The 56,796-nt window shown below is 60.4% G+C and carries 51 protein-coding genes and 2 pseudogenes (2 of these 53 running past the window's edge); 29 read left to right on the top strand and 24 right to left on the bottom strand.

The genetic code is table 11. The annotated features are described in order from the left end of the window. A protein-coding gene (locus G8E10_RS19060) for a response regulator (protein ID WP_167130342.1) crosses the window boundary here: on the bottom strand, positions 1 to 354 show its 5' portion. It extends 318 nt beyond the left edge of the window; the window shows 354 of its 672 coding nt (coding positions 1–354); the start codon lies at positions 352 to 354; the stop codon falls past the left edge of the window. A 184-nt stretch (positions 355 to 538) separates the two neighbouring features. Here G8E10_RS19060 and G8E10_RS19055 point away from each other — a divergent pair, with 184 nt between their 5' ends. Then, entirely contained in the window at positions 539 to 1,126 is a 588-nt protein-coding gene (locus G8E10_RS19055; RefSeq protein ID WP_167130307.1) for a dual specificity protein phosphatase family protein, read from the top strand. On the opposite strand, the gene G8E10_RS19050 is transcribed toward G8E10_RS19055, so the two are convergent. From G8E10_RS19050 to G8E10_RS19025, 6 genes are all read right to left on the bottom strand, one after another. After that, on the bottom strand, positions 1,123 to 1,836 hold the full coding sequence (locus G8E10_RS19050) for a phosphatase PAP2 family protein (protein WP_167130306.1): 714 nt from the start codon (positions 1,834 to 1,836) through the stop codon (positions 1,123 to 1,125). The two genes, G8E10_RS19055 and G8E10_RS19050, sit on opposite strands and share 4 nt — an antisense overlap. 43 nt (positions 1,837 to 1,879) lie before the next feature. Beyond that, on the bottom strand, positions 1,880 to 2,233 hold the full coding sequence (locus tag G8E10_RS19045; RefSeq protein ID WP_167130305.1) for a response regulator transcription factor: 354 nt from the start codon (positions 2,231 to 2,233) through the stop codon (positions 1,880 to 1,882). Positions 2,234 to 2,246: 13 nt separating this feature from the next. Further along, the gene (locus G8E10_RS19040; protein ID WP_167130304.1) at positions 2,247 to 2,630 is read right to left on the bottom strand and encodes a diacylglycerol kinase; all 384 of its coding nucleotides are present in this window, start codon (positions 2,628 to 2,630) and stop codon (positions 2,247 to 2,249) included. After that, a complete protein-coding gene (locus G8E10_RS19035; protein ID WP_343289827.1) occupies positions 2,620 to 4,275 on the bottom strand; it encodes a phosphoethanolamine transferase in 1,656 nt (551 codons plus the stop codon). The genes G8E10_RS19040 and G8E10_RS19035 overlap by 11 nt, the downstream gene beginning before the upstream one ends. 135 nt (positions 4,276 to 4,410) lie before the next feature. Then, positions 4,411 to 6,048, bottom strand: coding sequence for a phosphoethanolamine transferase (locus G8E10_RS19030; protein ID WP_281517668.1), 1,638 nt, complete (start codon positions 6,046 to 6,048; stop codon positions 4,411 to 4,413). Positions 6,049 to 6,194: 146 nt separating this feature from the next. Then, positions 6,195 to 6,968: a COG4705 family protein gene (locus G8E10_RS19025; protein WP_281517667.1), complete on the bottom strand. Its 774-nt coding sequence runs from the start codon at positions 6,966 to 6,968 to the stop codon at positions 6,195 to 6,197. A 372-nt stretch (positions 6,969 to 7,340) separates the two neighbouring features. On the opposite strand from G8E10_RS19025, the gene G8E10_RS19020 reads away from it, so the two are divergent. From G8E10_RS19020 to G8E10_RS19000, 5 genes are all read left to right on the top strand, one after another. Beyond that, positions 7,341 to 7,778 (top strand): EamA family transporter, encoded by a 438-nt coding sequence (locus G8E10_RS19020; protein ID WP_167130303.1) that lies wholly within the window; start codon positions 7,341 to 7,343, stop codon positions 7,776 to 7,778. Between the two features lie 727 nt (positions 7,779 to 8,505). Further along, the gene (tnpA, locus tag G8E10_RS19015) at positions 8,506 to 8,868 is read left to right on the top strand and encodes an IS66-like element accessory protein TnpA (protein ID WP_167130302.1); all 363 of its coding nucleotides are present in this window, start codon (positions 8,506 to 8,508) and stop codon (positions 8,866 to 8,868) included. Next, the gene (tnpB, locus tag G8E10_RS19010) at positions 8,865 to 9,212 is read left to right on the top strand and encodes an IS66 family insertion sequence element accessory protein TnpB (protein ID WP_167130301.1); all 348 of its coding nucleotides are present in this window, start codon (positions 8,865 to 8,867) and stop codon (positions 9,210 to 9,212) included. Before tnpA ends, tnpB begins: the two co-directional genes overlap by 4 nt. A gap of 71 nt (positions 9,213 to 9,283) precedes the next feature. After that, the gene (tnpC, locus tag G8E10_RS19005; protein WP_167130337.1) at positions 9,284 to 10,849 is read left to right on the top strand and encodes an IS66 family transposase; all 1,566 of its coding nucleotides are present in this window, start codon (positions 9,284 to 9,286) and stop codon (positions 10,847 to 10,849) included. After that, the gene (locus G8E10_RS19000; protein ID WP_167130338.1) at positions 10,849 to 11,154 is read left to right on the top strand and encodes a hypothetical protein; all 306 of its coding nucleotides are present in this window, start codon (positions 10,849 to 10,851) and stop codon (positions 11,152 to 11,154) included. The genes tnpC and G8E10_RS19000 overlap by 1 nt, the downstream gene beginning before the upstream one ends. 311 nt (positions 11,155 to 11,465) lie before the next feature. Here the strand turns inward: G8E10_RS19000 and G8E10_RS18995 are convergent, their stop codons facing one another. The 3 genes from G8E10_RS18995 to G8E10_RS18985 are packed head-to-tail and all read right to left on the bottom strand — an operon-like array spanning position 11,466 to position 14,328. Further along, entirely contained in the window at positions 11,466 to 11,771 is a 306-nt protein-coding gene (locus G8E10_RS18995) for an antibiotic biosynthesis monooxygenase (protein WP_092990512.1), read from the bottom strand. A gap of 42 nt (positions 11,772 to 11,813) precedes the next feature. Continuing rightward, positions 11,814 to 13,376, bottom strand: a complete 1,563-nt coding sequence (gene lsrK / locus G8E10_RS18990; protein WP_167130300.1) for an autoinducer-2 kinase — start codon at positions 13,374 to 13,376, stop codon at positions 11,814 to 11,816. Positions 13,377 to 13,380: 4 nt separating this feature from the next. After that, complete coding sequence (locus tag G8E10_RS18985) at positions 13,381 to 14,328, bottom strand: sugar-binding transcriptional regulator (RefSeq protein WP_167130299.1); 948 nt, start codon at positions 14,326 to 14,328, stop codon at positions 13,381 to 13,383. Between the two features lie 236 nt (positions 14,329 to 14,564). Between G8E10_RS18985 and lsrA the strand changes: the two genes are divergently transcribed. From lsrA to G8E10_RS18955, 6 genes are all read left to right on the top strand, one after another. Further along, entirely contained in the window at positions 14,565 to 16,067 is a 1,503-nt protein-coding gene (gene lsrA / locus G8E10_RS18980) for an autoinducer 2 ABC transporter ATP-binding protein LsrA (RefSeq protein ID WP_281517666.1), read from the top strand. Next, positions 16,060 to 17,091: an ABC transporter permease subunit gene (locus G8E10_RS18975; protein ID WP_167130298.1), complete on the top strand. Its 1,032-nt coding sequence runs from the start codon at positions 16,060 to 16,062 to the stop codon at positions 17,089 to 17,091. The genes lsrA and G8E10_RS18975 overlap by 8 nt, the downstream gene beginning before the upstream one ends. Beyond that, a complete protein-coding gene (locus G8E10_RS18970; protein WP_167130297.1) occupies positions 17,088 to 18,101 on the top strand; it encodes an ABC transporter permease subunit in 1,014 nt (337 codons plus the stop codon). Before G8E10_RS18975 ends, G8E10_RS18970 begins: the two co-directional genes overlap by 4 nt. 2 nt (positions 18,102 to 18,103) lie before the next feature. Beyond that, positions 18,104 to 19,135, top strand: coding sequence for an autoinducer 2 ABC transporter substrate-binding protein LsrB (lsrB, locus tag G8E10_RS18965; protein WP_167130296.1), 1,032 nt, complete (start codon positions 18,104 to 18,106; stop codon positions 19,133 to 19,135). A 65-nt stretch (positions 19,136 to 19,200) separates the two neighbouring features. After that, entirely contained in the window at positions 19,201 to 20,454 is a 1,254-nt protein-coding gene (locus tag G8E10_RS18960; RefSeq protein ID WP_167130295.1) for a class II aldolase, read from the top strand. Positions 20,455 to 20,605: 151 nt separating this feature from the next. Next, positions 20,606 to 21,772, top strand: coding sequence for an IS110 family RNA-guided transposase (locus G8E10_RS18955; protein ID WP_167130294.1), 1,167 nt, complete (start codon positions 20,606 to 20,608; stop codon positions 21,770 to 21,772). Between the two features lie 519 nt (positions 21,773 to 22,291). Here G8E10_RS18955 and G8E10_RS18950 read toward each other — a convergent pair. Beyond that, positions 22,292 to 23,206: a LysR family transcriptional regulator gene (locus G8E10_RS18950; protein ID WP_092990566.1), complete on the bottom strand. Its 915-nt coding sequence runs from the start codon at positions 23,204 to 23,206 to the stop codon at positions 22,292 to 22,294. A gap of 157 nt (positions 23,207 to 23,363) precedes the next feature. Here G8E10_RS18950 and G8E10_RS18945 point away from each other — a divergent pair, with 157 nt between their 5' ends. From G8E10_RS18945 to G8E10_RS18930, 4 genes are all read left to right on the top strand, one after another. Beyond that, positions 23,364 to 23,843: a carboxymuconolactone decarboxylase family protein gene (locus tag G8E10_RS18945; RefSeq protein ID WP_167130293.1), complete on the top strand. Its 480-nt coding sequence runs from the start codon at positions 23,364 to 23,366 to the stop codon at positions 23,841 to 23,843. 67 nt (positions 23,844 to 23,910) lie between these two features. After that, entirely contained in the window at positions 23,911 to 24,663 is a 753-nt protein-coding gene (locus tag G8E10_RS18940; protein ID WP_092990564.1) for an SDR family oxidoreductase, read from the top strand. A 33-nt stretch (positions 24,664 to 24,696) separates the two neighbouring features. Beyond that, positions 24,697 to 25,122: a cupin domain-containing protein gene (locus G8E10_RS18935; protein ID WP_167130292.1), complete on the top strand. Its 426-nt coding sequence runs from the start codon at positions 24,697 to 24,699 to the stop codon at positions 25,120 to 25,122. A 72-nt stretch (positions 25,123 to 25,194) separates the two neighbouring features. Continuing rightward, positions 25,195 to 26,220: a mechanosensitive ion channel family protein gene (locus tag G8E10_RS18930; protein WP_167130291.1), complete on the top strand. Its 1,026-nt coding sequence runs from the start codon at positions 25,195 to 25,197 to the stop codon at positions 26,218 to 26,220. Here the strand turns inward: G8E10_RS18930 and G8E10_RS18925 are convergent. Both G8E10_RS18925 and G8E10_RS18920 read right to left on the bottom strand, forming a co-directional pair. After that, positions 26,203 to 26,691, bottom strand: a complete 489-nt coding sequence (locus G8E10_RS18925) for an RrF2 family transcriptional regulator (protein WP_092990561.1) — start codon at positions 26,689 to 26,691, stop codon at positions 26,203 to 26,205. The genes G8E10_RS18930 and G8E10_RS18925 overlap by 18 nt on opposite strands. A 284-nt stretch (positions 26,692 to 26,975) precedes the next feature. After that, a complete protein-coding gene (locus G8E10_RS18920; RefSeq protein ID WP_167130290.1) occupies positions 26,976 to 27,953 on the bottom strand; it encodes an oxidoreductase in 978 nt (325 codons plus the stop codon). Between the two features lie 91 nt (positions 27,954 to 28,044). Here G8E10_RS18920 and G8E10_RS18915 point away from each other — a divergent pair, with 91 nt between their 5' ends. Continuing rightward, on the top strand, positions 28,045 to 28,986 hold the full coding sequence (locus G8E10_RS18915; protein ID WP_167130289.1) for a cupin domain-containing protein: 942 nt from the start codon (positions 28,045 to 28,047) through the stop codon (positions 28,984 to 28,986). Positions 28,987 to 29,331: 345 nt separating this feature from the next. After that, positions 29,332 to 31,182 (top strand): ATP-dependent nuclease, encoded by a 1,851-nt coding sequence (locus tag G8E10_RS18910; protein WP_167130288.1) that lies wholly within the window; start codon positions 29,332 to 29,334, stop codon positions 31,180 to 31,182. 398 nt (positions 31,183 to 31,580) lie between these two features. Here the strand turns inward: G8E10_RS18910 and G8E10_RS18905 are convergent. The 3 genes and pseudogenes from G8E10_RS18905 to istA (G8E10_RS18895) all read right to left on the bottom strand — a co-directional run. Beyond that, positions 31,581 to 32,228, bottom strand: a pseudogene (locus G8E10_RS18905) (transposase); the annotation flags it as partial. Between the two features lie 151 nt (positions 32,229 to 32,379). Next, complete coding sequence (istB, locus tag G8E10_RS18900; RefSeq protein WP_132450061.1) at positions 32,380 to 33,129, bottom strand: IS21-like element helper ATPase IstB; 750 nt, start codon at positions 33,127 to 33,129, stop codon at positions 32,380 to 32,382. A 14-nt stretch (positions 33,130 to 33,143) separates the two neighbouring features. Continuing rightward, positions 33,144 to 34,655, bottom strand: a complete 1,512-nt coding sequence (gene istA, locus G8E10_RS18895) for an IS21 family transposase (protein WP_167130335.1) — start codon at positions 34,653 to 34,655, stop codon at positions 33,144 to 33,146. A gap of 660 nt (positions 34,656 to 35,315) precedes the next feature. On the opposite strand from istA (G8E10_RS18895), the gene istA (G8E10_RS18890) reads away from it, so the two are divergent. Both istA (G8E10_RS18890) and istB (G8E10_RS18885) read left to right on the top strand, forming a co-directional pair. Next, positions 35,316 to 36,836 carry an IS21 family transposase gene (gene istA / locus G8E10_RS18890; protein ID WP_167130287.1) on the top strand — a complete coding sequence of 507 codons (1,521 nt, stop codon included), beginning with the start codon at positions 35,316 to 35,318 and terminating at the stop codon, positions 36,834 to 36,836. After that, positions 36,826 to 37,620, top strand: coding sequence for an IS21-like element helper ATPase IstB (gene istB, locus G8E10_RS18885; RefSeq protein WP_167130286.1), 795 nt, complete (start codon positions 36,826 to 36,828; stop codon positions 37,618 to 37,620). The genes istA (G8E10_RS18890) and istB (G8E10_RS18885) overlap by 11 nt, the downstream gene beginning before the upstream one ends. Before the next feature lie 164 nt (positions 37,621 to 37,784). Here istB (G8E10_RS18885) and G8E10_RS18880 read toward each other — a convergent pair whose 3' ends face one another. Both G8E10_RS18880 and G8E10_RS18875 read right to left on the bottom strand, forming a co-directional pair. Next, positions 37,785 to 38,726 (bottom strand): GlxA family transcriptional regulator, encoded by a 942-nt coding sequence (locus G8E10_RS18880; RefSeq protein ID WP_167130285.1) that lies wholly within the window; start codon positions 38,724 to 38,726, stop codon positions 37,785 to 37,787. 134 nt (positions 38,727 to 38,860) lie between these two features. Further along, positions 38,861 to 40,003, bottom strand: a complete 1,143-nt coding sequence (locus tag G8E10_RS18875) for a DJ-1/PfpI family protein (RefSeq protein ID WP_167130284.1) — start codon at positions 40,001 to 40,003, stop codon at positions 38,861 to 38,863. A 260-nt stretch (positions 40,004 to 40,263) separates the two neighbouring features. Here G8E10_RS18875 and G8E10_RS18870 point away from each other — a divergent pair, with 260 nt between their 5' ends. Further along, positions 40,264 to 40,629, top strand: coding sequence for a transposase (locus G8E10_RS18870; RefSeq protein WP_167130283.1), 366 nt, complete (start codon positions 40,264 to 40,266; stop codon positions 40,627 to 40,629). A gap of 129 nt (positions 40,630 to 40,758) precedes the next feature. On the opposite strand, the gene G8E10_RS18865 is transcribed toward G8E10_RS18870, so the two are convergent. Both G8E10_RS18865 and G8E10_RS26080 read right to left on the bottom strand, forming a co-directional pair. Further along, complete coding sequence (locus tag G8E10_RS18865; RefSeq protein WP_281517681.1) at positions 40,759 to 41,088, bottom strand: TOBE domain-containing protein; 330 nt, start codon at positions 41,086 to 41,088, stop codon at positions 40,759 to 40,761. Next, positions 41,074 to 41,199, bottom strand: a pseudogene (locus tag G8E10_RS26080) (IS3 family transposase); the annotation flags it as partial. The pseudogene G8E10_RS26080 and the gene G8E10_RS18865, both read right to left, overlap by 15 nt. Positions 41,200 to 41,430: 231 nt before the next feature. On the opposite strand from G8E10_RS26080, the gene G8E10_RS18860 reads away from it, so the two are divergent. The 8 genes from G8E10_RS18860 (at position 41,431) to G8E10_RS18825 (ending at position 51,821) form a co-directional block, all read left to right on the top strand. Beyond that, positions 41,431 to 42,420 carry a LacI family DNA-binding transcriptional regulator gene (locus tag G8E10_RS18860; protein ID WP_062594475.1) on the top strand — a complete coding sequence of 330 codons (990 nt, stop codon included), beginning with the start codon at positions 41,431 to 41,433 and terminating at the stop codon, positions 42,418 to 42,420. 97 nt (positions 42,421 to 42,517) lie between these two features. After that, positions 42,518 to 43,405: an inositol monophosphatase family protein gene (locus tag G8E10_RS18855; RefSeq protein WP_167130282.1), complete on the top strand. Its 888-nt coding sequence runs from the start codon at positions 42,518 to 42,520 to the stop codon at positions 43,403 to 43,405. Between the two features lie 123 nt (positions 43,406 to 43,528). Beyond that, positions 43,529 to 45,304 (top strand): ABC transporter permease, encoded by a 1,776-nt coding sequence (locus tag G8E10_RS18850; protein WP_062594466.1) that lies wholly within the window; start codon positions 43,529 to 43,531, stop codon positions 45,302 to 45,304. A gap of 28 nt (positions 45,305 to 45,332) precedes the next feature. Then, entirely contained in the window at positions 45,333 to 46,586 is a 1,254-nt protein-coding gene (locus G8E10_RS18845; protein ID WP_281517665.1) for an ABC transporter substrate-binding protein, read from the top strand. Between the two features lie 69 nt (positions 46,587 to 46,655). Further along, a complete protein-coding gene (locus G8E10_RS18840) occupies positions 46,656 to 47,783 on the top strand; it encodes an ABC transporter ATP-binding protein (protein ID WP_062594465.1) in 1,128 nt (375 codons plus the stop codon). 105 nt (positions 47,784 to 47,888) lie between these two features. Then, complete coding sequence (locus tag G8E10_RS18835) at positions 47,889 to 48,506, top strand: dual specificity protein phosphatase family protein (protein WP_062594473.1); 618 nt, start codon at positions 47,889 to 47,891, stop codon at positions 48,504 to 48,506. After that, the gene (locus tag G8E10_RS18830) at positions 48,493 to 50,166 is read left to right on the top strand and encodes a metallophosphoesterase family protein (protein WP_281517664.1); all 1,674 of its coding nucleotides are present in this window, start codon (positions 48,493 to 48,495) and stop codon (positions 50,164 to 50,166) included. The genes G8E10_RS18835 and G8E10_RS18830 overlap by 14 nt, the downstream gene beginning before the upstream one ends. Continuing rightward, complete coding sequence (locus tag G8E10_RS18825; protein WP_167130281.1) at positions 50,163 to 51,821, top strand: Na/Pi cotransporter family protein; 1,659 nt, start codon at positions 50,163 to 50,165, stop codon at positions 51,819 to 51,821. Before G8E10_RS18830 ends, G8E10_RS18825 begins: the two co-directional genes overlap by 4 nt. Before the next feature lie 515 nt (positions 51,822 to 52,336). On the opposite strand, the gene G8E10_RS18820 is transcribed toward G8E10_RS18825, so the two are convergent. The 4 genes from G8E10_RS18820 to G8E10_RS18810 form a co-directional block, all read right to left on the bottom strand. Then, positions 52,337 to 54,583 (bottom strand): mechanosensitive ion channel family protein, encoded by a 2,247-nt coding sequence (locus tag G8E10_RS18820; protein WP_167130280.1) that lies wholly within the window; start codon positions 54,581 to 54,583, stop codon positions 52,337 to 52,339. Positions 54,584 to 54,586: 3 nt separating this feature from the next. Beyond that, positions 54,587 to 55,861, bottom strand: coding sequence for an alpha/beta hydrolase (locus tag G8E10_RS18815; RefSeq protein ID WP_167130279.1), 1,275 nt, complete (start codon positions 55,859 to 55,861; stop codon positions 54,587 to 54,589). Next, positions 55,858 to 56,202: a hypothetical protein gene (locus G8E10_RS26070; RefSeq protein ID WP_281517680.1), complete on the bottom strand. Its 345-nt coding sequence runs from the start codon at positions 56,200 to 56,202 to the stop codon at positions 55,858 to 55,860. Before G8E10_RS26070 ends, G8E10_RS18815 begins: the two co-directional genes overlap by 4 nt. 139 nt (positions 56,203 to 56,341) lie before the next feature. After that, positions 56,342 to 56,796, bottom strand: the 3' end of a protein-coding gene (locus tag G8E10_RS18810; protein WP_167130278.1) for a FlgO family outer membrane protein. Its footprint extends 1,321 nt past the window's final position; 455 of the gene's 1,776 nt are visible here — the last part of the coding sequence; its start codon lies off the right edge, out of view; the stop codon is at positions 56,342 to 56,344.

The raw sequence follows: 56,796 nt of genomic DNA, 5'->3' as shown, positions 1-56,796 counted from the left end.
GCGGCGGGCGACCGCGGCGATCCTGGCCTCGAGCTCACCCAGATTGAAAGGCTTGACGAGATAGTCGTCAGCGCCGGCGTTCAATCCTTCGATACGATCTGAGATCTGATCGCGCGCCGTCAGAATAATGACGGGTGTCGTATTCCCCGATTTCCGCATCCGTCTCAAAAGGTCAATACCGCTCCCGTCCGGGAGCTGGAGATCGAGCAGAACCAGCCCGTAGCGCACCGGGCCGAGCGCGGCTTCGGCATCGGCGATCGTCCGCATCCAGTCGACGGCATGATTGGAGGCCGCAACGTGGTCGCGCACGGCCTCCCCTATGAGGTCATGATCTTCTACGAGCAATAGACGCAGCGCGGAAACTCCTCGAAATTTTCCCGTATCCCTACCACGGACGAACGGTCAGGCCAGAGCAATGTTTGCCCTGACCAACGACTGAAGAATTGCCGCAGCTACGTCGTCTTCAGGTGCCCGTCAGCTTCAGGTCGCACGGGATCGCACACGCTATCCCTCGCGCTCCCAAAAGGGCTACATCAGCATGATCAACATACGCAGGCATATCCGGTCCCATCTTTTGAAGACGTTCGGCTTCTCCGCGGTAACAGCCGGCATCTGTCTGGGCGGCTACCTCGGATATCTCCAGCTCAGCGGCAACTTTCACACGGTCATCGAGGGCGAACTCTATCGGTCGGCCCAACCTTCGTCTGCAAGCCTTGAGCGTTATGTTCGACGTTACGGCATCAAGACAGTCATCAATCTCCGCGGGCCCGAGCGCAGGGAGAATTGGTACACAGACGAAATCGCCACCGCGAGCCGGCTCGGCGTCAACCACGTGGATTTTTCCATGTCCGCCACACGAGAGGTTACACAGGAGACTGCCGACAAGCTGGTAGAGATCATGAAGACTGCGCCAAAACCGATCCTCATCCACTGCAAGTCCGGTGCGGACCGCAGCGGCATTGCGGCGGCGCTCTACAGCCACAAGATCGCCGGACACGACGAAGAGATCTCGGAAGGTCAATTGTCGATTGCTTTCGGACATATCGGCATTCCCTATCTCTCGCGAGCAATTGCCATGGACCGGAGCTGGGAAGATCTCGAAAAGCAGGACTCCGCCAAAGGCTAGTGCGCCTGTTCCGGAGGTGCGATCAGGCGGCGTGCGAGATACCAGCACATCAGCGCCCAGGTCGCGCCCGCGCACCAGCCAGCCAGCACGTCCGTCGGATAATGCACGCCGAGAAGCACGCGGCTGCATCCGATGATGAATGTCAGGAACACGCCCGTCGCCAGCATGAAGACACGCGCTGACCGGGTCGCCTGATGCCGTGCCAAAAGTCCCGCAAGCGTCAGATACGTCACCGCCGACAGCATCGCATGGCCGCTTGGAAAGCTGAAGTCGTTGATATCGACCAGATGAGGAACGATGTCGGGCCGCTGGCGAGCAATGAGGATCTTGAGAGATGTGCTCAGGAGCCAGCCTCCGGCGATTGCCAGAAAGACAAAGAGCGCCATAGCCTTACGGCGAACGGACAGTAGGTACAGAACGGTCAAAAACGTCGCCAGCGTCAGCACGGTGACACCGCCCAGACTGGTGATATCCGTGGCGGCATGGGAAACCCACGCGGAGCCAATCGTTCGTTTGAGGTCTCCCGGCTGCCGGAGCGCGAGCAAGACCGTTTCATCGATACCTTTCGTCTCACCTTCGAGGACCTCGTCCGCAAGCCACTGGAACAAGAGCACGCCGCCCGAAATCAGACCGAAGATCATCAGCCCGAGAGGCTCGACGCCCTTCAGACGTCCGACGATACCGCGCAGTGGAGCAGGCAGGGTTGGCATGACGGTTTCTTTCGACTGTTGGCAGCGGGAGGCAAGTCCTGGTTCAGGCCTTGATGGCTTGCAGGCAGCGTGCAAGCCGCGCCAGACTGAAGGGTTTGGTGAGGAAGTCGGTCGCACCGCACCTAAGCGCTTCCATCTGGTCCGAGATCTGGTCGAAGGCCGTGAGAACGACGATCGGGACGACCTCCTTCGCTTCTCTCATCGACTGCAGAAGCGATAACCCGCTTCCATCCGGAAGCCGGAGATCGAGGAGAACGACCCCGAATTCGCCGGAGCCCGAAGCCACAAAGGCCTCGGCAAGCGTCGCACACCAGACGACCACATGGCCCATAGCCGCAACATGGTCGCGGATGGCTTCCCCGAGGATCTCGCTATCCTCCACAAGCAGGACCCTCATCGATAGGCACCCTTCATCCCATCACCTTGAGGTAGAGCGCGCTGCAGAGGAGGATGACATTGGCCGCAATCAGGCACAGGACGGCGAACGAGCCGAGGTCCTTGGCGTGCCTCGCGGTCGTCGAGATCTCGGGCGAAATGCGGTCGACGATCTCCTCGATCGCCGTGTTGAGGGCTTCGACGGCAATCAGGGTGAGAAAAAGAACGGCCGCCGCCGCGGTGACGGGAACACCGACGTCCAGGATCCCATACACGAACGCAAGGCCTGCACCGGCTCCCACCTCCTGCCGGAATGCTGCCTCCTTCCAGGCACGCGAGAGGCCACCTGCCGAGTAGCCGCTTGCCGCCATGAAGTGCGCCATGCCTGTCAGCTTGCGCGGTTGTATTTCATTGGCCATGTGTTGTCGTCTTTCTGCAGGTAGCGAAGATGTCGAGCGCGGGGTCGTAGACGGTCGTCTGGACATTCATCATCCCGAGCACGCTGTGGAACAGGTTATCGTGCGAGCGCTGCATGCTGGCGGTGCCCTCGAGGCAGGTGCGATCGAGGTCCATCGATCTGGCGAAGTCATCGTCCAGCCAGACAAAGAACGGCACATGCGTCTGGACATCGGGAGCGATGACGTAGGGAGCGCCGTGGAGGTAAAGGCCGTTCTCGCCAAGAGACTCGCCATGATCCGACATGTAGACTATCGCCGTCTGCAACGTCGCGGAGCGCGCCTTCAACGTCTCTATGACGCTCGACAGGACATGGTCGGTGTAAAGAATGCTGTTGTCGTAGGCATTGACGATCTCCTCGTCCTTGCAGTCGCCGAGCTCGGCCGTCCTGCAGTCTGGGATGAACGCCCTGAATGCCTCTGGGTAGCGCAGATAATAGGTCGGCCCGTGGCTCCCCATCATGTGGAGAACGAGGACACTGTCCTGTGTGACCTTGCCGAGCCAGTCTTCAAGCCGATCGAGGAAGATGCCGTCCTGGCACTCCCCCATCATGCAGAAGCGCCCGTCCTCGGTCTTGACCAGATCGACGAAGGTCACCCGGTCGGCAACGCGTTTGCTGCCCGTGTTATTGTCCCACCAGACGACATCGGCACCAGCGTGTTTCAGGACATCGAGAAGCGTCTCGGTGCGCAGGCCCTTGTCATGAGTGTAGCCCGCGCGGGTCAGGTTCGAGAACATGCAGGGAATGGAAACGGCGGTGGCCGTTCCGCAACTCGTCGTATTGGGGAAGTAGACGATGTCCTGACGCCCGAGTTCCGGATTGGTCTCCCGCGTATAGCCTCCAAGGGAGAAGTTCTGCGCTCTGGCGGTCTCCCCGGCGACGATGATCGTGACGCGGGGTCTCCTGTCCGCACCCGTGACATCAACGATCTTGGCATCCCGCCCGATCGGTTCCACGACGATATCGGTTTCGCCGCTCGTCTGTAGGAGGAACTTTGCCGTCCCGACGAGCGGCGTGACAGGATTAAGGCTCTTGACGAGATCCTTTTGCTGCCGGAGCACCGCGGTGAATGGTTTGGAATAGGTGAGAAACGCGCCTGCCGACACGACGAGGCAGAGAGCGATGACAGCCAGATTGCGCGGCACCTTCTGGCGATAGGGCCGATGGACGATCCGTATCCACAACAACGCTGCGATGGGCAGGACGGCGAACAGCAGCATGTGCACAGCCAGACCTGGCGTTATCGGATGCTGCGCTTCGGCAGGCGTGGTCTGGACCGCGTTGCGGACCATGTCGTCGTCGATGACGACCCCGAAGCTGTCCAGAAACCATGAGCCGATCGCGGACGCGAGGATCAGCACGACAGAAACAGGCCGGATAAGGAATCTCACGGAGAACGCGGTCACAAGGGCGAAGTGCAATGCAAGAATGATGACGAACAGTCCCGCCACACCGCCCGAATGGTCGGCAAGATAGATCGCAGCCTTCGACCAGAAGGTCCGGTTCGTGAAGCATACGAGAAAGACTGCGACAAGGAGGCTGGCCGGAATGCTCCCAAGAGATGGGCGGTAAAGGCGTCGGATAGATCTCTGTCTTGGGGATTTCACATCGCACCTGTCTGTCTCTGCCGGGCAGTTGCCCTCTGTTCCGGAGGAACGTCGGGATACATGCCACCTCAGGAGCTACTGACGAGCTAACCTGACAGAAAGCTGAAAGCCTTTAGCGCACATGGCATTCCCCTTTTACGATGCCGTCGTGGTTTGCGAGCGGCATGGTTCCAGCACGTCCAGCGAGCGGTCGTAGACGTTGGTCACGACATTCATCATCCCAAGGACCGTATGGAACAGGTTGTCATGCGAGGCCGGCGCATTGGCTATGCCTTGGACGCACGCAAGGCTCAGCCCCGTGACCTGTGCGTACGAGTCGGAGAACCAGGTGATGAACGGCACATGCGTCTGCTGGACAGGTGCGAACATGTACGGTGCACCGTGCAGGTACAGTCCGTTTTCGCCGAGCGACTCCCCGTGATCCGACATGTAGATCATGGCCCCAGTCACCGTAGCCTCATGCTTCTTCAGAAGTCTGATCACTGCCGCCAGATTATGATCGGTATAGAGGATGGTGTTGTCGTAGGCGTTGAGGATCTCCTCGTTGGAGCAGTCCGATAGCTGCGCCGTCCGGCAGTCAGGCATGAAACGACGGAAAGCGTCGGGGTAACGCTGGAAATATGCCGGGCCATGGCTTCCCGCCTGATGTAGGACAATCGTGGTATTCCTGGTCACGCCCGCCAGCTTGCGGTCGAGTTCGGCGACGAAGATTTCGTCCAGGCACTCTCCGTCACGGCAGAAGACGGAATCTTTCTGGCGCGTCACGCTCGCAAAACTCACGAGATCGGCGATGCCCTTGCTACCGGTGTTGTTGTCCCACCAGACGCTTTCGATCCCGGCCCGGTGAAGGACATCCATCAGAGTGTCGGTCGAGCGCGCCTTGCGGTCAGAGTAGTCCTTTTTCCTGTAGACGGAAAACATGCAAGGAAGGGAGACCGCAGTGGCCGTTCCACAACTCGTCGTCTGCGGAAAATTGACGACGCCGAGGGCCTTCAGTTCCGGATTGGTCTCACGTGCGTAGCCGTTCAAGGAGAAGTTCATGGCTCGGGCGGTCTCACCGGCGACGATCACGGTCACGACAGGTCTGACCGACTTTGCGATGACCGGACCTAGCCTGGCATCCAGGCCGATCGGCACCCGCACGACCCCTGCATCGCGATACGCGCTGACACCCAGCGAAATAGCGGAGGTGATCGGGGAGAACGGCGTCAGCTTGGCCATCATGTCCCGGTGCTGGCGAATGTTGGAGGAGATCCCTGCATAGTTTGAGAGGGCGAGCCCGACGCACCCGAGGAGAAGCAGTGTCACGACAACGGTGTTGGCGGCCAGCATCTGGATAAAGGGCCGATGGCGCACTCGGACAAGGAGAACGAAAGCCGACGGCAGGACCCCGAAGAACAGAACGTGCAGCAGGAAGGGAGGCGTTATCAGGTGGCCGGCTTCCTGAGGTGTCGTCACAGCCACGTTGCGCAGCATTTCCTTGTCGATAATGACCCCGAATGTGTCCGTGAAATAAGAAGCGACAGCTCCGGACAGGATGACAAGCACAAGGGCGGGTTTGATGACGTAGCTGGCGGACACAAGGACGAGCCCTGCTGTGATCAGGAACATCACAGCCAAGGCAAAGCCGAAGAAGCCGGCGTGGAACCCGCCGAACACATTGAACGCGTCGTTGAAGAACGGGAGATTGAGTGCCGCCAGGAGGTAGATGGCGACGAGGAAGCAAAGGGGTATGCTTCCTGTGGAAGGTCGCTTGAAGATGGTGAGGGACAAGGCTTACTCCGGGAGGAACGGCTATTTTATCTCTCCTGATCTGCCCCTATCCTGACAGCGGCCTGAACGGACGGTCTCCAGCCGTCTGCCTGATTATCATCATGACCGGACAGGGCAACTTCGCCGCCCTGTCCGCCAAAACCGCCTTAGCGTGCAGGTTCTAGTGCGGCGCGGGTCCGTGCCGCCGACATCGTCGAGACGACGAGGACAAGAATGAGGAGGCCGAGGGTCACCATGGATGCCGCGCCACGCGGCATGTTCATGCCGCCCTTTTCCAACGGCTTGGTCAGAAGGTCGCCGAAGGTCGCGCCAAAGGGGCGTGTGAAGATGAAGGCGATCCAGAACAGCAGTATATGGTTGAGCCGCGTCATGTAGTGGCAGACGACGACGAGACCGATGATGGCCGCCGTAACCAGGGCGCCTTGCAGATAGCTGAGGTCCATATTGTCAGTCAGGAAATCGCCGAAAGCCGTACCGAGGCTGTTGGAGAAAACGACCGCGATCCAGAACAGAACCTCCACGTCGCGGCGCAGGATCGGGTAGACGGTAAGGTTGCGGGCGCGGCTAAACCAGACCCCGAGACTCGCCATCAGGCCCGTGACAAGAAGCACCGAGCCCCAGGCATAGCCGAGGCCGAAGGACCGGTCCATCATGTCGGAAATCTCGGTGCCCGCGGTCGTGGTCGCGACAATCGCGAGCCAGAACAGGGCAGGATTGTAGCGCGGCGCGCGGATCTGGAAGAATAGGATGACGGCAAGCGCAGAGAATGTGATGGCAAAGCCGATGTAGTAGCCGAGGTCGAGGGTCATGGAGAGAAAGTCGCCGGCTGTCTCACCGAGAGTCGTTGCGAGGATCTTCATGATCCAGAAGGCCAGGGTGACCGCCGCCACCTTTCCGATGATGCGCGTTGTCGATGGCATGCGTTCCGTACTGCTATGCATGATCAGTCTCACGATTAATGGGGGTGGGAGGTGAGCGATGCGGGACCCGTTCTTACGACGGCCGCAGAAGCCGTCCAGATCCAAGCCCGTCGCGCGGTCATGAGATCGCAGGGATACAAGCACCATCATGGTGCCGCAAAATCCAGATCACGGTTCAGTCCTTGATCTTGGCGATAGCCGAAGCCTGGAATCTCTGCTTACGCTCTCATTAAACCCACAATGCCTGTCGATCCGCCGTCGAAAACCGACGTGCTCTTTCGCGACGGACGGCCGGCCCACGGATCGCATGTTGCTGTACGGATATGGCCGGGCGTACGGTGCGCTCGTCCTTTAGCAACAGGAGTCTCGATCATGAAGACAATGCTTCTAGGCTGGCCCTTTTGGGCTCTTCTATCTGCGGGCTTTGCTGCGCTGACGGCGATCTTCGCGAAGGTCGGCATTGAGAACGTAAACTCCGACTTTGCCACCTTCGTGCGCACCATCGTCATTCTGCTGGCTGCAGCGCTTATGCTCTGGATCACGGGCAACTGGCAGCAGCCCTCCTCGGTGTCGCCGCGAAGCTGGCTGTTCATCATCCTGTCCGGGTTTGCCACGGGTGCATCATGGATCTGCTATTTCCGCGCGCTGAAGCTTGGCGATGCCCCGCGCGTCGCTCCCGTCGACAAGCTCTCCGTCGTCTTCGTCGCCGTCATCGCGGTCGTCTTTCTCGGAGAACGGCTCTCCGTACCCAACTGGATCGGCGTCATCATGATTGCGGTAGGGGCCGTGCTCGTGGCCTACCGCGTGTAGAAAGGGAGAGCTCTCGCTCTCTCGATGAAGAGGGTGAAGAGGGGTAAGCTTGTCATCGTTTGCACATTGCGAGCTTAGAACACTGCAGCGGCAGAAGAGGTTGACAAACCGGAACCGACGACGAGGGTATAGTCACGCGCCGACAAGGTCTCCACGCTTCTGTTCACCCTCGCGGCGACAACGGATTCTCGCCACGATCGACCGCAGGCTTCTCAACGGCCTTCTACAAACTTTGGCGTTGATGTTAAAAGCACTACTGGCATGCACGCGTGCGGAAATTAATTCCTCCGAGCATCCACTTCTGGCTCCGACGCCTTGAAGCGAATCGAACCGGCGACCGTTTTTTTGGATTCTTTTAAGTAGCTGGAAATGATAAACACTGTCGCGTACCGAGACGTATGGGACTTATCTACTGCCCAGTGTGGCATTTTAATTTCCCTGCGACATGACGCAGCGCGAGCTTAATGCAAAGGCTTAGCACCTTTCGATTCCACACAACGTTTACAGGCTGCGTTGAAACATAGGTCCTACAAACAGGGGCGCGCCGTTCGTCAGCGCGTCGACGGTTCCAGTTGACCTACCACTTGGAAAAGAATTGGTATGTCGAAAGGTCTGCCTCCGACGTGAGCGTCCGGTGAGCGGATTTTGCTGATCGGGGAAATCGGGCGATGTTCTGGCATTAGAACCAGCATTAGTGCTGACATTAATACCAGATCAAAGAGGTTACATGGCTCGCATGGAGATCATGTCCGGCACTGAGCGTAGGCGTCGGTGGTCGGACGAGGCGAAACTGAGGATTTTGGCGGAAGCGGATCAACCTGGTGTTCGCATTGGTGATGTGGCTCGCCGGCATGATATCTACCCATCCCAGATCCGTTTATGGCGGCAGTCCTTCAGCTATTTCGGTCAACCGGCGATGTTCCTCCCGGTGGAGATCACCGAGGAGGCGAGCGCTACCCAGGCACCTGACAAGCCATCGACGCCAGTGGTTATCGAGATCTCGCTCCGAAACGGTAGGTGCTTGAGGGTTCCGGCTGACGTGGAGCTAAGGATGCTCGGCTCGTTCATCGCTTGCGTGGAGGCGGCATGATCGGGCCTTCCGGGAATGTGCGGGTCTATCTGGCCTGCGGAGTGACCGACATGCGGCGTGGAATTGATGGTCTGTCGGCGCTGGTTGAGACGGCGCTCAAGGAGGCACCTGGCTCCGGTGCAATCTTCGGATTCCGCGGGAAACGCGCCGACCGCATCAAACTTTTATGGTGGGATGGCCAAGGGTTCTGCCTGTTTTACAAGGTGCTGGAGCGCGGATACTTTCCCTGGCCGAGGGCGAAGGAAGGCGTTGCGCACCTGACGCAAGCGCAGCTTTCTATGCTTGTGGAGGGGATCGACTGGCGTCGCCCGGCGTGGACTTCAGCTCCGGCAAGAACGGGCTAAAGCGCTTATTTTGCAGGGAAATCAGGGCAAAATACTGGCTTTTTCGGCGCAAATCGGTTATGTTTATGGGTATGGAAACAACCCCGCTGAACAGTCAGGACGAGCTATCTGTCTTGCGCGCACTCGTCGCGGAACAGGCGGCGAAACTTGAGAGCCAGGAAGCCGAAGTCATCAAGCGCGACTCCATTATCGGGCTTTTACGCGCGCAGTTGGAACTGCTCCGCCATCGGCAGCACGGCGCTTCTTCAGAAAAGATCGACCGGAAGATCGAGCAGTTTGAGCTGATGCTGGAGGAGATCGAGGCCTCCCGTGCCGAGGCTGAGATGCGCTCTGGGAGAGCTCCTTTGCCGGAGTTGGATGACGCGCCCGACATGCCGAAGCGCAAGCCATTGCCCAATGGTCTTCCAACAGAAGAACGGGTCTATGCGGCGCCCTGCCATTGCCCGACCTGTGGTGGGATATCGTTCCTGAAGGCGGCCGACAGGGTGGTTCAGGTGATGGAGCACGTGCCGGCGTCCGTCAAGATTGTTCGCCATGTCGAAAAGCGCATGATCTGCAGGGAGTGCGACACGACGGTGGCGGGTGAGATGCCGACCCTGCCGATCGAGCGCGGCAAGCCCGGACCAGGATTGCTGGCCCATATCATGGTCGCCAAATTCGATGATCACATCCCCCTCTACCGCCTATCCGAGATGTACGACCGGCTGGGCATAGACATCTCCCGCTCTGTCATGGCGGACTGGGTCGGCCGCGTCTCCGTTCTACTGGCTCCTCTTATCTTGCTGATCAGAGCCCATATCGCCGCGGTCGACCGAATACATACCGACGATACCCCGGTCGATGTTCTCGACCCTGGGCGAGGAAAGACAAAAACCGGCAGGGTCTGGGTCTATGTCTTCGATGGAAGCGGTTACCAAGATCCCACTCCCGGCGCGATGGCCTATTACTATAGCCCCGACCGCAAGGGCGTGCATCCGGCTGACCATCTCGCAAACTTCAGCGGTGTGATGCATGCCGACGGCAATGGGGGCTACAAGAAACTCTACGGCAACCAGATCGTTGAGGCCGCCTGCATGGCGCATGTGCGCCGCAAGTTCGATGATGTGATCAAGCTGAAGCCATCTCCGATCGCTGAGGAAGCGCTGTCGCGCATCGGTGCGCTCTACGATATCGAGGATCGCATCCGCGGAATGTCGGCTGACGAGCGGCGTACACTGCGCCAGCAACACGCCAAGCCCATTCTGGACGAGCTGAAGGTCTGGATCGAAGCCACGCTCTCAAAGCTGCCACAGAAGCAGAAGCTGGCTGAGGCAATGCGATACGCCCTCTCACGATGGGCAGCCTTAAGCGTCTACATCGACGATGGTCGTGTCGAAATCGATAACAACATAGCCGAGCGCGCAATGCGTCCGCTTGGAATCGGAAGAAAAAATTGGCTGTTCGCCGGCTCCGATAAGGGCGGTGAGCGCATTGCTAACATCCTGACCATTATCGAGACTGCAAAACTCCATGGCCATAACCCGGAGGTCTATCTCACCGATGTCCTGACCAGGATACAGGATCACCCCAAAGACCGCCTCCAGGAATTACTACCGTGGCTTTGGATGCCGGTGAAAGACCGATGCGAGGCTGCGTAATGGCGCGTTCAAGGTTCATCTATATGCTGAAAGAAGTCGCCGTAATGATAGGCGAGAACCTCGAACTGATCGAGGAGGTGACCGCCAACTCGGACAATATCGCCGAGGGCGAATTGGTTTATGTGCGTGATGGCAGTGAGGATGGCACAAAGGGTCTGACCGAAAATGGAATCGACGACCTTCAAAGTCTCCTCGCCGACATACGGACGTGGGATGGTGGGATCCGCCGGTTCCTCATCGATGAACAATGCGATCCTGAGATGATCGACCGTGTCATGGCCGATGAAATGAAACCCGTCCTATAGCTTCGCTCCCTCAATCACGCGAAAATGAGTTCACCGGACGCTCACCCTCCGACTTCTACGGCGAGCGAAAGTCCTTGTGGCCCGAACCCCATGCATAAGGCAATTGCGGGATAGTCCGTCAGATTCCACGACAGCGCGAAACTCGACATTCCAAATCCATCCCAGAAGGTGACGTCGTCCATGCGCGGCGCTTCGGAGGCTGATGCCGCCGTTATCACCACATCGAAACAACCCATGAGACTTGCAAAGTCGTTACGCAGTTCCCCGAAGCGCCAGACGAAAACGTTGTCGCGCCACGCGCCGTTACTGATTTAGGTGCCGAGGAAATCTGCCATTTCGGCATTGAAAAAGGTCTTGGTCCGGGGGCCTGCGAGGATCGGGTCAATCCGGCGTACACATTCCTGATAGTGCAGCGTCTTGCGGTGCTCGTCGACAGCTTCCCGCGAGGTAAACACTTCGTAAATCGTGAAGCTATTTTCGTCTTCGGGATTGCGAAGCACGTCAAAGCGCACATTGCCTCGCTCCTGCCGGGTGCCCTCGTAATTGATGCGGAACGCCTCGAGAAACTCTGCGGCATGGCCCGGCTTGACGTTGATGCTGACCATCTGGATGAGCATGTCTCATTTCCTTGTTATATGTTAAAGTCCTGGACGAAAGGGTCAAAGGCCCGGTGCTTTCCACATGGGGGTCGTGATGCACTCGTCGACGAGCTGACGCTGCAGCGCGTAGGCCCGCGCCCAGCGCTCGCCCGCCTCGTCATATATGGCCTTGTGCGTGAAATTCGGTTCGAAGTGCCTGTCCCAGCGCACCCAGCCATCCGCCACCTCGACGAAATCCCGACGCAGGCCGATGCCGATAGCCGCAGCCGCTGCGCAGCCGAGCGCGGTCGCTTCCTTCACGACGGGTGTGACGACGGGAAGGCCGGTGGCGTTCGATAGGATCTGCGACCAATGGGCAGATTTCGATGCACCGGCGGCAAAGACGATCTTGTCGGGCGTCCTGCCCGACAGCTGGAAGATCGCCGCGAGATTGCGCGCCGCGACAACAGCCGCATTCTCCTGCAGGGCGCGGAAGATCGCGGCCTTGCCGGACTTTTCGGGATCGATGGACAGGTTGAGCAGCGAAGGGGCTGCGTGATACCAGTTGCCGTAATGCATGACGTCGGAAAAGATCGGGATGATGCCGTATGCTCCGATCGGCACCTTCGCAGCCTTCTCCTCCAGCAGCCGGTAGGCATCGCCGCCTGGGCCGGCCGTCGCCACTTCCTCGGCGCCGAAACTGTCGCGGAACCAGCGCATGACGATGCCGACAAAGAAGCTGATCGCTTCGGCCTGGTTAAGACCGGTCACGACATGCGGATTGATGCGCAGGTCCATGGACGGGTCGGAGACATCAAGGCCGACATTCACCACCTGCTGCCAGAAGGTGCCGCCGAGCACGGCGCAGTCGCCTTCGTTGACGACGCCGATGGCCGCAGCCCCGCTCTGGCAATCGCCGCCGCCCATGACGACGGGCGTGCCGGGCGCGAGGTTGGTCTCGTCAGCGGCCCTCTCCGTAACGTGGCCGATTACCGTGCCAGGCTCAACGCTTTCGGGAAAGATATCGTCACGCATGCCGGCCTTAGCCATCGCTTCCGGCAGCCAATCGCGTTCTGAAAGGCTGTAGAGGCCAGTCGTTCCTGCATTGGACGGATCGCTGGCGATCACGCCGGACAGGCGTGCGAGCACCCAGTCGGACAGCATGCTGATCCGGTCGATACGTGCATAGACGTCGGGCAGGTTGCGCTTCAGCCAGAGCAGGCGCGGCAGTGCGCCGAGCGCGAAGGTCTGACCGCTTTGCGTGTAGAGCTCGCTTTCGAGGTCCGGGAAATCGCGCTTGAGGTCGCGCACCTCGCTGACGGCGCGGCTGTCGACATTGGCGCAGGCCCAGATTTCCCGTCCGCCGCGATCATACGCGACGATGGCCTCGCGCATGCTGGTGGCGCTGACGGCACGGATGTCGGCGGCCGCGATGCCGGCGTCGGCGATCGCCTGCCGGATGGCGCGCGAAAGAAGCGCCCAGTTGCCCACCACATCGAAATCCATCGATCCGGGAAAACGCGGATCGGTCTTGTGCCACCATTCGTGCTGGGCGCTGGCGACCTGATTGCCGCTTTCGTCGAAGATCACGGCCCGGCCGCTGCCGGTGCCTGCATCGACGGCCAGCAGATACGTCGTCGTCATACGTTCAGTCCTTGATTTTGAGGAGGCCGGCGGCCGTCGTTTCGTCTGTGATGAGGATGCCGACGAGTTTTCCGCGCAGCGCTGCGTGGATGGCCTGGACCTTCTGGATGCCGCCGGCCGCCGCTACGACCTTTTCGGCGCGCGAGAGCCCCGCAAGTTTCACGCCGATCACCCGGTCGTGCAGGGGCAGGTCGAGCGCCTCGCCGCGCTCATTGTAGAACTGGCAGAGGATATCGCCGACCGCGCCCTTGCGGCGCAGCGGCTCCACCTCGTCGGGGCTGACATAGCCGGCCCGCACCACCGTCGAAGCGGCGGAAAGCTCGCCGATGCCGACGAGCTGGTAGGTGGCGTTGAGCGCCATGTCGAGCAGGTTCGCGACGGCCGGTTCGGAGGAAAGATTGCGCGCCACGTTCGGGTCGCGCACGACAAGCGGTGCCGGAACCAGATGCACACCACTGCCCCAGTTGGCCGTGCGCATGCCGTCGACATAGGTGCTGACGCCGCCGGTGAGGCTGACGAGGCCAATATTGCGCTCGTTGGCGAGATGGCCAAGCCGCTGGATGGTATTGGAGACTGTGGCCCCCCAGCCGACTGCCAGCAGATCATCGGTCTGGAGACGCTGCATCAGAAACTGTGCCGCGGCCTGACCCAGCCGGTCGCTCGGCTCCTGATCAGGAAGCTGTGGCACGACATAGGCCTCGAGCAGCCCATAGCGTTCCTTGATCTGCCGCTCGAGTGTGAGGCAGCCTTGATAACGCGAGTTGATGCGGACCTGGATGATACCGGAACGGCGGCCGCTTTCGAGCAAACGCGACACCTTGATGCGCGACATGTTCAGCTTTTCGCCGATCTCGCTCTGAGTCAGCCCGTCGTTGTAATAGTACCAGGCGATGCGGGTGAGGATTTCCTCGTCCGTATCGGCATAACTCCATTCCCCGTTATCAGTCGCCATCGAGCGCCCCTTGGTCATATTCTGATCATTTGAATAGCAAATAAACTTTTGATACGTCAACGCTCTTGGTGACGAAAAATTCTTCGTGTGTCCAATGCATTGATTCTGGCAGGTAAATCATATTTCTCAGCGCTATATTTCGCGTTTTTGGCCATGCCGAGCACAGCGAGCATATTGACGGCGATCTGTTGCTGTGATCACATGATTACCGTAATCTACATATGAACAGGTGCAGTATGATGGATCAGGCGGCGACCGGGAGGGTTGCGCAGCTGACGGATATCTGGAAGTCCTATGGTGCCGTCCCGGTGCTGAAGGGCGTTTCGCTCGCCCTCCAGGCTGGGGAGGTGCATGCGCTTCTCGGCGGCAACGGTGCGGGCAAGTCGAGCCTCATGAAGATCATGTCGGGCGTCATTCCGGCAAATTCCGGTGACATCGAAATCAATGGCCGGGCGCTCATCCCAGCATCGCCGGCGCATGCGCAGCAGCTTGGTCTCTATCTGGTGCCACAGGAAGCGCACATCCTGCCCAACCAGAGCGTTCTGGAAAACATCTGCCTCGGCCTTGCCGCTTCGCCCCGGGCGCTCCGGCCGCGCGTCAAGCAGCTGGTCAAAGAACTTGCGGTCTCGCTCGATCTCGATGCGCAGGCCGCCGCGCTTGAGATCGCCGAGCGGCAGATCATCGAAATCCTGCGCGGCCTTGTGCGCGATGCGCGCGTACTGATCCTCGACGAGCCCACCTCGGCGCTGACGCCTTTCGAGACGAATGCTCTGTTCCAGCGGGTGCGCAAGTTGCAGGCGCAGGGCGTCGGCATCTTCTTCATCTCGCACAAGCTGCGGGAAATCCGCGAAATCTGCCGCACGATCAGCGTTCTGCGTGATGGCGTCATCGTCCTGTCCGGTCCGCTCGACAACTACAGCGATGCCGAGATCATCGATGCGATGAGCCGGGTGCAGATCACAGAGATCTCCGGCAAGGACCGTAGCGGCCGAAAGGTTTCTCACATCAGCCAGCCGCGTCTCAGCGTACGCGGCCTGACCGGCGAAGGCTTCCGCGATATCAGCCTCGATGTCCGCGCGGGCGAGATTCTCGGCCTTGCCGGCGTGGTTGGCGCGGGGCGCACGGAATTCGCCGAAACGCTGTTCGGCCTGCGTCCGCAGTCGGCGGGAAATGTCGTCTTCGACGGCACCGAGCTGAGAAAACGGTCGCCGCGCATCTGTATCGACCGCGGCCTCGTCTACCTGCCGGAGGACCGCCAGCAACACGGCCTCTTCCTCGAGGCGCCGCTGTTCTGGAATGTCTCGTCCTATCTCGTACATCGCCTGCCCTTCTTTCTGCGCCCGGATGCCGAGCGGAAGGTCTTCGAAACGTTCCGCTCCTCGATGGGCATCAAGTGCACCGGCCCCGGACAGAAGGTGCGCGGTCTTTCCGGTGGCAACCAGCAAAAGGTTCTGTTGGCGAAGTGCCTGTCTGCCCGTCCGAAGGTGCTGATCCTCGACGAGCCGACCCGCGGCGTCGACGTGGCGGCGCGCAACGATATCTACGATCTCATCCGCAAGCTCGCCGCCGATGGCGTCGCCATCATCCTCATCTCGTCGGATTTCGACGAGATCGAGCAGCTTGCCGACCGCGTTGAGGTCATGGCCTTCGGCCAGTCCGGCGGAGAGCTTTCGGACGGTATCTCGGTGGACGCCATCGCCCGGCTCGCCTTCGGCGCTTCGGAGGCCCGTCATGCTTGATCTTTTCGCGCGCAACCGCGTTGCAACGCTGATCGTCGTTCTCGCCGTCGCCTATGCGGCCATCGGCGCGGCCGCGCCCGGCTATCTCTCGGGTTCCACGGCCTCCGTGGTCATCTCCAACAGTCTTGTCCTGATGCTGATCTCGCTCGGCACGATGATCGTCATCCTGACGCGCAATATCGACGTATCCAGCGGCTCGGTGCTGGGGCTCAGCGCCGCCGTGCTGGGCCTCTCGCTCAGTACCGGCGTCGGCCTGCCGCTTGCCATCGTCTTCTGCCTGATGACCGGGGCCGCCGCCGGCGCGTTCAACGGACTGATGGTCGCCTATCTCGGCATTCCCTCCATCGTTGCCACGCTCGGAACGCTCGGCCTCTATCGCGGCATCATGCTGGTGCTGACGGGAGGCCGCTGGATCGAGGACCTGCCGCAGGGCCTGAAGGCGCTCGCCGGCAATCTCGGCTTCGGCTTCTCGGCGCTGACCGTCGTGGTTCTCGCTCTCATCGTGCTCGCCTGGGTCTTCCTGCGCAAGACGCGCTTCGGCCGCTACTTCTATGCGGTCGGCGACAACCGTGCCGCCGCGCACCATCTCGGCGTGCCGGTCCGGCGGGTTCAGTTCACCGCCTTTGTCGCGACGGGTCTTTGCGCCGCACTTGCCGGCCTCGTCTTCGCCGCGCAGATCGGTTTCATCCCCAATCAGGCTGGCAATGGTGTCGAGCTCAAAGCGATCGCCGTCAACGTACTTGGGGGTGTCAGCCTGCTCGGCGGCACCGGCTCGGTCGCGGGCGTGTTTTCCGCCGTCATCTTCATCACGTCAATCGACAGCGCGCTCGTGTTCCTGAAAATCCCCGCCTACTGGAACGACTTCATCGCCGGCGCCATCCTGCTTTCAGTGCTTTTGCTGGACGGACGCATCCGCCAGATCATCGACCGACGCATCCGTGCCCGCCGCTATGCCGTGCATGAGCGCGGCCCCGTTCCATCCGACGATACGAAAACGGCACAGAGCGTGGAGGCGGGCCGATGAAGAAGCTGATCTTCCGCTGGGAGACCGCGCTGATTGCGATGCTGGTCGCCGAACTCGCCATCTTCGGCATCATCAATCCGCGCTTCCTCAATATCTCGAACCTGATCTACGGCACATCCGATTTCGTGCAGATCGGCATCGTCGCCTTGCCGCTCACCCTGGTCATCATCGCCGGCGGCATTGATGTATCCTTCGCCTCGGTCATCGGCCTTGCGGCCATCGTGTTTGGCGTCGCCGCTTTCTACGGTGTACCACTGCCGCTCTCGATTGCGCTGGCGCTCGTCGCCGGCGCGCTGTGCGGGCTGCTCAACGCTACCGTCATACATCTGTCGAAGATCCAGCCTCTGGTCGTGACACTCGGCAGTCTTTACCTGTTCCAGGGCACCGCGACGGTCGCCTCCGGCCTCGTCGGCGCGGGCGGTTACGAAGGCATCGGCAACTTCCCCGCTACCTTCAACGCCTTCGGTTATGCCCAAGTTCTCGGCCTGCCGGCGCCGCTCGCGCTGTTCCTTGTGCTCGCGCTGGTGCTGATCGTACTTCTTCATTTCACGCGCTTCGGCCGCGCGGTCTTCCTGTCCGGCCAGTCGGAAAGTGCCGCGCGCTTCGCCGGCATCCCGGTCGGGCGCGTGCAGACCATCACCTATGTCATCACAGGCGCGTCGGCCGCCATCGCAGGCCTCGTCATGTCGGCCTATTTCGGCTCCGCCCGCGTCGACCTCGGTTCGGCGACGCTTCTGCCGGCCGTTACGGCCGCCGTGCTTGGCGGCGCCTCCATCTATGGTGGCCAAGGTTCCATCCTCGGCACGCTGATCGCCACCTTCGTCATCGGCTACCTGCAGCAGGGCCTGCAGGCCACCGGTGTGCCCAGCCAGATTTCCAGCGCACTTTCGGGAGGGTTGCTGGTTGTCGCGGTCGCATTGCGCCACGGGAGCTCCATGCTGGCCGAGTTCATCGCCGTCGCCCGTCAACAGAAAAAATCCCGGGCGGCAGTTACTTCAGGAGGAGAATGAGAATGATCAAGTCCATATTGAAATCCGGCGCCCTTGCCGCCGCCCTCGTTGCCGGCACGATGCTCGCCTCGGGGACGGCCCATGCCGAAAACCAGATTGCCTTCATCCCCAAGCTGGTGGGCGTCGGCTTCTTCACCTCCGGCGGCGCGGGTGCGACGGAGGCTGGCGAGGAACTCGGCGTCAAGGTCACCTATGACGGCCCGACCGAGCCGAGTGTCTCCAGCCAGGTGCAGTTCATCAACAATTTCGTCAATCAGGGCTACAATGCGCTGATCGTCTCCTCCGTCTCTCCGGATGGGCTGTGCCCGGCGCTCAAGCGGGCGATGGACCGCGGCGTGCTGGTCATGACCTGGGACAGCGACGTCAACCCGGAGTGCCGCAGCTACTACATCAACCAGGGCACGCCCGAGCAGCTCGGCGGCCTGCTGGTCGACATGGCGGCCGAAGGCGTGAAGAAGGAAAAGGCCAAGGTGGCGTTCTTCTATTCCAGCCCAACCGTGACCGACCAGAACGCCTGGGCCGAAGCCGCCAAGGCGAAAATCGCCAAGGAGCATCCGGGCTGGGAAATCGTCACCACCCAGTATGGCTATAACGATGCGCAGAAGTCCCTGCAGACTGCCGAAAGCATCCTGCAAACCTATCCGGACCTCGATGCCATCATTGCACCCGACGCCAACGCGCTGCCGGCAGCGGCACAGGCAGCCGAGAACCTGAAGCGCGCCGAGGGCGTCACCATCGTCGGGTTTTCCACGCCGAACGTCATGCGCCCCTATATCGAGCGCGGCACCATCCAGCGCTTCGGCCTGTGGGATGTCACGCAACAGGGCAAGATCTCGGTCTATGTTGCCGATCACGTCCTGAAGAACGGTCCGATGAAAGTTGGCGACAAGCTGGAAATCCCGGGCGTCGGCACCGTCGAAGTCTCCGCCAACAAGGTGCAGGGTTACGATTACGAAGCCGACGGCAACGGCATCATCCTGTTGCCCGAGCGCACCGTCTTCACCAAGGACAACATTTCCAAGTTCGACTTCTGATCACGCATGAACGGCGGGCGGCCGAGGCTGCCCGCCCTATCCATTGAAAAAACAGGACGATACGCATGCAAAGCCGCTGGAACGACGAGAACGCAGCCCGATATGTGGAAACCGCCCTGGCGGCCGGGCAGAGCGAGGCACTCGGCCTTCGCATCTACACCTCTCGCATCACCGGTGGCGATCCCGATCTCGTTCTGCACGGCGGCGGCAACACCTCGGTCAAGGTCACGTCCAGTGACGGCGAAGCGTTGATGCACATCAAGGGCAGCGGCTGGGATCTCGACACCATCGAGGCGCCGGGGCTGCCGGCCGTGCGCCTTAAACCGCTGCTCGAAACACGCAACGGCCCGAAACTCTCCGACCCCGAGATGGTGGCGTTGCTGCGCTCAACCCTGATCGATGCGGATGCGCCGAACCCATCCGTCGAGGCCTTGCTACACGCCTTCCTGCCCTTTGCCTTCGTCGATCATACCCATGCGACGGCGATCCTGGCGCTTGCCGACCAGCCGGATATGCGCGACACGGTGCGGGGCATCTATGGCGAGCGGCTCGCCTATGTGCCCTATGTCATGCCGGGCTTCGACCTTTCCATCGTCGCCGATCGCATCTACCGCGAGCATCCGGGCTGCGAGGGCCTTTGGCTCGAGAACCACGGGCTCTTTTCCTTCGCCGACGATGCCCGCGCCTCCTACGAATTGATGATCGAATTCGTCACCATGGCCGAGCAGGAGCTTGCTCGGAAGGGGGTGGAGCTAACCGGCCCACAGCCGAGCGACGGCCCGGAAGACATGGCGCTCAGGGTGAGGCTGGAGACAGCGCTTGTCTGTGACGGCTCACCGTTCGCCAAAGGCGTCTTCCTGGACTATCGCTCCACCGCCGCCCTCCGCGACCATGCGGGCAAGGCTGACGTGGAGGAGATCGGCCTGCGCGGCACAGTGACGCCTGATCACGTGATCCGAATCAAACCGTGGCCGATGATCATCGAGGCCGATGCGGATGCCGACGCGATCGATGCCGCGCTTGCCACCTATGCCCGGCGCTACAGGGCTTATTTTGCGCGCAACGCCACGCGCACCAGCGAGCCGAAGCAGATGCTTGATGTCTATCCCCGCGTCGTCCTCGTCCGGAACGAGGGGGTTTATGCGCTGGGTGCGAGCGCCAAGGCAGCGATGATCGGCGGTGATCTCTGCGAGCAGGCCACACGCGCCATCAACGCTGCCGAAGCCTATGGCCGCTTCACTCCCATTGGCGAGGCCGACCTGTTCGACATGGAGTACTGGACTTTAGAGCAGGCAAAACTACAAGTCGCGAGCAAATAGCGCCGACGCGCACCATTTCTCATGTTGTGCTTGGTGGTTCGGAACATGGAAAACCTCCACTCTCCGCGGCGCTCTTGAGATCCCATCAGGGGTGAGTAGCGGCCTGCACCGTGGCAGAGTGAGGTCGCTAGAAACTCTCTGGAGGCCAATCATGCCGATAACAGCAGATCAAACTCAAGCGCAGACCACTACCCCCGTCGATCTTGGCGCAATATTCATCTCGTTGGAATTGAGCAAATCGACATGGCTGGTGACAGCTCTGTCACCTGGCAGCGAGAAGATGTCTCGCCATACCGTCACTGGAGGCGATATCGCCAGCTTGTTCTCGTGTTTTGACGCCCTTCGCCAGAAGGCACAGCGGCGCAAAGAGAGACTTTACCCGCTGGTGGTGATCCAGGAGGCCGGACTCGATGGCTTCTGGCTGGGGCGAATGCTTAGCAAAGAAGCTTGGATCGAGAGCCACATTGTAGAAGCCGCATCGATCGCAATGCCGCGTCGACATCGCCGGGCGAAGACTGACCGTATCGACGGCGAGACGCTGATCCGCGCTTTGATGGCATGGAAACGTGGCGAGCCGCGTGCGTGCTCGATGGTCAAACTTCTCTCACCCGAGGAAGACGACAACCGACGGATCGGGCGGGAGCGGAAAACTCTGATCGCCGAGCGCGTCTTCCACGTCAACCGCATAAAGGGGCTGCTCTTCACGCAAGGAATTCGGGATTATCAACCTGTCAATCGAGACCGCCGCCAGCGTTTGGACGAGCTTCGGACTGGCGATGGTCGGCCGCTCTCAAAACATTTGAAAGCGGAAATCTGCAGAGAACTTGATCGCCTCGAATTGTTGCTCACACAAATCAAGGCTGTTGAAGTCGAGCGAGATGCCTTGATCGTTCAGGAGACGCCGGAAACGCCGAAAGAAGCGACCGCGCTTTTAGGCATCAAAGGAATAGGCCCAGAGTTCGCTACGATACTTTACACGGAAGGCTTGTTCCGACACTTCGACAATCGGCGACAAATCGCATCCTATGCGGGCCTTGCGCCCTCCCCTTGGCAAAGCGGCAACGTCAATCGCGAACAAGGGGTCTCGAAAGCGGGAAATCCGCGATTGCGGGCAACGATGGTCAAACTCGCCTGGCTATGGCTGCGCCACCAACCGAAATCGACTTTAACGCTATGGTTTAAGGAACGCATCGCGCGGAACGCCGGCCGCCTAAAAACGCCGATGATCGTTGCGCTTGCTCGTAAGTTGCTCGTGGCCCTCTGGAAGTACGTGAGCTCCGGCGTCGTCATCGAAGGTGCAATCATGAAAAACGCCTGAAATACAAACTGCTGCGAAACACAGTTTCTAATCCTCAGGACCTGATCAGTCCTGACGGATCCAGGTGAACGGACCGGGAATCCTTTTGGCCTTTGATTGCCGATCTTGAGTTTGGTCCCGTTCTCCTGAGCCCGTGCCCGTCGAATGCGGGATAATGGTGCAGCCGTGTGAGAGCGGCGACCGGATGTGAGGTTGTATAGGCCCGAGACCGGGCCGGTAATTGCTATGGGCTCAGACCGTGGATCCGCCTACGAAGGAGAAATTCGATGCCACTCGAATGAACAATTGACAAAAATCCTGATGTGAAGGGATACGAACCGGCAACCCTCAGTTCCAGGCGATTTCAAGGAGAATTCCACGCTCTCATCTTCAGCGCATCTTAGTGCCAGAGCCATCGCGCGGGTGGAGACTCGGCCTCGGCGAATTTCGCACCTTGCCTTGGAAAAACGTATCGCCACGGCCCGGCGTCAAGCTGCTTCCACATCGCGGTTAGTCAGCCTTGACCGGTCTGCCGTGAGGTCAAGCAGCCGCCTCGGTCGTACCCATCAATACATCCTCACCAACGGCATCGACCAGGAAATCCAGAACAGCACGGACACGCAGCGGAAGATTGCGGCGTGAGGCGTAGACAATGGTGATCGGCAACCGCACTGGCGGAAAGGCCGGCATCACTTTGACCAAGCGCCCCGCAGCGATGTCATCGCCAGCAAGAATGTGAGACAGCACAGCCAGTCCGCCGCCGGCGAGCGCGGCGCGATGCACCGCTCCGGTATTGTGGAAGATCATCCTCGGGGTGACCTTGACCCTTTCGATGTCGGCGCCATTCAAAAAACTCCAGGACCGGCCCTCACCGCCACGATGGTAGCAGATGCAATCATGATCGGGGATCTCAAGCAGATGGCTGGGCATACCCCGCCTCTGGATATAGCCGGGCGCTGCAACAAGGAAGGCTGTCGTCCAGCCGATCCGGCGACAGATCAGACTGCTGTCGGACACTTCGCCGAGGCGGACTTCGAGATCAATCCCCTCGCCGATCAGGTCCGAAGACTGTTCGCAAAAGAGGACGTCAACGGACAGGTCAGGACAATCCTTCAACAAGGCAGGAAGCCGGTCGCTGATGTAGAGACCGAGGGCTGCCGGCAGACTAATCCTGACTTTTCCAGAAGCGATGGCGCCATCCGCCGACGCGGTTTCGCCCAGCGCTTCCACAGCATCGATAACCTTCTGCGCCATCGAAATCATCTGCTCGCCCTCGACGGTGAGGGAAAGGGCATTGGTCGAGCGGTGGAACAGCCGTGTGCTGTAGTGTTCCTCAAGCGACGAGACCTGCCGCGACACCGCCGGTTGGGTCAGGCCGCGATCCAGCGCCGCCGCCGAGAATGACCGTGTCTCGGCCACGCGCAAGAATGTCCTCAGCGCTGAAACGACGTCCATCCTGCTCCCCCCTCTGCCCCATAACATTTGGAATAGGCGTTATGCCGAAAGCTTAGGCTGGTTTTGGTTGCCTGTCCAGCAATTAAGGATATTACTTATCCATAAGGATATTACTTATCCATAAGGATATTTAGAATCCTTAATAAAGGAGAAAGCCATGACACAGCGCCTCAACTACGCCGCCCAGTCCCCCGAGTTTTTCAAGAAGATATCCGACCTCAGCATGTCGCTGCAGGACAGCGTCATCGAGCAGTCGATCCGCGATCTCGTCAATATCCGTGCCTCGCAGATCAATGGCTGCGCCTTCTGCCTCGACATGCACGTGAAGGAAGCCAAGATCCACGGCGAGAGCGAACTTCGCCTCTATCACGTTTCGATCTGGCGGGAATCCAACCTGTTCGCTCCCCGCGAACGCGCAGCCCTTGCTTGGACCGAAGCCGTTACCGAGCTGCCTGAAGGCGGCATTCCGGACGAGCTTTACGAACGTGTCCGCGGCCAGCTCTCGGAGAAGGAAGTCTCCGACCTCACCTTCTCCATCATGACCATCAACGCCTGGAACCGCGTCAGCATTGCCTTCAAGACCGTGCCTGGCTCGGCCGACAAGCTCTACGGCCTCGACAAGGCTGGCCTCAGCTGAGGCCTGCCAGACATCTGCACCTCATCAACAATCACACGATGTCAGCACGGCTCACGGAGGAACGACCATGAAAATCGTCATCATCGGCGGAACCGGCCTGATCGGTTCGAAGACCACCGAACGCCTTCGGGCAAAAGGCGTTGAGGTGATCGCCGCGTCTCCCAATACAGGCGTCAACACGATCACCGGCGAAGGGCTGGCCGAGGCGCTGGCGGGAACGGACGTGGTTCTCGATCTCGCCAATTCCCCATCCTTCGAGGACAAGGCAGTGATGGAGTTCTTCGAGACCTCCGGCCGCAATCTGCTCGCTGCCGAAAAGGTGGCTGGCGTGAAGCACCACATCGCGCTCTCCGTAGTCGGAACGGAAAAGCTCCAGGAAAGCGGATATTTCCGCGCAAAGCTTGCGCAGGAAAAGCTGATCCGCGAGGCCGGAATCCCCTACACGATCGTTCACTCCAGTCAGTTCATGGAGTTCCTTGGTGGCATCGCGCAGTCTGCCCTGGTTGAAGGCAAGGTGCATCTGTCGCCGGCCTTCGTGCAACCCATCGCCTCCGACGATGTCGCCGACGCGATGGCCGACGTGGCGCTTGTCCCCCCGGTCAACGGTTTGATCCAGATCGCTGGACCGGAGCGTTTCCGGCTCAATGAACTGGTCGCCCGCTATCTGGAAGCGACGGGTGACGCCCGACAGGTCGTTGCCGATCCCGAGGCCAAATACTTCGGTGCCCGCCTGGAAGACCGCACGCTCGTTTCCGACAACAATCCGCGGCTCGGCAAGATCGGTTTTGAACAGTGGTTCGCCACCGCTCCTCGCAAGTGAAATCCCACTCCGCAATCACCAAGGAAGAATGTCATGATCAGAAGAACCATTTCCGCGGTGGCGATCGCCATCATCACGTCAGTAACCGCGATTGCGCATGACGCACCGGGTGGCGGTTCAGCATCGAGGGTCACCCTCGTCTATGAACACGAGCTGCCGAATGTGCCGGGCAAAAGCCTCAAGGGCGTTCTGGTCGAGTACGGTCCGGGTGGGTATTCCGACGCGCATACGCACCCGGACAGCGCCTTCATCTACGCCACCGTGCTGGAGGGATCGATCCTCAGCCAGGTCAACGACGGTCCGGTCAGGGAATACAGGGCTGGAGAACAATTTTCTGAACTCCCGGGCGATCGCCACGGCGTCAGCAAGAACGGCAGCGACACGAAGCCCGCCAAACTTCTCGCCGTCTTCGTGGTCGATACCAATCAAAAGGAACTGACCTACCCGATCAAGAAGTAGAGATCTCAACAAGGACCGGATGCCGTCGCCGCAGCCGGTCCTTGTTGTTCTTCAAGTCTGGAGTGACCTGCCATGGCCGTTGAATTGTCCGCACTGGCATTCGCAATCATCGATATCGTGGGCGTGATCGGCATCCTTGTCTGGCATGTTCAGGGCAAGGATCGACCAACAGCGCGCCTCGTCGTCCAGATCCTGTTCTTTGCGGCAATGACCGCGACGTTCCTGTCGCAGAGTATCCTTCCGTTTCGCGTGACAACAGGTGAGCTTGAAGGCCTGACCGCCTATCTCGGGAAATGCGCACGCGTTCTCTGGTGGATCCACCTTGCCTGGGCAACAATCGGCTTCGTACGCCTCTACATTGCGCTCGACCGCCGGCCGCAGGAGGCACGACTGATCCAGGATCTGATCGTCGCCGGCGTTTATCTAGGTGTTGCGCTTTCCATTATCGGCTTGGTGTTCGGCGCACCGATCGGAACGCTCGTCGCCACCTCCGGCGTGGTTGCCATCATCCTCGGCCTTGCCCTCCAGAACACCTTGGGCGACCTGTTCTCTGGCATTGCCCTCACACTGGGTCGCCCGTTTATGATCGGCGACTGGATCCAGCTAGGCGACGGCACAGAGGGACGCGTCATCCAAAACAACTGGCGCTCGACACAGATCCTGACGCCGGCACATAATGTTGTTGTTCTCCCCAACAGCGCACTCGCCAAACTCAGTCTGACCAACCTGACGCGACCGGATGAATCGCATCTCGTCGAATTGGCCATCCGCATTGCAGCCGACCGACAGCCATCCGCCATTGAAGCAATTTTGGTGTCTGCACTGGAGGATTGCCGGTTCATTGTTCAGGAGCCCAAGCCCGTCGTGGCGTTCAAGGGCATTGATGCGATCGCAATCGATGTCGAATTGCTGTTCCGCGTGACCAGCCCTGCCAACCGAGTGCAGGCGCGCAACGAGATCATCAATGTCGTCAGCCAACAATGCGCGACCCACGGTCTTGGCTTTGCAATGCCGGCACAAGCCTATCACGTCGTGCCCAGCCTGGGCGACAAGATGGAGAAATCTGAATCTGTCCGCGCTCTACCCCGCGCGCTTTAGCACCCAGTCGAACGTTCCGGCCCAGATGCCCGGGTCGATCTCCTGCTCCAGCGTTTTCCCGAGGTCGGCGAACGTGACCTTGCGAAGCGCAGTGCGCCACGCTTCGTCGGCCTCCCACATGATCCGTGCGATCGCACACGAACCGCTCTCACAATAGTCCTTGGGTCGGCAGGGATTGTTGGCACGGATGTTCTGGCAAACGAAGGTCCGGCCGCTCCCCTCCACTGCTTCGACGACATCAAGGAAGGTCAGCTCTGCCGGTGCCCTTGCCAGACGATAGCCGCCCGAAGGGCCAAGCGTCGTATGGACGAGGCCTGCCTGCGACAGGCTCTGAAGTGCCTTTGAAAGATATTCCTTCGGAAGCCCATGCAGTTCTGCCAGCGCCTTGGTCGACAGATATCGCCCGTCAGGTAGGCCCGCGAGAATGGCGCAACAGTGAAGCGCCCATTCGACTTGGCTTTTGAGAATCATGCGGTGGGTGACCTTGGACCGGAATTAAGGATACATGATATCCCTATTTTGAATCGCTGTAAATACAGTCGATTGTTGGACGGACCATCTGGCCCGGCATGCCAAATGTCCATTATAAGGCTATCGATTGATTTCGGTCGGATGCATTGCACCGATCCGCGTCGGAACGGTACTCGAATTTATTGGTGAAATGGTGCGGCAGAACTGATTGATGGCATCTTCGAATAGCTGACAATCTTTCGGAGATACGGCCATGCCCAGGGGAATGGCCGTAAGTTGCCTGCTCAGCCCGGACGACCACCCAGCGACAAGCCGGTCAACTGCTCCGAAAGCAGCCAGAGCCGTTCCGCCGCCTGTGGATCCATGGCCCAAGACGCCACACCTTTGGTGCCGTCCGTCTCCGCTTGCGGCAGGGCGACCTCGCAATCTTCGCAATACACACCGCCGATACCGTCGAGTTCGGGCCGCGTTGCTGCCCAGACGCTCGTTGCTGCCCCTTGTTCCGGCGTCTTGAGATCGCGCGAGGGATCGACCCGGCGATTGCCATTCTCGTCATAGACATCAAAAGAGTTGATCTCGTCTTCGCTGAGATGGCGGGCGAGATCGGTCAGGATAACGCCAGGGTGCAGTGAGAATGCCCGCACGCCACGCCCTGCTCCACGCCGATCGAGCCCCAGCGCAAACAGAGCATTCGCCGTCTTCGCCTGGCCATAGGCCTGCCACTTGTCATAGGGGCGAGCCTTGAAATCAATGTCGTCGAAATCGACCGGCCCGATCTGATGGCCGCGCGACGATACAGAGATCACCCGCGCGTTGCCTGCCTTGACAAGTGCTGGCCACAGACCTGCAACCAGCCGGAAATGGCCGAGATGATTGGTGGCGAACTGGCTCTCGTGCCCAGCCTGATCACGGGCAAGCGGCGTTGCCATGATGCCAGCGCTGTTGACCAGGATTGAGATTGGCATGCCCGCCATAACGATCCTGCCAGCAAAGGCGGCAACCGATGAGGGATCCGCAAGATCCATCGCTTCGATGAGAACATTGTCGATACCGGCAAGTGTGCGTTCGGCCTTTTCGCGATTGCGGGCCGGTACGATGACACGAGCGCCGGCACCAGCGAGCGCCCGCGTCGTCTCGACGCCGAGACCGGAATAGCCGCCGGTGACAATCGCCGTCTTGCCGGAAAGATCGATGCCCTCGGTGACCTCGCGCGCCGTGCTGGATGCGCTGAAACGAGATCCAATAGGTTTCTGTTCGGACATGTCGCTACTCCTTCATTTATGGCTCTGGTGTCCCCTCCCTATATTGGATAGGCTCGCGGAGCCCCCAGCCTGCAGGATCCGGATTTCTGTCGTGATCGTCCAAAACATCCAGGATCCCCTGTCTGACGTGCTCAGCGCCATCGATGCGCGGGCGCTATTCTCCGTGCGATTTGCCGCCGGAGGCTCGTGGTCTGTTGCTTTTCCACCACCGGGCTACCTGAAGTTCAATGCGGTCCGCGAAGGCGGTGCCTGGCTGATCTCGGAGGGAGAGGCGCCGATGCGCATTGAAGCCGGCGATTGTCTGGTGGTCAGCGGCAAGGCGTTTACGCTTTGCAGCGATCCCGACGTGAAGCCGATAGCGGCGGCAGAGGTGTTCGCAGGCGGCAATCTCGATGTCTCAGTGGGCGATGGTCGGGATTTCGTGCTCCTCGGCGGGAGCGTCAACCTCGACACCGTCGACGGATCACTCCTCACCGACGCCCTGCCGCCTGTCGTGGTGATCGACCGCGAAGAGGCCGGACCGATTGGCTGGCTGCTCGAACAGTTGGACCTAGAGTGGAACAGCACCGCGCCGGGTGCTCGCATCGCCTGCAACGACCTGCTGCGTCTGGTGTCTATCCATGTCCTTCGTGCCTATATGGCACGTCAGACATCACAGCATCCCGGCTGGCTCGCCGGACTTGCCGATGTCCGCTTGGCGCCGGCACTGCGGGCCATCCACGCCGATCCGTCGCGCCGCTGGACGGTAGAGGCACTGGCGGGGCTTGCTGGCCAATCCCGCTCCGGATTTGCCGAAAGATTTCGTGCCACCGTCGGGGCATCGCCGATCGACTATCTCGCGAGCTGGAGGATGCGGCTTGCCGCCGCTCGGCTGCGGCGTGGCAACGAGCCGCTGCCACGGATTGCCCAGTCGCTCGGCTACGCGTCTGACAGCGCTTTTGCCGCCAGCTTCCGGCGCGTCCTCGGCCAGTCACCTGCACGTTATCGTGGCCTGTATCGCGACAAGACATGGAGTGAGGTTGTTAACTCCTGATTGCTGACTCGCCTATCGGCCCGTCGACTGTTCTGGACGATACAACGGCAAAGCAACTCGCCACTATCTGTGACCGCATCCGGTCTGCACCCGCATGATGCGCCTTGAAGGGGATCGAACTAATGACCCGCTATCCAATCGCCAGTGTATTGATTTCGTTCAGTTCTCCGACAAACACGTTTGACTGGCCCTAGTCGCACGTCTACGGGCAATTCCGCGCGCGAAATCGGCGGATAGAGCGCGGCAACAGCGCCATCGATCTTGTCCGACAACCACCAGCAAACTCACGCGGGGCGCAATAGGAATATTTTGTAAGGTTTGCAATGTAGGGTGGAACAAAACTGAATGGTTCCCAAAATGCAGCTTATAAAGAAAATTGAAATCAATTACCTTCGCTCGCTTTACCAAGCTACTTTGGTCAACGTCGGTGATCTCAACGTCATCTTTGGCCGTAATGACAGCGGCAAATCCAACGTCTTGCGGGCTCTCAACCTCTTTTTCAATGACCGGATTGACCCCTATACCGACTTGGATTTTGAGCTTGACGTATCGGACGTCCGGCCGGGGCAAGCCAAGAAAACTAAGAGCCGATTAGCGATTTGGATAAAGATCACTTTTAACGTTCCTCCAAATTATCAAAAGTCACTAGGGGAAGAAATCACAGTACGCAGGCAGTGGAACCGCGATGCCACGATGACGGAAAGGGTGTGGCCGCCGGATCTTTCGAGCGGGCAGTTGGCCCAAGTCACCAAGCTGATGAATCGCATCGATTTTACTTACATTCCTGGGATCAAAGACAATACAATATACGCAGACCTAATCGAGCGCATGTACGTTGCTGCTGCAGCTACGAGTGAGCTGCAGCAAGCGACCGACAATTTCATTGCAGCTATCCAAGGGCAAACCTTGGCCCTCTCGTCGAAACTCTCTTCCCTTTTTCAAAGTCCTTCGCGGCTGGCAGCGCCGACTGAAATGAGCAGTCTATTTCGGACGCTGGACTTTGCGCACGGAGAGGAAGGACACTCTCTTCTTCGTCAGAAAGGTGATGGGATAAAGGCGAGGCATCTTCCGGAATTGCTTCGATTTATCAACGAGAACGAGTCGGGCGCAAAGATATTCATATGGGGCTTCGAGGAGCCGGAAAATTCTCTCGATCTTGGTGCCGCTGATGCCGAGTCCAAGCGTTTCTCGGATTTCGCCGCACGCCCCGATACGCAGATTTTTATTACCAGTCATTCTCCCGCGTTCTATCTTGCAGAAATCGCCGACCCCGCGTCAAGAACCAGCCGCTATTTTGTCTCTAAGCAGCGATTAGATTTCAATGAGACGGAAATGCAACCCGCGGACGCCGTGTCTTCCATCAACGACTTAGCTGTCGCCGAGACTAAGATGGAGGAGGCCGGCCTCATGCAACTTCCGTTCGTGATACGGCAGCTTTCCGAGATGAGGGAGGAAAGAGAGATCATCGAAATAGAGCGAGAGGCGCTTGAATCAAAACTTCGTAAACTTGAGCGCCCAACAGTCTTCGTCGAAGGTAAACATGACGTGCAACTTTACGCTGCTGCCATGCAGCGCGCCGGTCTGGCAGCAACAGAATACCGAATACGTTCCCTCGGCGGGACACCGAAATCTGGACAGATTCTCAAAATGATCTTCGCGGATGGTGAAAAGGTAGGCGGCGTTCCCACATTCTTCCTCTTCGATAACGATCGCGCCGGTCGCAAATCCTATCAAGATATGATGAGCGCGAAACCCGCCTCGTCGCCGGTTTCCTTCAACCGCGATATTAACGTCTGGCTACTTCCGTTAAGCGAAGAGTTCAAAGGTTTTCTAACGGAGCATAACATCTCCGAAGACCAGGCATTTTTCACTGCCGAATTCTTGTACCCCGCGAAGGCAGGCGCGAAGTTATGCCAGGAGCTTGTAGAACGACATTCGAAGGGGGTGAAGAAAGCTGAATACGAAGATTGGCGAACCACGATTCACGGTGATTACTTCAAGAGCATTGGCCAGCGACGGGCGTTGGAGCTTGTGCTACGACCGGAGGGTGGGAAAGACTGGTTTTTCTCCAGGGGAGTTCCGGCATCACTCAAAGTCGCGTTCGCAGATGGAGCTGTTGAAAGAAAATTAAACACAAATGCTATCGACAGCGTCGCCAAAACGATAGCAAGACATTTGGGCATAAATAGACCTTAATGGAAACCATAAAGGGCCATCACATGCGGCGCAACCAAGATTCTAATCCGACTTAAGACTGTTGCCTTCGCCTCTGTCTGATACTCCAAGCGTAAGAAGCGAACTTAAACTAGGTGAGCGAACTAATCGAGGCCAGCGCCGCCTTCATCAAAGCACGTCTATTCACGGCTGCTCCTTTTGGCGATCGCCATTAAAGTTAACGCTAAGGTCCTTTTTCGCCTTGAAAGGATGTGAACCTTCGTCCCTCCAAACGATTGGGCACCTCTATTTACCGGCTGCCGTCGTTTTGATGGGTCGGTAAAGCCGTTTGGCGGGTGAACCTGGCAGGCAAGTTCGTCATCGTTGATAATGATTGCCGCCTTGTCGGCATGCATTCCGGCCTTTCGGCCGCCCCTGCGTCATGCCGCCTGCGGTTTTCCGGTCAGCCAGACATAGCGAAGCATATTGTAGGCGATATTGGCCATGCCGATCTTCACCCTCGCTCTACTGATGCCGATGGTTCGGATAAAGAGCTTCATCTTGTCCTTCTGCCTTGCAAATGCATGCTCGACGGCAGAGCGCACTTTCGAACGGCGGCCGTTGGCCCGCGACATCGCTTCCGGCATGGGCTTGCCCTTCGGCTTCCTCTGATGGATGTCCGACTTCAGGCCATTGTCCTGCAGCCATTCCTCATTGGTCTTCGAACGATAGGCGCTGTCGGCCCAGACCGTCGATGCCGTATTGTCCTTGGCGACGACGTTCCGGAGTTGGGCGCCGTCATGGGCGCTCCCACTCGTCACCGTCCATCCCCGGATGAAGCCGTGTGCCCGGTCGATGCCCGCATGGTTCTTGTAACCGAACATCGGAATAGCGATGTCGTGCTGCTTGGTAGCGGCTGATGTCGGCGTTTCCGTGGGTTGCTTGGCCTTGGAATACTTCACCGTCCAGCGCGCGTCGCGGTCCTTCTGCGCGAGCTTGGCGGGCTTGTCTTTCCACTCCGACGGGATTTCGCCAGCCTTGATCGCCGCCTTCTCGTCCTGGCTATTGTGCTGCTTGGGAGCCTGAATGCGTATTCCGATGAAGCCGGCCACCTATTCCGACACGAAGCCGGCCACCCATTCCGATTTCATTCCGGCCACCGTTCCGATTTGAAGCCGGCCAGTTGGTGTGCCTCTGGGTCGTCATGTTCTTTGGCTTGAAGCCGCCTGGCGGTCAAGCTTAGGTTGTCGCGGCAGCAGTCATGGAACGCTTCTTTCGCATACTCTCCCCCGTGAGTTCGATGCGGTAAGCATTGTGAACGAGGCGATCGAGGATGGCGTCGGCGATCGTCGGATTGCCGATCATGTCGTACCAGTGTTCGACGGGCACCTGGCTGGTGACGATGGTAGACCGTTTCTCATAGCGGTCTTCAACGATCTCCAGGAGGTCGCGCCGTTGCTCGTCGCTGAGCTTCTCCGGACCCCAGTCATCAAGAATGAGCAGGTCTGTTCTGGCCAGCGCCTTCAGGAGCTTCGGGTATCGGCCGTCGCCACGCGCCAGTGCAAGGGTGGCAAACAGTCTGGGCAGGCGATGATAGGCGACGGAGAAGTCCTCGCGGCACGCCTTGTGTCCGAGCGCGCATGCAAGCCAGCTCTTGCCGACGCCGGCGGGTCCAATCATGAGCAGGCTGTGGCGCTGCCGGATCCAGTCACATCCGGCAAGCTTCAGGAACAGATTGCGATCGAGGCCGCGGGTGGCGCGGAAATCGATGTTCTCGATTTGGGCATCATGGCGCAGCTTTGCGGCCCGGGCCCGGGCCTCGAAGCGCTTCTGGCCTCGGGCGGTCGACTCGCGCTCCAGAAGAAGGGCCAGCCACTCACCGTGCCCGAGGTGTCTCGCCTCCGGTTGCGCCTCGAGTTCCTGATAGGCGCTTGCCATGCCGGAAAGGCCGAGTTCGCGCAGCATGTCGATGGTAGGATTGATCAGCATGATGGAAGGTCTCCTCAATGAAAGTAACTGGGACCGCGTAAGTTGGCGTGTTCCACAACGGCGGCAGGTTCGGTGGGAGGTATTTTGCTTTTGTAGGTGGCGATGAGCGACGCGATGGCCTTGCTGTTCAAGCCGCCAATCTCGACAGCCCGTGCTGAAACGGCCTCGGCGCGGTCCTGGCCGATGTCACGGTAAAGGCGCAGGATCCCGAGGCACGTTCTGAAGCCCTGTTCCGGGTGCGGACGGCTGGCGAGAATGGCGATGATAAGCCCATCGGTCTGCGGCCCGATAGACGCGCCCCATCGTCGGAAGCGTTCCGGCGTCCACTCGGCATATCGGCGGTGTGAACTGGGCATGTGAGCGGGGTCAGTTCCATAGCGCGGGCCACCATAGCGGCGCTGATGCACCGCAACGCGTTTGCCGCGATGGAAGATCTCGATCATCCGTTCAGTCGCCCTGATATCGACTTGGCTCCGTATGAGGGCATGCGGGACAGAATAGAAGAAGCTCTGGAACTCGACATGGTAATCCGTCGACACCCGCGCCAAGCGCCATTCGGCGAACTCATAATGTTCGCTGGGCAGGCTTGCGAGTGCTGCCTGTTCGACCGTCTCAAAGAGGTTCCGACGACTGACGCCCAACCGGCGCATGACGTGATTGTTGATGCGCTCCAGCATCTGAGCGATCGCGGCATTGGCTTCCGTGAGCGAGAAGAATGTCTGTTTGCGAAGACGGCCGAGAATGCAGCTCTGGGCGAACTTCACGCCATTCTCCACCTTGGCCTTGTCCTTCGGGCGTCGCGGACGTGCTGGCAGGACACCGACGCCATAATGAGCAGCCATGACCCCATAGCTGCGATTGATCTCAGGATCGTAGAAGCTGGCGCGGTTGACGCCGGACTTCAGATTATCGGGCACGATCAGCCGGGGCACACCGTCGACGAAGGTGAACATGCGGACGTGGGAGCCAATCCAGTCCGGCAGGGTCTGGGTCCATGTGGCTTCCGCGTAGGTGTAGCTCGACGCGCCGAGCACGCCGAGGAACAGTTCCGCCTCGCGGATCTCACCGGTCTTGCGATCGACGATCGGCACGCGTTTGCCGGAGTAATCCACGAAGACTTTGTCGCCGGCGACGTGTTCCTGGCGCATCGTCGGTGACAGGCGCTTCTCAAAGCCACGGAACAACTCGCAAAAACGGCTATATCCATACCCATCCGGATGGATGCTGCGGTATTCCTCCCAAAGGATCAGCAGCGTCACGCCTGGCTTCTTCAGCTCGATCGAAAGCGGGCCCCAGTCGGGCTCTTGCCGCAATCGCTGGCCTTGCTTAACGCCGGGATGGACGAAAAGCTTGGCCTCAAGGACATCGTCTGTCAGGTCGCTGGCGAGGGGCCAACTCAACCCGACCATCGCAGCTCGCTTCAGGTTGTCCTGCACGGTGCTGCGAGCGATGCCAAGCATCACCGCGATCTCGCGGCTACTCGTTCCGCTACCCGCAAGCCGCAGCATTTGTCGTATGTGTCGCATGGTCAGCTTTCTTTTTGCAGGCATTAAATTCCCCTCGTGGATATCGAGGGGACACATGCCAAGGTTGCTGACCCAGGGGAACTTGAGTGCCGGAAACTGGCCGGTTATTGATTGGAATGGTGGCCGGCTTCAAATCGGAACGGTGGCCGGTCAATGATCGGAATGGCGGCCGGCTTCAGAGCGGAATCCGCAGTTAGTGTGACCTTGAAGGCCAAGTCACTTGGCACGACGCTCCACAAGTTCGGTTTCGATCTTCAGCGCATAATCTCTGAAAACAGTTTCGCACGGGGTCAGCATCACTGAGTGAAGTGAAGAGATGTTTATCACAGCGGAAGGTCGGCTTGCTGAGCTCGGAGTCAATCTTATGGAGGACAATGACGACCCAATGGCCAAGCGGCCCCACGCCATCAGCTGGGCGAGCGGAGCCCGGTGCCTGTTAACTCTGTACATCCATGACGTGACCGGTGGCACGCCTGTGCAACACTTTATCTCAACAGCACAGCGGCTTACAGAATCCGGCAGCGAAGCGGACTAACAAGTTCACGGCTGTTGGTTTCCACGCAGAACTGAGCCGGTTAGGCGCATAATTTCCATTGAGAATTGAGCCATGTGAACCTTCCCCCCAACGCGGCGAGCGACGGGGGCAACGGAGTGATCCACATGGGACTTTTAAACATCATCCGTCGGATGGCGCTGCGTGAGAAGCAGTCGATCCGGGAGATCAGCCGGCGCACCGGGTTGTCACGCAACACGATCGCGAAGTATTTGAATGCCGGCACGATCGAGCCGACATTCACGGTACCGGAACGACCGAGCAAGCTTGATCCTTTCGCCGATAAACTATCTGGCTGGCTGAAGACCGAGGCCGGGAGGTCGCGCAAGCAGCGCCGAACCTTGAAGCAGCTTCATGCCGATCTGATGGCTCTCGGATTTACTGGCTCCTATGGTCGGGTTGCCGCGTTCGCCCGTGACTGGCGGACTGAGCAGCAGACAGTGGGCCGCGGCATATTCATTCCTCTGTCCTTCCGCCCAGGCGAAGCGTTCCAATTCGATTGGAGCGAAGATTATGCCGTGATAGGCGGCGAGCGCACGAAGCTGCAGGTCGCCCATATCAAACTATCACACAGCCGGGCGTTTCTGGTCAGGGCCTATCTGCTGCAAACGCACGAGATGCTCTTCGACGCCCACTGGCACGGGTTCCGTGTGTTCGGCGGCGTGCCTGGCCGCGGCATTTACGATAACATGAAGACAGCGGTCGATCGTGTCGGTCGTGGCAAGGAGCGACAGGTCAATATCCGTTTCCTCGCGATGACGAACCACTACGTTTTTGCGCCCGAGTTCTGCAATCCCGCCGCGGGTTGGGAGAAGGGTCAGGTCGAGAAGAATGTCCAGGATGCCCGACCGCGGCTGTGGCAACAGATGCCGGACTTTCCGGATCTGGCGGCATTGAATACCTGGCTGGAACAGCATTGCCAGGACCTGTGGCGCGACACGGCGCACGGCACCTTACCCGGCACGATCGCGGACGTCTGGTCCGCAGAACAACCAGCATTGATGGCGCTCCCCGGTGCGTTTGACGGCTTCGTCGAGCAGAGCAAGCGCGTCTCACCGACATGCCTGATCACCTTCGAGCGGAATCGTTACAGCGTGCCAGCATCGTTTGCGAACCGGCCCGTCAGCCTGCGGATCTACCCCAAGAGACTGGTCGTTGCGGCCGAGGGCAATATCCTATGCGAGCATGAGCGGGTCATTGAGCGCAGCCACGACAAGCCGCCGCGAACGATTTACGACTGGCGACATTACCTTGCCGTCATCCAGCGCAAACCCGGTGCCCTGCGCAACGGTGCACCCTTTCTGGAACTCCCGGTGGCCTTCAGACAGTTGCAAGATCAGATGCTTCGCCGCCCCGGCGGTGATCGTGAGATGGCCGATATCCTGGCCCTTGTCCTTCATCACGACGAACAGGTCGTCCTCAAGGCTGTGGAACTGGCCCTGGATGCGGGGGTGGCGACCAAGACGCATGTGCTGAACCTGCTGCATCGGCTGATCGACGGCAAGACAATCGATGGTCCCGACATCGATACGCCACAGGCGCTGACCTTGGTGCGTGAACCCGAGGCCAATGTCGAACGCTATGATGGCCTACGCGCCAGGATCGCAGGGGGTCGCCATGCGTCATGACCCCGCAAGTGCTGCCGTCGTCATCATGCTACGGAGCCTGAAGATGTATGGCATGGCCCAAGCCGTCACAGACCTTATCGAGCAAGGGGCTCCTGCCTTTGATGCGGCCGTGCCCATCCTGTCACAGTTGCTGAAGGCCGAGATGGCCGAGCGCGAGGTCCGCTCCATCGCCTATCATATGAAGGCCGCTCGCTTTCCTGCGTACAAAGACATCTCCGGCTTCGACTTCGCTGCCAGCGAGATCAACGAGGCCACCGTGCGCCAACTGCACCGATGCGAGTATATGGATGGGGCGCAGAACGTTGTCCTAATCGGTGGCCCTGGCACTGGAAAAACGCATGTCGCGACCGGTCTTGGAATCCAAGCGATCGAGCATCATCGCCGAAAGGTCCGCTTCTTCTCGACCATCGAACTGGTCAATGCTCTCGAGCAGGAGAAGGCCAAGGGCAAGGCGGGCCAGATCGCGGAGACCTTAGTGCGCCTCGATCTGCTCATCCTGGACGAGTTGGGATACCTGCCGTTCAGCGCCTCAGGCGGAGCGCTGCTCTTCCACCTGTTGAGCAAGCTCTACGAACGCACCAGCGTCATCATCACCACCAACCTCAGCTTCAGCGAATGGGCAACAGTCTTCGGCGACGCCAAGATGACCACGGCTCTGCTCGACCGTCTGACCCACCGTTGCCATATCCTGGAAACAGGAAATGACAGCTTCCGCTTCAAGGCCAGCTCGGCTGCAGCAGCGCAGAAGAAAGGAGAAAAAGCCAACCCCTTGACCAAACCCTGATCAGAAAACCATACTCAGAGGTGGCTCACTTCTCGGTGGAAAAACCGGCTCAGTTCTGCGTGGAAACCAACACACGGCCTAGGGGAGTATTCGGGTGAGGCATTGAGACGGAACGCCGTCGACCTTGCGTTCTTCGACCCTGCCTCGCTCGTGTCGTGGCAGGTTTACAGCGATCTGGACACGCGGCGGATCGCCTGAGGCGGATGGCCAAAGATGCGAATGAAGCTTTGGCGCATCCTGCTGACGTCGTTGAAACCGACAGAACGCGCGATCGCGTCCAACGACTCACGGCCTTGTTCGATCCTAGGCCGGGCGGCCTCCGCCCGCAATCGCTCGATTGCCTTTGCGGGTGTCACACCGGTTGCAGCAAGAAAGGCCCGTCCGAACTGACGTGCGCTGAGGTGGGCGACCTCGGCCAGTCGCTCGACCGGCAAAGGGTCCGCGATATGATTTCGGACGTAGGCCAATACCAAACGAATTCTGTCGGAATCAGGATCAAGGCCCAAAAGCGAGGAAAACTGTTGCTGACCGCCGGATCGGCGATGGTATACCACCAACATTCGAGCAATCGCCAACGATGCCTCTCTCCCCAAATCCTCTTCGACAAGTGCCAGAGCCATATCGATACCGGCGGTGATCCCAGCTGAGGTCCAGACGTTGTCTGCCTTAATGAAGATTCGATCGGGCTCAACGCGCACGGCTGGATGTAACGCTTGAAGGTCCGTTGCGTTCATCCAGTGTGTGGTTGCGCTCACCCCGTCCAGAACGCCAGCGGCAGCCAGTATGAATGCGCCAGTACACACGCTTGTCGTCCGCCGTGCAAGGGTTGAAGCTTTGCGAACGTACGCGATCATTTCTGGCGAGAGAGCCCCTTGTCCCATGGATCCCCCGACAACCAGAAGAGTATCCAGCGGCTCGTGGACGAGAGGATTGACATTGACGGACACCGGGCTTTCGCTGGCGACCGCGCAACCATCGAGCGACATTACCGTTAGCTGATATGCGTCGGGGTTCTGCCGCTCAGCCCACTGAAACACCCCAAGCGGGCCGCTGAGATCAAGAAGATCAAAGCCGGGAAAAACCAGAAAGCCGATGTGCCGTTTCATGATGCAGATGACCCCTTGTTACAACTATCCGTTCCAAAGAGCCTATTGCTGACACATGAGCCAACCCGTTTACCGCCCGCCAAGGCTTTACCCAGTGAGCATCGCAAAAGCGATGGCGCAACAGGGCCATACGCTTATCCCTTAAAGCCTGGATACTCCATAAACAGGGCAACATGTCGTGCTGATTTACGACCGTAAACCTTCGATATATCTGCAAGTGCGATATCCAATGCGCGCGTCGCGTGGTGGTCATCAAGCGGTGGGAGTGTGCGGTCAAGCGATCCGGTGCTATCTGCTGCGACGTCAGGGAGAAGAATCAGGCCCTGCGCTAAGCGGAGGGGCGCTCTGGTTGCGGCGACAGCGACTGCCGTAGTAACACCGTTCGTTGTATAGACTTCGGCAGTGAGTGCGAGAGCAATTTCGTCGTCGCCATTTTCAACAGGGATGCCGACCGTGACTTGCGGCTGCTTCTTGCCATCGGGCATGTCGGAATTTGCGGGGTCAGCTTTGAAAGCATCGCTGTTGTGCCGAGAGTCCCAGCCGTCGATGCCGAGGTCGTTGGCGACTTGAGCGGCCTTAGTCGGCCCGGCGATGGCTTCGACCAGCGCAACGGCGACTGGCATGGAAGCAGTAACGCCTGCGCTTGAAACAACCTTGCCGTCCGCGACATATCGGATGTTCTTCTGCCATTTTACCTTTGGAAAAAGATCGGCCCTCATGGCCTCATTGCTGTAGTGCGAGGTGGCTCGGCGCCCATTAAACAGACCTGAGTTAGCAACCGGCAACGCGCCGTAACATATGCTGATGATTGTGCCGCCCTTCACGCTTTGCGACATGATCCATTTTGTGAGGCTCACATCTCTGAAGTTTCCGACTGCTGGCACAAACAAATAATCTGCGCCGTCAGGATAATGATGGTCGAACTCATCGATCGTTGATTGCAATTCGAAAGTTAAAGGCGGCATCTTAACGGGACCCGGCTTGACCGAAACAGAGATGACATCCGCCACGTCCGACCGCGCTAAAACACCGAACGGAATACAGAAGTCGCTGATGACGGTCCCCTCATTCAATCCTACGATGGCGATCAGTGGCTTGATGCGGCCAAAGCGTGCTTTGTAAGGTGCAATTTTTTCTGGGTTTACATTGTGAGAAGCGTCGAAGGCCGCCCACGCGCTCGAGGTTTGCTGCGCGGCTACCTTTCCTGCCCCAAGCGCCAAGCCCCCGAATCCTACAATTCCAGAAATAAGTGTCGTGCGGCGCGTAACATACGTCATTATGAACCTCTCTGCTGCTGCGACGGATTATCTGCACATATGCCAATGGCGTAAAGGACATAGAACGATGTTTTTCGGACACGCTGAGACCAGTCGTATCACCTCCGGCGCAAGCTACCACTTGCGGAAGTGTCCACTGATTAGAAGTACCAGAGCCACCGTCTTTCATAAGCGTGCGGTGAAGCTGCCTTTCAGATTCCCACGACCACATGAAGTTACGTCACCAATTCCGTCACTAGAGACGTCATCAGGGATGAACTATGGGCAACGTGGAGATTTTGACAGGCGTCGAGCGTCGGTGCGGCTTGTCTGAGGAGGAGAAGCTTTCTACACTTCAAGAAACGGCCGAGCCGGATGCCAAGAATGCCGACGTCGCTCGTCGGCACGATATCAAACCACAGCAGATCTATACCTGGCGGGGGACGTTCAGGGCGGGGCAGGCTGAGCCGTTGGTTTCTTTTCTACCGGTTGCACTGATCGCCATTGGAACGAGCGACGAAGCTGAGCAACCAGTACCATTGGACAAATCTCCAGCAAAGCGTGCGGCACGTGCCATGCGGATCGAGATCGGCTGCAAAAGCGGTCGTTTGTTGAAAGTGGAGGCTGACATTGTGCCTGACGTCTGAAAGCACTGATCCGCTCGGTTGACGAAGCATGATCGCACCAGCAGTTGCGATATCCGTATAAGGTGAAGGCGTCGGGCGTTAACTTGATGGGCCGTTTCCAGCATGACCATGCAATGAAACAGGTGGGTCTTATTCGGCGGTGTTTATCCGATTCTCGGTTTCCGCATCGAAAAGGTTTATGCTGAGGGGATCGACCTTGAAGGCAACCTGGTCGCCCCGTCGGCCCTGGAAGCGGGGCTCAGCGCGCGCCACGACCGAATGACCGCCGACCCGGACCGTCACCATCGTGTCTGGACCGGTCGGCTCGACCACATCGATCACGCCCTTGATCGCCGCGTCATCAGTATTGGTTACCTTCAGCTCCTCGGGCCGGACGCCGAGAACGCAGTCCCTGGACCGGGCAACATCACCGGACACGTGGACAGCAATGCGGACGCCTTCGCAATATGTGACTTCCATAACGCCTATCGAACGGATCGCCTCCGCCATCGATTTGCCCTGAGCATTCAGCACGTCAACCTGACGAAGCTTCGTGACGATCTCTTCTGCCTTGTGGCTTTTCGCTGCCATTCCAATGTTCTTCTTCGGCTCATAAGCTTTATTTCAAGAAGGATCACTTTTCAGGGAGCAGACCGACGCGTGTTCCGGAGTAGGCGGGTTCCTCGTTGACGACTTTCATCATGTGGATCTTCCCTCCGTCGCGGCGTTGGGATCGGAAGACAGCGCATGCACACGGGTGCATTGATCATTCGACGCGATCGGCCTAGAGGTTCTGGCAGTGATGACAGAAAGTTGAATCCGATGGCCAAGAGCTTTGTAACGTCGATCGATGTCGCGGAAAGGGCCGGCGTTTCACGGTCGGCCGTCTCGCGCACGTTCACCGCCGGCGCCAGCGTGTCTCCCGACGTGCGGCAACGCGTGTTGAAGGCGGCGCAGGAGCTGGGCTACCGGGTGAACCGCCTAGCGCAGACGCTGAACACCTCGAGCTCGAACCTCGTCGGGGTCGTCGGCGCCAACCTGTCCTCGCCATTCATCGCCAAGCAGCTTGATATGCTCAGCCTCGGGCTCCTGCGTCGGGGGCAACAGTGCCTGCTGCTCAACGCCGCCGATGCCCGGAGCGACATCGCGCCCTTGATCGAGTTGATCTTCGAATTCCGCGCCCGTGCAATCGTGGTGCTCTCGGGAGAGCCTCCGGCATCGATCGTCGATGAATGTCTCGCAAACGGCGTGAAGCTGATCGTCATCAACCGCCTCATGACGCGGCCCGACACGGATGTGATCCTCAGCGATGACATTCTCGGCGCAAGGCTCGCGGCCGAACGTTTGCTGGCAGCAAGATGCCGCAAGGTGGCGGTCGTCTGCAGCGGCAGCCTGACGCCGACGCAGGTCCGGCGCGCCACGACATTTTCGGATGTCGTCAGGGAGCATGGTGGCGCGGTCGTGCGCTGGAGCGAAGGGCCGACGGCCTACGAGACGGGCGTTGCCGCGGCGCATGCCCTGCTCGCGGATGAGCAGATAGACGGGGCATTCTGTGTGACGGATCTGATGGCCCTCGGCTTCCTTGATGCCGCGCGGCATGATCTCCAACGCTCCGTGCCCGACGATCTGTCCGTCATCGGCTTCGACGACATCCCGCAGTCTGCCTGGAAGGCCTATGATCTGACGACGGTCGGACAGTCCTTTTCCGTCTTGACCGACGCTGTCCTTGCAGCCCTCGACCATGACGATGGAGAGGTGTCGACACAGATGGTTCCCGTCACGCTGATAGAGCGCGGTACCGTTCACAAATAGCCCAAGCGTGGAAGTGAGCAGACAGGCCATAAAATTCCCATTGCCAGGCTTGAACACGTGTGCAACATTGAACACGTGTGCAACGGAGTTCGGAAGCATGTCGACGAGTGAGACTTTCAGCAACGACATCGAAGGGCGGGCCATGCTCTGCCAGGCCGTCATCCGGTCAGCGGGCGCTCTGGCGCTCCGGGGGTTTCGCGATATTGCCCAAGCCGGCTTTACGATGAAGGGGCCGCAGGATTTCCTGACCGAGACGGATGCTGCATCCGAGGCGCATATTCGCGGCAGGATCGCAGCTGCCTTTCCAGACGACGGGTTCTTCGGCGAGGAAGGTGGCGGCGAGATCCGGGATCGTGTCTGGGTCGTGGACCCGATTGACGGCACCGCAAACTTCGCGCGCGGCATCCCGCACTTCTGCATTTCCATCGGCTACATCGAAAACGGCGTCGCCCAGTTCGGCGCCATCTACAATCCGGCGCTCGACGAGTTGCATTTCGCAAGGCTCGGTCGCGGCGCAACGCGCAACGGTTCGAAAATTTCCGTCGCCGGAACGAGCCGCTTCGACACAGCGTCCGTGGAACTCGGCTGGTCGACACGCGTGCCCAACGCGACCTATCTCGGCGTTGCCGCCGCGCTCCTCGGCAAGGGCGCTAATGTTCGCCGCTGCGGCTCGGGCGCTCTGGGCCTCGCCTATGTCGCCGACGGCCGTTCCGACGGTTACGTCGAACTGCACATGAATTCCTGGGACTGCGTTCCCGGCCTGCTGATCGTCGAGGAAGCCGGCGGGCGCGTCTGCCCCTTCATGGAGCTTGGCTCATTGCGCGAGGGCGGCCCCGTTCTGGCGGCCGCTGCCGGCATTGCGTCGGGCATCAGCGAAGCCAGCGGGATCCCGTTGGCGGCGGAAAACAACGCCCCAGACGCGGGAACGCAACAAGCGGGAACAGAACAGGCGGGAACACAACAAGCGAGAATACAGGCCGCCTGAAGACGTCGGTGGGCGCTTCGGGCGCCCGAGGAAATGACATGCGGCCTGGAGAGCCGTTCGGGAGGGACTATGGCAACGGTAGCGGATATCGGAACGACACGAACGGCCGGGCGAGGAGGGCGGATGTCGCGGCGCGTCGGGCGCTTCTTCACCGCGCCTGAGCGCCTGATCGCGCTTCTCCTGGCGATCGTGCTTTGTCTCCTGGTCATCGTCCCCCTGTTCCAGCTGATCCGGGAAACCGTGACCGTACAGCCCTATGATGCCGCATACCTGCCTGGCCGCGCGCCGGGCGAACTGACGACCTTCCACTATGAGCGCGTGTTTACCGGGCGCATGTCCTGGGCGCTGTTCTACAAGCCGTTCATGAACTCGCTCGTGACCGCGTTCGGGGCGACGGCGATCTGCCTTGCGCTGGGTGCGATGCTGGCCTGGGTCGTCGTGCGCACCAATGTGCCGTTCCGCGAGTTCGTCAACACGGCCGTCGTGCTGCCTTACATGCTGCCGTCCTGGGTCATGGCGCTTGCCTGGGTCACGTTTTTCAAGAACGACCGGGTCGCCGGCGCATCGGGTGTCTTTGCCTACCTCTTCGGCATTCAGCCTCCCGACTGGATTGCCTTCGGCGGCATCCCCATCATCATCTGCCTCTCGCTCCACTACTATGTCTACGGCTTCCTGATTATCTCGGGTTCGCTCTCGACGGTGGACAGTCAGCTCGAAGAAGCGGGCGCCATTGCCGGCATGTCGCGTCTGCGCCAGTTCGTCTCCATCACCGTGCCGCTCGTTCTTCCGGCCGTCGGATCCGCTGTCGTCATGACCTTTATCCGCGTCATCGGATCCTTCGGAACGCCGGCCGTGCTCGGCATGCCCATCCGCTACTTCGTTCTCCCGACGCAGATCTACGCAGCCATTGGTTCGCGCAATGTCGGCGACGGCTATCTCCTGGCCCTCGTTCTCGTGTTTCTCGCCGTCCTGTTCATCTGGATCAACCAGCGCATGATCGGCGTCAGGAAAAGCTTCGTCACCATGTCCGGCAAGGGATTTCGCCGGCGGGAGATCGATCTCGGCCGCGCGCGCTGGCTGGTGTTCGCGCTCGTCATGCTCCTGATGTGCATCACGGTCGTGCTTCCGCTGGGCCTTCTCGTCCTTCAGTCCCTGTCGCGCACCGCCGGCAATTACGATCTTTCGAACCTGACCTTGCACTACTGGATCGGCGAGCGCGGCGGCGTCAATGCGCTCTATGCCGGCGTCTTCCAGAACCCTCAGATCCTGCATGCGGCCTGGAACAGCCTGCGGCTCGCCTTTCTCACGGCTCTGGCGACGGCCGTTCTCGGCTTTCTCATAGGCTACGTGGTCGTGCGCACCCGCGGCAGCCTGTCGTCCCGGGCGCTCGAGACGGCCGCCTTCCTGCCCTACATCTTCCCGGCGGTCGCCTTCGGCGCCATCTATATCGGCATGTTCTCCCAGCCGGTCGGGCCGATCCCGGCCCTCTACGGCACGTTCGCGCTGCTGGTGCTGATCGCTGCGGTGAAGAACCTGCCCTACACCTCGCGCACGGGTATCGCCGCCATGCTGCAGATCGACAAGTCGCTGGAAGAGTCCGCGCGCGTCCAGGGCATCGGCTGGTTCGGCCGCATGCGCCGCATCGTCGCGCCCCTCGCCGCATCGGGCCTCATTTCCGGCATGCTGCTCAGCTTCATCGGGACGATGCGCGAGCTTTCGCTAATCATCCTGCTCGTCACGCCGTCGACGGCGGTGCTCGCAAGCGTGATCTACACCTACCAGACGGATGACGTGCCCCAGCTGATCGGCGCAGCAACGCTGCTGCTGGTCGCGTTGGTCGTCGGATGCAACCTGCTGTTCCGGCTGGTTTTCCGCAATACGAAGATGGGTTTTGCTTGAGGAGGCGACCCGAAGGAGGAGGACGACGATGCAGAAAATGACCAAGGGCATGACGATTACGGGACTGATGACCCGGGGATTGGCGGCTGCCGCCATGAGCTTGATGATCGGATCGACGGCGTTCGCGCAGGACGCATTCGACACCTGGCTGAAGACGGCCGAACTCGGCGCGAACCAGCCGGCGGAAGAGAACTGGGAAGAGATCACCCGCAAGGCAAAGGAGGAAGGCGAGGTCACGATCTATGCGTCCTCCTCCAGCGTCAGCGCATCCGCTGAGGATTTCATGAAGCTCTATCCGGAGATCAAGGTGAACGCCTACGACCTCGGATCAGAGAAGACCATTGAGAAGGTGGTGCGCGAGCAGCAGGCCGGCATTTTCGCCGTCGACGTGGTCAACACCGCGGGCACGGCCCAGATGTTCTTCGACCTCCTGCCCAACAAGCGCATCGTGAACTACGTGCCGCGCTACCTGGTCGACAAGATCCCGGTGGAGCTGCGCGAGCCTCTCCTCACCCAGGTGATCGAGGCAACGGTGCTGATGTACAATGCCGACACCTACAAGGACGGCCCGCCGGTCAAGAACGTGTGGCAGCTGACGGAGCCGGAATGGAACAAGCGCTTTGCCATGAAGAGCCCGTTGGGATCGCTGACCTCGCTTGCGCTGCTGGCCTCGATCGTCGAGCACTCCGACAGTTTCGCCAAAGCCTATGAGGCACATGCCGGCAAGCCAATCGAGCTTTCGGAGGGAATGGAGAATGCCGGTTACGAGTTCCTGCACCGCCTCTTAAAGAACGACCTCGTGATCTACGATTCCGGATCGAAGCTCGCCACCGCATCCGGTCTGAAGGGGCAGGACAAGCCGCCGGTCACCTTCTCCAGCATGCACTACATCAACAAGAACGGCAGCGACGACTACGCCAATGCCATTCTGTACGATGTCGATCCGGCCGGCGTGTTCGCCTATTCGACCTACACGGCGGTGGCGGGCCAGGCGCCTCACCCCAATGCCGCCAAGCTCTTCATCGCCTTCCAGATGGGCTCGAAGGACCTGACGCCGGAAACGAAGGTCGAGAAGCCGTATCGCGAGGGCGAGAGCCTGAAGACGCTGCAGGGAATGGCCGCCTACTTCAAGGTCGGCACCTTCTCGCCGCGCACCGACGTGCCCTTGCCCAAGGGTGGCGAGAATTGGCCGAACGTGAAGAAGATCTTCGGTTCCGCCGAATTCCAGCGCGACAATGTCGCCGCCGTCAACGACTTCTGGGTCGTCGAGACGAGCCAGTAAAAGCTGCAGTAAACGGATCGGCGTGTCAGCGCATGCCGGTCCGGACCTGTTGATCCCGGGAGGAAAATCATGAACGAAGTGTCCCTGAAAGGCATCACCAAATCCTATGGCGCCCATCTCGCCATTCCACCCCTCGATCTCGACATTCCCAAGGGAAAGTTCGTGACGCTGCTGGGGCCCTCCGGTTGCGGCAAGACGACGACCCTCAGGATCATCGCGGGTCTCGAACAGCCTTCCGACGGGGAGCTGACGCTTGCCGGGAAGACCGTCTTTTCCGGGCGCGACAGTCACTTCGTGCCGCCGGAAAAACGCGGCCTCGGCTTCATCTTCCAGAGCTACGCGCTCTGGCCGAACATGAAGGTCGATCGCAACGTCACGCTGGCGCTGCAGCAGGCGCGAAAGCCGAAGCAAGAGATCGCGGAGCGGCTTGCCGAGGCTCTGAAGAAGGTCCAGCTCGAAGGCTATCAGGAACGCTTTCCCTCAGAACTCTCCGGCGGGCAGCAGCAGCGCGTCGCGGTGGCGCGGCTGATCGCGGCGCGGAACTCGATCCTGCTGATGGACGAGCCGCTCTCCAACCTCGATGCGGTTCTCCGGACGGAAATGCGCACGGAGCTGAAGCGGCTGTCTCGTGATCTCGGGGCGACGACGATCTACGTCACGCACGACCAGGTCGAGGCCCTGACCATGTCGGATATCATCGTCGTCATGAAGGACGGCGTGATCCAGCAGATGGGCAGCCCCTACGAGATCTATCACCAGCCGAGCAATCTCTTCGTCGCCGAGTTCATCGGCGATCCGCGCATCAACCTGTTCGACGGGCACCTCGACCAGCGGGACGGCCGCAGCGTGTTGCGGATCGACGAGACGGAGATCGTTCTGCCCTACACCGTGGCGCGGCCCTCGGGCGCGGTGCGGCTGGCCATCCGGCCCGAGCGGCTGACGCTGCACGACGGACCCGCGCCCAACAGCCTCCCCGCCGAAGTGGACGTCGTGCAACCCACGGGATCGCAAACGATCCTGTCGCTGACATCCCGTGGACATGCGGTGACCGCCCTCATTCCGCGCTTCGTCGAGCGCTGGCCGACCCGCAAGGTCTGGCTGGAGCTCGACCCGGCACACATCATGGTCTTCGATCCGCAGTCCGGGCGCCTCTCGGAAACGACGAATGGCGCTGTCCGGCAGGTGGATGCGGCCTAGAGCTTTTCCAGTCGGAGCGAAGTCGCTCCCGCGCCGGACATGCTCGAACTCAACCCGATCAGGACGATCGGCGCGGTCGCGGATCGCGCCTTGAAAGGACGGAACATGGATGCTCCCGTATATGCACGACCATCGATCAGCGCGATCACGGAAGGGCTGAAACCGCACAATTCGACGCTCTATATCGGCGGGCTCGAAGGCGCACGCGATTTCGGGCTTCTGAAACGGCACGGGATCAGCATCGTCGTGAACTGCGCGGTCAATCTCGACATCAATGTCGTGCGAGATCCGGCAAACCCGCAGGACGGCGACCTCAGCGCGACCGGCTATTCCACGATCCGCTACTACAAGCTCGGCATGATCGACGGCGGCGGAAGTCCGGATACAATGATGCTCGGCGGATACTACATCCTGCATGGCGCGCTGCACCAGACACTGCCGAAGCGGGAAACCTATCCCTTCGAAGATGGCGGCAACGTGCTCGTCAACTGCCGCAGCGGCCGCAGCCGGTCGGTTTCGCTGGTCGGCCTCTATCTCCACAAGCAGCAGCCCGATCTCTTCCCGACGCTCGATGCCGCGATCGCCCATATTCGGGAAAAGCGCCTCCTGCGGCCGGACGAATGGTTCGAGACGCCGAAGCCGATGCTCTACGATGCGGCACGCCGCGCCTCCGACTGGATCGACCTGATCGAAGCGCAGAGGGCGCGTGATGGCGTTGCGTGAGCATTCGCCGGTCGCCGTGATCGCCGACGCTCATTTCCACGATCTCGAAGGCGATTTCGGGCAGGACCGGATGACGGGCGATCACCGCCTAACGGCGCGAAGCTGGTCGGAAACCCGATGCTCGACGCGCGTCTTCAACGAGAGTTTCGCGGCCCTTCCCGCAGCGCTCGACAGGATCGCCGCGCGTGGCATCCGCCACGTCGTCCTGCTCGGCGACTACAGCGATGATGGGCAGAAGGCGACCGTGGCAGCCGTCGCGGCACTCCTTGAGCGCTACGCCGCCCGCTTTTCCATGTCCTTCTACATCCTGCCCGGCAATCACGACGGCTATGCCCGGGCCGGGCGGCATCAGACGAAGGAGTTCCTGGCAGACGACGGCCGCGCCCTGAATATCACAAGCGACCCGGATGTCGCGGCCACGGATCCGCATGCGATCCTGACGGAGACGATGTACTGTGCGGGCTACCCCGAGGCCCTGACACCTCTTGCCCGGCATGGCCTCACGCCCTGTCCCGGCGACTTTCACTGGGAAACCCCGTTCGGATCGTCCGGTGCCTTCGAGGACCGGCACTACAGGCTGACATCCGCGGACGGGAAACGTCAGGCCGATCTGGTTGATGCGTCCTATCTCGTCGAGCCGGAAGAGGGTCTCTGGCTGCTGATGATCGATGCCAACGTCTTCCAGCCTGCCGACGATGCGACCGGTCTCTGCCGGGCGAGCGACTTCATCGACAGCACCGGCGCCGGCTGGAATGCCGTGATCCGGCAGCGGCGGTATCTCATCGACTGGATCGCCAACGTGCATCGCCGTGCGGCCTGCGATAGCAAGAACCTGCTGTGCTTTTCTCATTATCCGGTGGTGGATGTCTTCGCGGACAATCTGGAAAGCGAACTGGCCCTGTTCGGGCAGACCAATGTGGCGAGGCGCACGCCGCGCGAGGATGTGGCGGAGACGCTTTTGCAGGCCGGCATGACCCGGCACTTCAGCGGCCATATCCATGTCTACGGATCGAGCGAACGAAAGACCGGTGACCGCACGCTGACCAACATCGCCGTTCCCTCGCTGGTCGCATTTCCACCGGCTTTCCGCATCGTTCATGGCGCAGCCGACGGGCCGACATGCGAGACCGTCAGCCTGGCCGACCTGCCGGTCGACGGGCGTGTCGTGCATCTCTATCGCCGGGAGTGCGATCGTCTCGGCGAACCCGCGCACCCCGCCTTCGACGCGCTGAGCTATGGTGATTTCCTCTATGCGCATCAGGAGGCGCTGGTCACTCACCGCTTCTTCCCGCGCGAGTGGCCGCAGGAGATGGCTGCTCTCTTTTCAGGCTCGACGCTCCGACGCCTGCTTGCGCAACTCGACCTGCCGCCCTCCACCCTTTCCGATCTGGCGCGAGCGGGCGGCGTGCGCACGGACGCCCTCGCGGCGCTTCCGTTGCTGCGGCTCGTCACCGACTGGTACGCGCTGCGCCAGGCGCAGGACATGGCGCTGCCCTTCATTCCGTCCGACCGCCTGTCGATCTACAAGGCTCTGGCCGACCACGGCGGAATTTGGCCGATGGAGGGAGCGTCGGCAGCGACGGCTTCGGGCAGGCAGTTTCTGAAGACCTTTCTGAGCGTGCTGCGGCTCTCCCTCGATCGTGCCTGCATCTCCCGATGACCTCCACCGTCATCATGATCAACCTGTTCGGGGCCGTCGCGCTTCTCATGTTCGGGCTCGCACAGGTCAAGGACGGGGTCACGCGGGCCTTCGGCGCGCGTCTGCGCACCGGCCTTGCTGCCGGTACGAAGCGCGGCTGGCGGTCCTTCCTGTCCGGCTTCGTCGCGACCGTCGCGCTTCAGAGTTCGACGGCCACCGCGCTGATGGTTTCATCCTTCGTCGAGCGCGGCATGATCAAACCGCGCATGGCGCAGATCGCGCTGCTCGGCGCCAACATAGGAACGGCGGTCACGGCCTGGATCGTTTCGACGGGCATCGAATGGCTGTCGCCGCTCCTCATCCTCATCGGCATCGTCCTGTTGCGGGCCGCATCGACAGCGCGCAGAGGTCTTGGAACGGCGCTGGCCGGCATCGGTCTGATGCTGCTTTCGCTCCACCTTCTCGGTCTGGCGACCGAGCCCCTTCGCACCTCGCCGGCACTTCGGGCCTTCATCGGCCTTCTCGACGGCGCATGGCCGGTGGCCCTGATCTTCGCGGCGGTCCTTGCCTTCCTGTCCTCGTCGAGCCTTGCCATCGTCGTGCTGATCCTGTCGCTCGGATCGACGGGCATCCTGTCGCCCGGCCTGATGGTCGTTCTCGTCCTCGGCGCCAATCTCGGCGGCGCCGTTCCCCCGTTCATGGCGAGCCTGGGTGCCGGACCGGCCGCACGGCGCGTGACGCTCAGCAACCTCATCGTCAGAGGCTGCGGCTGCCTCATCGTCCTGCCGATGGCGGGGACGATTGCGGATGGATTGTCTGGGCTGCCCCTGTCGGCGGCAAAGCTTCCGGTCGATATCCACCTTCTCTTCAATGTCCTCCTGGGTCTTGCCGCATGGCCGCTTTCCCGAAGGCTTTCCGCCATCATGCAGCACCTCGTTCCCGACGCGCCGGCCGGCGAGAGCGGGCCGCGATATCTGGACGCCCAGGAATTCTCCACGCCAGCCATAGCCCTGACTAGCGCAACGCGAGAGGTCCTCGGCATCGGCGATCTGATCGAGCGGATGCTGCTCCTCTCACTCGAGGCCTTTCGCCTCGACAAGGCCGAGCGACTCCAGCCTCTCCCGGCGCTGGAGCAGGTCGTGGACGGGTTGCAGCAAGCGGTGAAGGTCTATCTCTCGCGGCTCGCGGGGCAAGGGCTGGACGATGAGGGGAAACGTCGATCGATTATGATCATCGACTATGCGATCAATCTTGAGCACATCGGTGATCTCATCGAGAAAGGCCTGATGGCGCAGGTGGGCAGGAAGATCGTTGAGGGCATGCGCTTGTCGGATGCTGGCAACAACGAGCTTCTGCAACTGTTCGAGATGACCATCGAGAACCTTCGCCTTGCCCAGACCGTCTTTGTCACCCGTGATCCCGGCCTTGCGCGGCGGATGATGGAGATCAAGGTGGAGGTACGCAACATGGAGCGCCGGTCCGCCGAACTGCATTTCCAGCGCCTGCGCGATGGTCAAGCGGAAAGTTTGCAGACAAGCTCGCTGCATCTCGACATGCTGCGTGACCTGAAGCGCATTAACGCTCATATCACATCCGTAGCCCACCCGATCATCAATGCCAGCGGGCTCCTCCGCGAAAGCAGGTTACGCAAATCCGCAAGTTCGGTAGCAACGTGATTGAGGCGTCCAGGCACCACGTCTCAGTCTTGATGGTATGTGTACCTACGGCAACCGTAGCAAGCGGAGATGATTTCTGCGCATAGCCATTCAAGCTCCGACACCTTGACGGGTATCGAACCGTTGGCCTGCATAGGTAAATCATCAAATCCCCAGGGATGCGTGTGGAATCAAGATGATAGCTTGGAGTTAGCAGTCGAAATGAGCAAGTCTCAAAAGAGGACGCGTTGCTGGAAACTTGAGGGCGTCAATTACACGCTAAATCACATTGAGGATTGCCTTGGCTGTAAAATTCCAGTTCTGTCGCTTTGACTGGTGATTTAGTGGAAGGCGATATGACCCAAGCTTTCAGCGATGATCTGCGTAGCCGCGTGCTGGCTACATTACGGGATTGCATGTCAGCGCGCTCAGCGGCGGCCCAATTAGGGATTGAGATTTTGACATCTATCGCCTGGATTGCGCGTGCTCGGCAGGTCTGTTGTAGCCGTTGAGGCAGGCTTTGGTGCCTTTGTACATCATGGCCCAAGATCGTTTGGGATGGAGCCGGCATGACGTTTCGCCAGTGCGGTTTGAGCCGCAGCGGCGATGTCTCCTCCGCGTTCGCCTCCCGCGACCTGAACGGTAGGAAACGCCGGCTTGATGTTGTTGTCGTGGAACGCCTTGTTGATCATCAACAGGGCTCGGCGCTTCAGGAGAAACTGCTGTCCCGGAATCGTTGTGAACTTCATCCGCAGGATCAGGCCCGACTCGCCCATGCTGTCGATGCCCTGCATCTTCAGAGGTTCGATCGTGATCGGCGCGAGTTCCGGATCAACCAGCAGCTCCTGCCCGATCTTCTTGATGATCTTGCGAGCCCGGTCCACGTCGGTGTCGTAGCCCACCGTCACGGTCAGCTTTTCCACCACCCAGTCGCGGCTGAGGTTCTGGACCGCGCCGAGTTCGCTGAAAGGGACGATGTAGATCGCGCCGCGATGATGCCGCAGCTTCACCGAGCGGAGGCTGAAAGATTCGACCGTGCCCTTGTAGCTGCCACTCGAAATGTACTCGCCGATCCGGAAGGCATCATCGAGCAGATAGAACATGCCGCTGATCACATCCTTGACGACGGTCTGCGCACCGAAGCCGATAGCGACGCCCACGACGCCAGCGCCAGCGATCAGCGGGCCGATCTCGACCCCCATCGCCGACAGCGCCATCATGACGGCGACGGCGAAGAACAGGATCATCAGCACGTTCTTCAGGATGGGCAACAGCGTTCTCAGCCGCGCTCGACGGCGCTCGCGCTCGCTACCGGTCTCGAGCGCGGCCTCCGTTTCACCCAGCTTTCTGTCGATCGTCACCCTCACGACGTTCCAGAGAAGATCGATCACGAGAAGAATGACGCCGGCGCTGAGCACGCCCCGCGTCAGGCGCAGGGCGACGGTATCCTCGGCTGTGACGTCGGTGAGGTCCACGTCGAGGACGCGGGCCAAAAGGACGATCGCGCCGACGATCAGCGCGGCCCGGATGCCGCGCTCGATGATGACGGAGGTGATGCCGGGTCGGGCCGGTACGAAGAGCACCGGATCGTTCGCGGCGCTCCCGTCGTCACGCACGTCCATGATTTCCGGATCGACGTCGCCGCCGTCGTGGGAAACGCTGTTCCTCAGAAGATGGTCGACCGAGATCCGCGTCAGCACGATCAGGCCCGGCAATGCGGCGACGACGACGGCGATCCAGAACACCTGCATCAGGCCCGCCACCCACAGGAGCCACAGCGCGACGAAATAGGCCGTCCAGAGCCGGTTACGGGTTCGAAGGCCGAGATGGCCGACGCGGCCCTGCCTGTCCGCAGCCTGTAGCGCCGGCGGACGGTTCCAGATGGCCTCGATGCCGGCGATGAGGATCACCACTCCGAGCCCATAGGCTGCGAGCTGGCGGGCCGGGTCCGAAAAGCCGAGTGTGCGCAGGAGATGGACGGTGAGCGATCCGAAAGCAAACCAGCCGACGATGAAGCCGAGCCGCCGCGTCCAGTGCGCGGCGGCCGCATCGCTGACGGGGACGAGACGGAAGCGATGCGCGACCTTCGCGGTGCCCGACGCGGACGGTGCCAGCAGGAAATCGAGCACGGCGCTGGCGAGCTGGACCACCACGGCGGCAAACAGGGCTCCGACGATGATCTCGCGCGCAAGCGGTGGCCACGCGAACAGGAGAAAGACGCCGAGACTGCCCAGCGCGAAAGCAAGGGCGTGGCAGGCCGTCCACAGCAGGCCGGCGGACAGCGCCAGGAGCTTGTCGCGAACCGTCACGATGCGACGCGAGACGATCTTCGACCGCCAGGTCCGGGTCAGCCGGTCGAACACCAGGCGCAGCGCCAGTCCGGCCAGCAGGAAGCCGACCACCACGAGGATCGGGCGGGCGCCGTTCTCGGCGTCGAGCTCCGCCTGGAGCCGCGCGACTGCGGAGACGGTCTCGGACGGAAACGCGCGGACCCCCTCCAGAAGCACGGCGAACCGGGCCCGGAGAGCGTCTGTGAACGCGGCGAATTCGACGGGTTTTTCCGCCACGACATCGGATGTCGTCGGACGCGATCTCTCGAGCAGCCACGCCCGCACCTGCGGATCCTCTGCCAGATCGAGGAAGCGCTGGACTTTCTCCACCTGCGTCGCTTCCGAAGCCGCCGTCTGGGCGGCCAGCTTGCCGGAGCTGGCGAGCCCGGCGATGAGGACAAGGGCGAACAGAAGGATCCTGGCAAAAATCGACGGTCTGGCATGAACGGCCATGGATCACCTTCCGCAGTCTTCAGGTCGAATGGTCTTGCAGCCGCCCGACATCCGTGACTGTCCGGAGGTTTTTGCACCGAGGGCGTCGTCGACCTGGCTCGCGAAATTGTCCCGCGTATCCGCATCGACCACCGCGACGGGAGCCGCGAGGATCAGGCCGGCCGCACTGCCGGCGGCGGCTGCGGTTTCTGTGGTCGCGGCAAGGATCTTGTCGCCGAGCCCGACCCGGCTGTCCGTCAGCGTCTGCCCGTCCGAGATGCGCGCGCCGATCAGCCGGACGATCTCGGGGGATTCCGCGAACTTCCCGTGGTTCAGCCGGTCTCCGGCCTTCACCTTCGTAAGGTCGATCACCGTGATGCCCGCCTCGGCCAGTTCCTGCTTGTAGGGCACGACCTCCGGATCGATGGAGCCGAGCCGCGCGACATCGCCCCAGACCCGCCGCGAGACGGCGAGAGCGCGATCGTCCCGCGACACGAACAGGGTGAACTGCGGATGCTGCCGGCCCATGTCGGCGATCTGCGAGCGGAATACGTCAACATCGACGTCCGGAGCGGCAAGCATGACGTTGCGGAATTTCGTGGGCAGCCGGCCGTTGCGGATCGCCATCTGGCGCAGCGCCTCCAGCGTCAGCCAGTTGCCCATGGAGTGCGCGAGGATCGAGACGTCTTTCACCTCGGGGTCCTTTGCCAGATACTGGAACAGGTTTTCGAGCGCGTTGCGCGTGTAGTTCGTGCTTTCACGGTCGTAGCCATAGGCCAGAAGACTGCCGCGCGAGGGCCAGGTGACGAGGATGGGCGCACTGTGCACGCCACTGTCACGGACGATTTGGGCGAAGCGGTAGACGCTGTCCTCGAACCGCGTGTTGAAGCCGTGGACGAAGACGAGGGCACTGCCGTCCGGCGTCTTGCGCACCGACGTGCTGAGCCAGGCCTTGGCGGCGGCGATATCGATGACGTCGGCCTTCAGCGTGGCAAAATCCGTCGCCGGGTCGGCCGGGAGTTTTCGCGGCCAGGCGATGGCGCCGACCTTGCGGGCGCTGCCGGACGGAACCGAAACGGTGAGATCCGCAAAATACGGCTTACGCGCGCGTTCGCCCGTAAACATCTCCCCTCGACGGACGGACGGGCTTCGCGTTGTCGCGATAAGCATGTCAACCCTGTGGGATTGCGGCGCCGTATCGGCGACCGGGGTCAGCACGTCCCGGGGGTGCCCTCCGCAGCCCGTGACGAGGGTGACGGCGCAAAGAAGCAATGTGCGGAAAAACCGGTATCCTGTCATTTTGGACAGGCGTCCCAGAAACCCGTGGTCCGCGTGCTGTTGGTATAATACCAGCACTGCCCCGGAGCTGGGGGCTGGCCGGCGACAGAGGCCGCAGCCGCTCCGGCGACGAAACCGATCGCCGCGCCTGCAGCGATCGCCCCACCGCGCCGCCAGGTCCGGCGCGGATGCACCACGACGACGCTTCTGACCCTTGGCCGCCGGTCGACCGCCGCACCGGCACAACCGCGAGGCCCACAGGCGACGCCCGCGCATCCACGCCGCCCGCAGGCCGCCACTGCGCGCCGCGCTTCGGCCGGCGTTGCGGTAAAGATGGGTGCAGCGGAAAGGACGAGCAGCATTAGCACGGTTGCGATGCGAAGGATGAAGGATCCGGCTGTCATGATGGCCCTGAGCTCCGTTTGACGTTGCACTCAGTAAGCAGATGGCAGCCGCAGGGGGGAGTATGTTACTGTAACCTACGCGGCGCAAAGCCTTCCGCTAGCGCTGGCCGGCGGGCGCGATGGCCGCTTGGTCGGGTATGTCGATGCCCGCCCGCCGCAGCCCTGCAAGCAGCTTTCCGAGATCCTCCGGCCGCATGTTGCGTGACCGCATCTCGGCGGAGAAATTCGGAACGAAGTCCGGACGCATTGTCACGAACAAGGCAGACTCACGCCGCGCATCGGCGCCGAGGCCGGCCTCCGCGTAAATGATCGCGGCCACCCCGTGGAACAGCGGAAATTTCTGCAGATCCGCCTGCCGAATGAGAGCAACAGCGCCGGACGTGTCGCCCAGCATGTATGCCGCGAGCGCCCTGCTTCCGCGATAGAAGCCGCCGCCCCCGGGGTTCAGCGCGAAAGCTTTGTCGAGCAGGACGGCACCCCGTTGCCATTGCCCCATGACAGCCAACCGCGTTCCGAATTCGCCAAGAAGCTCTGCATCGTTTGGATTGTCGG

This window comes from Ferranicluibacter rubi, from assembly GCF_011603255.1.
Taxonomy (GTDB): Bacteria; Pseudomonadota; Alphaproteobacteria; order Rhizobiales; family Rhizobiaceae; genus Ferranicluibacter; species Ferranicluibacter rubi.
The sequence above is the reverse complement of the archived record's forward strand: the minus strand, read 5'-3'. Positions and strand labels throughout refer to the sequence as shown.

What these genes read in the sequence shown, in the direction of transcription:
- G8E10_RS18880 (WP_167130285.1), bottom strand. Translation starts at nt 38,726, where the DNA reads ATGAAACGGCACATCGGCTTTCTGGTTTTTCCCGGCTTTGATCTTCTT.
- G8E10_RS18820 (WP_167130280.1), bottom strand. Translation starts at nt 54,583, where the DNA reads ATGGCCGTTCATGCCAGACCGTCGATTTTTGCCAGGATCCTTCTGTTC.
- G8E10_RS19055 (WP_167130307.1), top strand. Translation starts at nt 539, where the DNA reads ATGATCAACATACGCAGGCATATCCGGTCCCATCTTTTGAAGACGTTC.
- G8E10_RS18985 (WP_167130299.1), bottom strand. Translation starts at nt 14,328, where the DNA reads ATGGCGACTGATAACGGGGAATGGAGTTATGCCGATACGGACGAGGAA.
- tnpB (WP_167130301.1), top strand. Translation starts at nt 8,865, where the DNA reads ATGATCGGGCCTTCCGGGAATGTGCGGGTCTATCTGGCCTGCGGAGTG.
- G8E10_RS18940 (WP_092990564.1), top strand. Translation starts at nt 23,911, where the DNA reads ATGAAAATCGTCATCATCGGCGGAACCGGCCTGATCGGTTCGAAGACC.
- G8E10_RS18875 (WP_167130284.1), bottom strand. Translation starts at nt 40,003, where the DNA reads ATGACGTATGTTACGCGCCGCACGACACTTATTTCTGGAATTGTAGGA.
- G8E10_RS18925 (WP_092990561.1), bottom strand. Translation starts at nt 26,691, where the DNA reads ATGATTCTCAAAAGCCAAGTCGAATGGGCGCTTCACTGTTGCGCCATT.
- G8E10_RS18870 (WP_167130283.1), top strand. Translation starts at nt 40,264, where the DNA reads ATGGGCAACGTGGAGATTTTGACAGGCGTCGAGCGTCGGTGCGGCTTG.
- G8E10_RS18855 (WP_167130282.1), top strand. Translation starts at nt 42,518, where the DNA reads ATGTCGACGAGTGAGACTTTCAGCAACGACATCGAAGGGCGGGCCATG.
- G8E10_RS19000 (WP_167130338.1), top strand. Translation starts at nt 10,849, where the DNA reads ATGGCGCGTTCAAGGTTCATCTATATGCTGAAAGAAGTCGCCGTAATG.
- G8E10_RS18910 (WP_167130288.1), top strand. Translation starts at nt 29,332, where the DNA reads ATGGTTCCCAAAATGCAGCTTATAAAGAAAATTGAAATCAATTACCTT.
- G8E10_RS19050 (WP_167130306.1), bottom strand. Translation starts at nt 1,836, where the DNA reads ATGCCAACCCTGCCTGCTCCACTGCGCGGTATCGTCGGACGTCTGAAG.
- G8E10_RS18835 (WP_062594473.1), top strand. Translation starts at nt 47,889, where the DNA reads ATGGATGCTCCCGTATATGCACGACCATCGATCAGCGCGATCACGGAA.
- G8E10_RS26070 (WP_281517680.1), bottom strand. Translation starts at nt 56,202, where the DNA reads ATGCTGCTCGTCCTTTCCGCTGCACCCATCTTTACCGCAACGCCGGCC.
- G8E10_RS18815 (WP_167130279.1), bottom strand. Translation starts at nt 55,861, where the DNA reads ATGACAGGATACCGGTTTTTCCGCACATTGCTTCTTTGCGCCGTCACC.
- G8E10_RS18830 (WP_281517664.1), top strand. Translation starts at nt 48,493, where the DNA reads ATGGCGTTGCGTGAGCATTCGCCGGTCGCCGTGATCGCCGACGCTCAT.
- istA (WP_167130335.1), bottom strand. Translation starts at nt 34,655, where the DNA reads ATGCGACACATACGACAAATGCTGCGGCTTGCGGGTAGCGGAACGAGT.
- G8E10_RS18975 (WP_167130298.1), top strand. Translation starts at nt 16,060, where the DNA reads ATGCTTGATCTTTTCGCGCGCAACCGCGTTGCAACGCTGATCGTCGTT.
- G8E10_RS18955 (WP_167130294.1), top strand. Translation starts at nt 20,606, where the DNA reads ATGCCGATAACAGCAGATCAAACTCAAGCGCAGACCACTACCCCCGTC.
- G8E10_RS19045 (WP_167130305.1), bottom strand. Translation starts at nt 2,233, where the DNA reads ATGAGGGTCCTGCTTGTGGAGGATAGCGAGATCCTCGGGGAAGCCATC.
- istB (WP_167130286.1), top strand. Translation starts at nt 36,826, where the DNA reads ATGCGTCATGACCCCGCAAGTGCTGCCGTCGTCATCATGCTACGGAGC.
- G8E10_RS18865 (WP_281517681.1), bottom strand. Translation starts at nt 41,088, where the DNA reads ATGGAAGTCACATATTGCGAAGGCGTCCGCATTGCTGTCCACGTGTCC.
- G8E10_RS18945 (WP_167130293.1), top strand. Translation starts at nt 23,364, where the DNA reads ATGACACAGCGCCTCAACTACGCCGCCCAGTCCCCCGAGTTTTTCAAG.
- G8E10_RS19040 (WP_167130304.1), bottom strand. Translation starts at nt 2,630, where the DNA reads ATGGCCAATGAAATACAACCGCGCAAGCTGACAGGCATGGCGCACTTC.
- G8E10_RS18860 (WP_062594475.1), top strand. Translation starts at nt 41,431, where the DNA reads ATGGCCAAGAGCTTTGTAACGTCGATCGATGTCGCGGAAAGGGCCGGC.
- lsrA (WP_281517666.1), top strand. Translation starts at nt 14,565, where the DNA reads ATGATGGATCAGGCGGCGACCGGGAGGGTTGCGCAGCTGACGGATATC.
- G8E10_RS18935 (WP_167130292.1), top strand. Translation starts at nt 24,697, where the DNA reads ATGATCAGAAGAACCATTTCCGCGGTGGCGATCGCCATCATCACGTCA.
- lsrK (WP_167130300.1), bottom strand. Translation starts at nt 13,376, where the DNA reads ATGACGACGACGTATCTGCTGGCCGTCGATGCAGGCACCGGCAGCGGC.
- G8E10_RS18825 (WP_167130281.1), top strand. Translation starts at nt 50,163, where the DNA reads ATGACCTCCACCGTCATCATGATCAACCTGTTCGGGGCCGTCGCGCTT.
- tnpA (WP_167130302.1), top strand. Translation starts at nt 8,506, where the DNA reads ATGGCTCGCATGGAGATCATGTCCGGCACTGAGCGTAGGCGTCGGTGG.
- G8E10_RS18850 (WP_062594466.1), top strand. Translation starts at nt 43,529, where the DNA reads ATGTCGCGGCGCGTCGGGCGCTTCTTCACCGCGCCTGAGCGCCTGATC.
- G8E10_RS18995 (WP_092990512.1), bottom strand. Translation starts at nt 11,771, where the DNA reads ATGCTCATCCAGATGGTCAGCATCAACGTCAAGCCGGGCCATGCCGCA.
- G8E10_RS18960 (WP_167130295.1), top strand. Translation starts at nt 19,201, where the DNA reads ATGCAAAGCCGCTGGAACGACGAGAACGCAGCCCGATATGTGGAAACC.
- G8E10_RS18970 (WP_167130297.1), top strand. Translation starts at nt 17,088, where the DNA reads ATGAAGAAGCTGATCTTCCGCTGGGAGACCGCGCTGATTGCGATGCTG.
- G8E10_RS18920 (WP_167130290.1), bottom strand. Translation starts at nt 27,953, where the DNA reads ATGTCCGAACAGAAACCTATTGGATCTCGTTTCAGCGCATCCAGCACG.
- G8E10_RS18930 (WP_167130291.1), top strand. Translation starts at nt 25,195, where the DNA reads ATGGCCGTTGAATTGTCCGCACTGGCATTCGCAATCATCGATATCGTG.
- tnpC (WP_167130337.1), top strand. Translation starts at nt 9,284, where the DNA reads ATGGAAACAACCCCGCTGAACAGTCAGGACGAGCTATCTGTCTTGCGC.
- istA (WP_167130287.1), top strand. Translation starts at nt 35,316, where the DNA reads ATGGGACTTTTAAACATCATCCGTCGGATGGCGCTGCGTGAGAAGCAG.
- G8E10_RS19025 (WP_281517667.1), bottom strand. Translation starts at nt 6,968, where the DNA reads ATGCCATCGACAACGCGCATCATCGGAAAGGTGGCGGCGGTCACCCTG.
- G8E10_RS18950 (WP_092990566.1), bottom strand. Translation starts at nt 23,206, where the DNA reads ATGGACGTCGTTTCAGCGCTGAGGACATTCTTGCGCGTGGCCGAGACA.
- G8E10_RS18840 (WP_062594465.1), top strand. Translation starts at nt 46,656, where the DNA reads ATGAACGAAGTGTCCCTGAAAGGCATCACCAAATCCTATGGCGCCCAT.
- G8E10_RS19020 (WP_167130303.1), top strand. Translation starts at nt 7,341, where the DNA reads ATGAAGACAATGCTTCTAGGCTGGCCCTTTTGGGCTCTTCTATCTGCG.
- G8E10_RS18845 (WP_281517665.1), top strand. Translation starts at nt 45,333, where the DNA reads ATGCAGAAAATGACCAAGGGCATGACGATTACGGGACTGATGACCCGG.
- lsrB (WP_167130296.1), top strand. Translation starts at nt 18,104, where the DNA reads ATGATCAAGTCCATATTGAAATCCGGCGCCCTTGCCGCCGCCCTCGTT.
- istB (WP_132450061.1), bottom strand. Translation starts at nt 33,129, where the DNA reads ATGCTGATCAATCCTACCATCGACATGCTGCGCGAACTCGGCCTTTCC.